This window comes from Paenibacillus oceani, assembly GCF_014705615.1.
In the GTDB taxonomy this organism is placed as follows: Bacteria; Bacillota; Bacilli; order Paenibacillales; family NBRC-103111; genus Paenibacillus_AB; species Paenibacillus_AB oceani.
Genome location: NZ_JACXJA010000005.1, coordinates 57,672 through 115,342 on the forward strand (window position 1 = coordinate 57,672; position 57,671 = coordinate 115,342).

The window sequence follows — 57,671 nt, forward strand, 5'->3', positions numbered from 1 at the left end:
ATATCTTTGGTCTTGTAGTCCCGGCCGCCGATCATCCCGATAATACCGCCTGTCTTATGATCGACGATGACCATCGCGCTTTGCATCTGCTGCTTCGGACCGTCGGCCTGGAACAGCTTATCGTTGGCGTAAGCCTGCTCCATCGCCTTCTGCGCGGTCTGATCCATCGTCGTATAGATTTTGTATCCTCCGCGCAGCAGCTCATCCTCGGTTTTACCGGTTTTCTCGACCGCTTCGTTAACGACGTAATCGATAAAGGCGGCGTATTGGTTGCTCTTGGTCGGAGGCTTGTAGTCGTACACGACTGCGGCCGCATTCGCCCGTTCTTCCTCGGTAATGTAGCCCTGGTCCTTCATCAGCTGCAGCACGACGCCGCGTCTTTCTTTGGAACGTTCCGGATCGCTGATCGGATTATAATACGACGGCGCCTTCGGGATCGCCGCCAAGGTAGCCATTTCCCATACTTGGAGCGATGTCAGGTCCGATTTGCCGAAATACAGCTTCGCTGCCGCCTTGACGCCATAAGCCCGATTGCCGAAATAAATCCGGTTCATATAGGCTTCCAGTATTTCATCCTTGCTCTTATTCCGCTCCAGCGCCAGCGCAATGGCCGCTTCGTTCGCCTTGCGGAATATCGTCTTGTCGGCGTCCAAAAACATGTTTTTGGCCAGCTGCTGCGTAATCGTGCTGCCGCCTTCAACAAGGCTGCGGTGCATAATGTCCTTGTACAGCGCGCGGCCGATCGACCAGAAGTCGATCCCGTTATGCTCGGTAAAGCGTTTGTCCTCGGTAGCGATAAACGCCTGCGCGAGTTTCTCCGGAATGTCGCTCATCGTCACCAGCTCGCGGTTTTCCCTGGCAAGCGTCATCACTTCCTGATTGTCTCTGTCGTACACGATGGCTGCGTCGGCCATCACCATCTTATCTTTGTTTTCCTCATAGTATTTTTCCCCGTTCAGCATGATTACGATATATCCCGCCATCGCGCAAAAAGCGCCAAGCGCACACGTAATCAAAAACCAGACAAGCAGCTTTTTCGGACGAAACTTCTTTTTCGCCTTTCTTTTTTTCGGTTGTTTTTTCGGCTGATTGGCGTTGGAGTTCCGTGTTGCGCTCATCGTCCGACTCCCTCCTTACCCGATTGAAGCAAAAGAACAACCCGGATGGGGTTGCTCTGCTTCTTTTCTTGTTCATTTATTAAACGTAACGGAGGCGCAAAAAGTTTCATCCGCACGTCTTGGCCCCGCAGAAAGCGGGTTCCCTCACGATCAGGATTCGGCGGCGGGCTCTTGAGGCATCAGCGATACCGGACGCTGCGGCGTAAAGGTCGAGATCGCGTGCTTGTACACCATCTGCTGGCGGCCTTCGCTGTCGATAATGATCGTGAAGTTGTCAAACGCCTTGATGTATCCGCGAATTTGGAAGCCGTTCGTCAAATAGACGGTGACTGCAATGCTCTCTTTGCGAAGCTGGTTCAGGAACGTATCCTGAATATTGATCGACTTGTTCATGAAAAGAGTACCCCCTAATCGTTTTGAATCATAAAATTCCACGGACGTATGCCGGAATTATTCGGATTGCTCCCTACTTATTCTGGATCGGGTGGAAACTTTCCTGCTATTATATCACTAATTATTTGCAAATGCGCAGAAATATTTGGCTCCGTCACGTCGACCCAGCGTATGTCTTTCATATGCCGGAACCAGGATAGCTGGCGCTTTGCAAACCGCCGCGTATTCCGCTTGAGCAGATCTACGGCCAGCGGCAGCTCGTACTGCCCGGTCACGTATCCGGCAATTTCCTTATAACCGAGACCCTGCATCGATACGAGATCGGTCGAATACCCTTTGTCCAGAAGCGACGCTACTTCCCGGATCAGCCCTTGCTCCATCATCAGATCGATCCGCTGCTCGATTCTCTCGTACAGCAGATCGCGCTCCATCGTCAGCCCGACGATACATAGTTCGTAAGGAGATTGCTTTTTTTGTCGGGCCAAATGTTCGGATTGCGGGATTCCGGTCAATCGGTACACTTCAAGCGCCCGGATCGTGCGCCTGCGATCGTTGGTATGAATACGCATCGCGGACGGAGGATCGATCGCTTTCAGCTTGTCGTGCAGCGCCTCTTCCCCATGGCTGTCCGCGTATTCGTTCAGCTCGAGGCGGTAGTCCTCGTCCGAGCCGCCCTCGCTGAACTGATAATCGTAACAGACCGATTCGACGTAAAGCCCCGTTCCTCCGACGATAAAGGGAAGCTTGCCCCGGCTGCTTATCTCTTCGATCAAAGCCCGGCTCCGCTCCTGAAACTCCGCGACCGAAAACGGATAATCCGGATTATGAATATCGATCATATGATGGGGAACGAGCGAGCGCTCCTCCTCCGTCGCTTTGGCCGTTCCGATATCCATCCCCCGGTATACCTGCATCGAGTCTCCGGATATAATCTCGCAGCCGAACCGGCCGGCCAGCTCCAGACTCAGCTTCGTTTTGCCGACTGCCGTCGGTCCGACGAGAACGAGCAGCGCCGGTTTCTTTTCCGTTTCCGTCAAGGGTGAATCACTCCATATGCTATTTTCGTTCGGGTGCGCAAAGGCTGCTGGAAGCCAAGCCGCTCGAATTCCCCGCTGTCGCGGTGCTCCTTCAGCACGACGCTTCGGCGGGCGACGCGGACGGCTTCGCGGATCGCTTCCTCCGTCAACGGCTCGTGATTGGCGGCCTGGCGAAGCGGGCCGATGCCGCTCGACTCCTCGACCGGCTGCCGGAACATCGGATCGAAGTAGACGATGTCGCAGCTGTCGTCAGGCATCATCCGGAGCACGTCCAGATGATGTCCCAGCTTCATCCGCACCCTTCGCATCGCCTCGTTAAAAGGCTCCAGATGCGTCTCGTAGGAAGCGAGCCCTTCCCTGACGATCGTAAACAAGGCGGGCTCGCTCTCGACCGCCGTCACGCTTCCATCGGGGCCGGCCACATACGAGAACACGATCGAGTCCGCACCGAGTCCCGCCGTACAATCGAGAATCCGGTCTCCGGGCTTCGCTCCCGTTATCTCGACCAGTCCGTCGTTCTCCCCGTTCATCAGCCTTTTCACACGGACAAACGAAAGGGACGGATGGAAGAAAAGCGGAGCGTCCCCGTCTCCGTAATAATGCAGCTCCCGTTCGGACACCAGCATAAAACGGGAATCGCGGTAGCGTTCGCCCAATCTGCGCACCGATGAAGTGCCTCGCGGAACATAACGGACGCCGAGTTCCGCAGCCAGCCGCTTCGCGCGCGCTTCCGCATCGGGCGAAGGGGAGTAGGAAGTCGTAACCAGCATCACATCACCCGCTTAAACATTTTTTCCAGCTCATAAGTGGAGAAGCTGACCACGATCGGACGGCCGTGCGGGCACGTATACGGGTTGCGGCAAGCAGCCAGCCTGTCGAGCAGCGCTTCGATCTCGGTCGTGCTGAGCGATTGGTTCGCCTTGATCGAGGCTTTGCAGGAACACATAATCGCCGCCTTCTCGCGCAGCTTGGTCAGCTCGACCGATTTTTTCTCGGCCAGCAGCCATTCGGTCATCTCCTCCACCAGCGCCTTTTCTTCTCCGTCAGGAAACCAGTAGGGAAGCGCCCTGACCAGAAACGTGCCGCCTCCGAACGATTCGAGATAGACGCCCACCTGTTCGAGCACCGGCAGCTTATCCCGGATGACGTCCGCTTCGGCGGACGTAAACTCCAGCGTAATCGGCACGAGCAACTGCTGGCTCGCTTCGGCCGGTTTGCCGAATTTCTCGTAATAAAACTCGTAATTGATTCGCTCATGGGCCGCATGCTGGTCGATCAGATACAAGCCGTTCTCATGCTGCGCCACTATGTAGGTGCCGTGCATCTGGCCGATCGGGTCCAGTCTCGGAAATTGCGGAGCGGCGGGTTTCGTTTCCGCAGCAGCCTCCTTCGCCGGGAGCATATCAACCAGCTTGTCGTAAGAGAGCCCGCTTTTCGGCTGCACCGGATAGGCCGGCTCGCGGGAAACGGCTTGTTTCTGCGAATACGGGTTAACCGGCTGGCGTACCGGCTCGCGAAACTCCTTCGCAGCACCCGGATACGGCTCCTTCTCGACAGGAGGCGCCGGCATCGCCGCCTCCCTCGGCTCCGAATCGGGCCGTGCCGCGCTCACCGGCAATTGCTCCGGTGCTTGGACCGTTTCCGACGAAGCGTCTCCTTCTTCCGGAATGCGAGGAAGAGGAGGAGGCTCAGGAAGCGGATGATCCGGCAGAGTGTCCGGGGCCGGGGTGCTCCGATACAGTTCCATCCGCTCTTGGACAACGGCCGCCTTCGGCGTCGGTCTGGAGGCTTGGGGGATAAGAACCTGACCTCTTAGTATACTCCGAATCTGATCTTCGATAAACCGGACGAGCTCCTGCTCCTTGCTGAACCGGACTTCCAGCTTGGCCGGATGGACGTTCACGTCGACCAGCGACGGGTCCATGCCGATATGCAGCGCCGCGATCGGATACCGGTTGATCGGCAGCAGCGTGTGATAGGCGCTCATCACGGCGCCCGACACCGCGTAATTACGGATCGTGCGGCCGTTCATGACGATCGTCATCCCTTGTCTGTTCGAACGGGTGACATCGGGACGGCTGACGTATCCCTTCAGCGTATAGTCGGCGTTCTCCCCCTGGACGGGAAGCAGCGCCTTGGCCGTCGACGTTCCGTATACGGCGGCCATTACCTGCAGCAGATCACCGTTGCCCAGCGTCTGCAGCAGCAGATTGCCGTTATGCTTCACGCTGAACGCGACATGGGGATGCGCCATCGCCAGGCGGTACATATAATCGGATATATGCCCGAGCTCCGTCTGGATCGTCTTCATATATTTCAGCCGCGCCGGTGTGTTGTAGAACAGCTCCCTGACGGTCATATCGGTGCCGCGGGAAGCGGCCGTCTCCTGAAACGCCTTGATGGAACCGCCCTCGATAATCAGCTTGCGTCCGAGTCCGCCCGTCTCCGCAGCGCTGACGCACTCCACCTTGGAGACAGCAGCGATACTCGGCAGCGCCTCTCCGCGGAACCCTAACGTGCGGATATGGAACAAATCTTTGCCGCTCTCGATTTTGCTCGTCGCATGACGGAAGAAAGCGGCCTCGCAATCTTCCGTAGCGATGCCCGACCCGTTGTCGGTTACGCGAATCAGCTGCAGGCCGCCCTCTTCCACCGTCACATCTATTCGGGTGCTCCCCGCATCAAGCGAGTTTTCGACGAGCTCCTTCACGATCGACGACGGACGTTCGATTACTTCGCCCGCCGCGATCTGGTTTGCCACATGCTCGTCCAGCACTTTAATTTTTCCCATTAAACCCCGTTTCCTTTCGTGGTCAGCACCGTTTTCTCCGCATCGCTCATCCATTCGATTCCGGGGAACTTCTCCTTAAACTTGGCCAGCTCGATAAAACCGGTACCTTCTACAATGCGGAAGCCCGAATTCGCGTCGAACAGGATACGTTCCGCTCCGGCGCCGATATCGACTCCCGCTGCGGTATCGTTCCACTCCAGCGGTTTGCCTGCGAAGGCCGCCAATACCCGGGCCGGCAAATAATCTTTGTCGTCCAGCTTCAGGCGGGGCAGACCGACATCGAAAAATTCCAAACCATTCACCTTGTAGGTGTGCCGGAACACTTCCAGGCGAAGCTCCTTAAGTCCGGCTGTATGAAGACCGATCAGCAGCTGCGGGACGTAACCTTCCGTGTTCACATCCGGCGTCAATCCGACATGGTTGACCGGCCGTTTTTTCGGCGACAAATATTCCTGGATCGTCAGCTTGAGCACACCGCCGGATTCGAGCGGGTACAACCCCTGTACGCTGCCTTTCCCGTATGTTTTGGTGCCTACTGCCGTTGCTTTGTGATAATCCTGCATAGCGGCCGTTAACACTTCGGATGCGCTGGCGCTGTTTTCATTGACGAGAATTACGACCGGGAATTCTACCGTTTTGCCGTTCAGAATCTCCAGAGGCTCATCGATATCGTCACGATCGCGGGTATGGATCAGGACCCCTTCCGGGATAAACTGCTCGGCGATATGCTTCGCCGTTTCCAAATATCCGCCCGGGTTGTCGCGCAAATCGACGACAAGTCCTTTGATTTTCCGGTATTTCAGGTCGGAGAGCATCAGAGCGAACAATTCGTCGGCATCTTCCGAGAAGCTGTCAATGTTCAAATAACCGATCTGGCCTTCCATCATGCCGCCGTCAACGACCGGAAGGTGGATCTGCCCCCGCTTCGGCTTCAGGTTCAGCTCCTCGCCGCCGCGTCGGACCGTAATCGACACTTCCGTTCCTTTCGGCCCGCGGACGAGTTCCGTAACGTCATTAAGCGTCATGTCCGCCGTCGGCTTGTCCGCTACGGCTACGATATAGTCGCCGCGCTTCATCCCGGCTTTCTCGGCCGGCGATCCTTCGAAAATTTGAACGGCGATATAGCCGCCTTCATCGTGGCCGAGCCGCATGCCGATGCCGGGGTAGTTCAACTGGATGGAACTGTTGAACGAGTTCCATTCCTTCTCGTCGAAATAATCGGTGTAAGGATCATTCAGCGAACCGATCAGTTCTTCGATCGAACTGTTCTCCGACGCTTTGACAGACGAACCGTTAATATGCATCTGATGGATCAACTGATACACTTCTTTGTATTGCTGCTCCTTCGTCGCCTGTTCCGCCGAAACGGCGGCAGGGAACATCAGGGCGCCGAACAGAGCGAGGGAAGCGCTCCATGCGGGCAGTCGTTTCAAGAAGCCGGATACCGGAGCTTTTTTCATGTGGAGCCCTCCTCGTTATTTTAGGTCTGCAGATGCTTTCTGCTTTAGTTCGTACAGGAAATTCATCGCCTGAAGAGGCGTCATATTGATCAGATCGGCTGACTTCAACTGCTCGACCAGCTTCTCGGCGGCAAGCTCCGACTTGGTCTTCGTCTTGCCCCCGGGCTTGTCCGACTTCTCGCCTTCGCCGAACAGGCTGAGCTGCACGATAGGCGAAACTTCCATCACCCTGTCCGGTTGCGGAAATTCCGCTTGCACAGCGGCGGACAGCGGTGAGGACGGCTTCGTCTCGTTTTGCCTCAGCGCCTCCTCGACGGAGGCTGCCGCTTCGCCGGGACTTTGCAGGACCGAGGAGATCGCCTCGAACCGGTTCAGCAAGTCGTAAGCCCGGTCGATAATCGAGTCCGGAAGCCCGGCGACCCGCGCGCAGTAAATCCCGTAGCTCGTGCTTGCCGCGCCGCGAATCATTTTGCGCAAAAACGTAACGTCCTGCCCGCTTTCCTTCACGGCCATGCAATGGTTGCGGAGCGCAGGCATCGTCTCCTCCAGGTGAGCCAGCTCGTGAAAATGAGTCGATACGAGCGTCTTGCAGCCGATGCGGTCGTGCAAATATTCGATGACCGCCTGGGCGATCGCCATCCCTTCGGCGGTTGACGTGCCTCTGCCCAGTTCGTCGATAATGACGAGACTGTGCGAGGTTGCCTTGGCGGTCATCGTCCGGATATCCATCATCTCGACCATGAACGTGCTCTGTCCGCCGACGAGGTCGTCCGCAGCGCCGATTCGGGTGAAGATGCGGTCGACGATCGGCACGACGGCCCGTTCCGCCGGGACGAAGCAGCCGATCTGCGCCATGATGCAGATCATCGCCACTTGGCGCATGTACGTGCTCTTCCCCGCCATATTCGGTCCGGTGATCAGCAGCACGCGGCCGTCGTCCGCCGCCATCTGGGTATCGTTGGCAATAAACGAGCCGTCCTTCAATATCGCTTCCACGACAGGATGACGTCCGTCTTCGACGTTCAGCTCATATTGGCCGGACAATTCCGGCTTGCGGTACCGGTAAGCGGCGCTTACCGCCGCAAACGACTGGAGCACGTCCGCGGTGGCGATCGTCTCGGCCAGCAGTTGCAGACGTTTGACCTCGCCGGCCAGCTTGTTCCGCAGCTCGATGAACAGGTTGTACTCGAGATCGACCATCTTCTCCTCGGCTTCGAGAATAAGCGCTTCTTTCTCCTTCAGCTCCGGAGTCACGAACCGCTCCGCATTGGCCAGCGTCTGCTTGCGCTCGTAGCGGTTCTCCGGCAGCGACCCGAGGTTGCTGCGCGTCACTTCGATATAATAACCGAATATTTTGTTGTAGCCGATCTTCAGCGAACGGATGCCGGTCGCTTCGCGCTCCTGGCGCTCCAGCTCGGCGATCCACTTCTTGCCGTTCGTGCTCGCTTCCCGGAGCTGATCGAGCCGTCCATGGAAGCCGGCCTTGATCAATCCGCCTTCGCGGACCGATACCGGCGGCTCCTCGGCGATCGCGTCTCCGATCCATTGCAGGATATCGCCGCAATCATCCATCGTTTCCCCGAGCGTCCGGAGCGTCGCCGACCCCGAGGAGATACAGAGCTGCCTGACCGACGGTACCTGCATCAGTGACAGCTTCAGCGCAAGCAGATCGCGCGCGTTGGCGCTGCCGTATGAGATACGCCCGACCAGCCTTTGCAGATCGTACACTTCCTTGAGCTGCTGCCGCAATTCCTCCCGGACGATCAGCCCGTTGTACAAACAGTCGACGGCTTCAAGCCGCTGCTCGATCGCATCCCGGCTCGTAAGCGGTTTGTCGATCCATCTGCGAAGCAGCCTCGCGCCCATGGAAGTGACGGTTCGGTCCAGAAGCCACAGCAGCGAACCTTTTTTGGACCGTTCGCGGACCGTCTCGGTAAGCTCCAGGTTGCGTCTGGTGAACGGGTCCATCGTCATATGCTGCTGGCGGTCGTATGCCTCGATATGCGTTATATGGGATAAGGAGCGCTTCTGCGTCTCGTTCAGGTAGGAGAGCAGCAACGAAGCCGCATCCCGGCTTACGGACGGAATCGCCTGCCGCTCCTCCTCGGGAAACTGGCTCTCGAACAGCACTTCGTCCATGCCGGATCTAGCCGTGAACAGCTTGGTGGTCAGCCAGCCGGACATCGAGCTTTGCAGCTTGTCCAGCAGCTCCGGCTGTCCGATCAGCTCGGACGGAGCGTAGACGTTAATCTCGTCGACGAGTTGCTCCAGCGTATCTTCGGTTTTCGTCACGAACAGCTCGCCGGTCGACAGGTCGCAAGCGGCGAGCCCATATTGATCGTCCGCGGAGGTGACGCAGACGAGGAAGTTGTTTTTCGTCTCTCCCAGCGTCTTGCCGTCCATGACGGTGCCCGGTGTCACGATCCGCACGATCTCCCGGCGGACGGGGCCTTTCGCTTCCGCAGGATCTTCGACCTGCTCGCAAATCGCAACCTTATATCCTTTCTCGATCAGCCGGGTTATGTACGATTCCGCCGAATGGTACGGAACGCCGCACATCGGTATGCGCTCCTCCATGCCGCCTTCCCTGCCGGTCAGCGTGATCTCCAGCTCTTGCGAAGCTTTGATCGCATCCTCGAAAAACATCTCGTAAAAATCGCCCAGGCGGAACAACAAAAAAGCGTCCTCCGCCTGCGCCTTGATCGATAAATATTGCTCGATCATCGGTGTATATTTGGTCATGTCCATCCCCCAACCGCGATTGATGCGCCAACGGATGCCGCTAACGTCTCTTCTCTATCAAACTATTATATCATAAATCGCGGCTTTCTCCTTGTTTTGCAGCCTTAGGAAGAATTTTAGAGTGCACCGTTATAAAGGTTCTTTCCCAGAAAGAATTGAATCGTATGAACATCTTAATAGTTCTTTCCAAAAAAATTGATCCTTCCGCTCGTCAGCGCTCCTTCCACGGGCCTATTTTCCAGCCCATCCGGATATCGCGGGACTCGTCCCAGCTTATTCCCAGATGGACCATTCGTAAGAACGGGGACACCATATGCTCATACCGCCGGTAACCGGCAAGTTCGTGCAGTTCGTCGATGAGCGGCTTCACCGCGACCGCCAGCTTTGGTTTGTCGCCCTCGTAATAGGCCCGGAGCAGTTCGAAGTTCCGCAGCGGCCTCTGATGAAGCTCGCGATAAGAAGAAGAGAGCAGCGCAGCGAGCCCCAGCACGCCCTTCGTGATACCCGGGGTGACGAGCCAGCTGGGAAGCGTCCGGTATTCGAATCCTCCGTGCGGCTGGCGGCGGACATCCCCCGGCGCGCCGTACCGGGGACGCCTTGTCTGCGAACGCCCGTCTTCGATCAGCATGAGCGGCAGCGCCAAGTAATTATCCAGTACGCGCAGCAGCGAACTGTTCAGCCACAGGCCGCTCAGATGGATATGACCGCCCAGAGCAAAGCCTCTGGCAGGCATTCCTCCGGCCAGCCATCGCATCCCCGGCCGATCGGGGATATGTTCGGCTGCACGGTACAGCGCTTTGCGGATCGAAGCGAACAGCTTTCCCGGGTCGGGGCTGGGATCAGGCCTCAGTTCGGCGAGCGGATACAGCAGCCGTTCCCCGATCCGCACATGATCGCATCCGGCAAGTCCCCGTCTCGGAAGATACGCGGATGCCGGCACAACTTGGCCTTCAGCGTTCATAAGCAGAAATTCCGGGTCCGCCCCCAAAGTGGCGTCAAGGCTTCTCCCGCTTTCCTCCACCCTTCCTTCGCGATATTTCGCCAGCGCCGCACCGAACGCCAATGCGGCAGATTGCTCCAGCTCAGGATACGGCTCGACTCCGAGCAGAACCGGCTTGCCGTCCGCACCGATCCCGATGTCAACGACGCCGTAATCCAGCCCCAGCATATACAAGATCCGGCCCGCTGCTTTCTCGGCCCGTTTCAGCCTTTTGTCGAGTCTGTCTTCATCGGCGGCGGGTTCCCATTCTCTCTCGTATGTAGGCGGCAGAAAACCCCTCGCGAACCGCGACCCGGATACCGGCTGCAGCCCTTCAGCCGTGAACACATCGCTGGTTACGGAACGGTAGGCCGCTATCATCTCCAGATGAAACAGACAAAACCGGTAACGGCGGGTGACGGCCCGCATCGTTCCGGTTGTCGATAAGTCCGAGTAGCCGAGCAGACCCGGCAGAGAGATCAACAGCAGCGGATTCCGCGCCGCCTCCACCGCCTCCCTGCCGTTCAGTCCCAGCCGCTCCGCTTCGGTGAACAAGACGTCCATCCGGCCACCTCATTTCCCCCATCTTTAGCAGATCGGAGCTTCTTTCAGCCCCGGTGCAGGAGCTAAAGCCTAATCTTACGTTCCCGATAAAAAAGAGGGCGGATGCCCCCTGGCGAAACGTCCTCTCCCGCATAGTATAACGTAAGTATTAATTCACATCGTCGTCGAGCAAATCCGGATCGAGATCCTCATAATCGCTCTCATCGTGGCTCGCGAACTCGACTTCTTTATCGAGATCGTCGCAGCCGCCCGGGCACACGGAGACGCACACCTTCGTCTCAGCGATCATCTCCACCTGGAACTCCCGCTCCACCCGGATGACGACACCGTTGCCGGAGGACGAAACGCCCGCTTCCACACAGTTCGGGTCTTGCGTTGCGACCGCAGCGACCTCCACTGTAGAAGCCCTATGTTTCGGATCAAGATACGACAGCGGTACTAACTCGACGTAAGAGATTGTCTCTTTCGCTACGTCTGTGCTCTTGTTTTTGTCGTAAGAATACCAAATGTTGATATCGTAAGTACCTACCACCTCGATCCCGTCGTTGCCTCTAACCGCCTCATACTCGTGGTTAATGACCCAGGCGCCAAGAATACTCGACGGATTGTGTGGCGGAGTTACGGTATGCGTCACTTGCGAAAACTTACGACCTTTGCCGCATACAGCTTTCGTAATGATTTCTCTGCAATTCATATCTCTATGTGCTATCGACATCCTGCAAACCTCCTCCATGACAAATCATTCATTAAAAGTGTATGCAGGACATTCGTCTAGGGTGACAACATTTTTTAGGTTCGGCCCACAAATTGTATTTCCAAAATATCTCTTTCCCTTTATTCCAATCCTATTGTTCCTCCGGGATGTCCTATGCACAATTCCGCCCGGCTATTTCTCATTCCTGAGCAGAGAGCAAATAAACCGTCCGGAAAACGTCCGGACGGTCCTTTGTCGTTAAGCCCCTGCGTTGGTGCGCAGGGAGGGAACGGATTCCCCATGTCCTGCCGTTCACCCACAATCGTGTTGCAGATCCGGGACAGGACGGCAACGTCCGGCTTCCCGTCTCCTGTAAAGCTATTTACGGAAGTTTTACTTCCGTTACGAGTTGTTCGCAGGTGAAAATCGACGTATAGCGGAACATTTTGTTCCGTTATTTCCGGTTCAAACGTCTCTATCACCTTAAAAATCCAAAATTAAGGAAACGAAACTTCCGCTGTCGCGTGAAAATGGCGTTCCTCGCAGGAATAAAGGAAAACACTTTTCCGCTACACGTTGGACAGCCGGTGATTCATGTTGCGTGCCACCAATAGTAGTGTCCGAATCGCTCCGTTCTTGTTTGCTTATCCTCCGTTTTTGAGGCCCTCGCTTTCCTATACAAAAAAAAGAGCGGCTGCCCGCTCCTTTCCTGTATTCTTTCCTCTCCTTAGCCTCCGACGTACTTCTTAAGCGGCACCAGATGCCGCTCCATCTCCGTCTTGGCACTCTCTATGTTTTTTTCCCGAATATACCGCACAATGTTGCGGTGCTCCTCGAGCGATTTTTTCGTATCCTCTACATTGCCGAAATGGCTTTCGCGGATTTTGATAAAGAAGTTATTCAGCACTTCGCTAAATTCGCAATACGTCTCGTTGCCCGTCGAGCGGAACAAAGCCCGGTGGAACTGCAGATCCTCCTCGATCGGAAGCTCGCCTTTTTTAATTCTGGCCTCCATTTCGCGAATCCATATATCCATCTCGCCGATCAGTCTCAGATCGTACAGCTCGATGGCCAGCTCTACTGCGCCCAGCTCCAAAATCCGGCGTGTTTGCAACAGCTCCTTGATGATCCGGTCTTCCCGTTTCCAGCGGAAGCTGACCTGATCCAGCACGGGCTTCAGCGACGCTCCGTCCACATAGATGCCGTCACCGGGCTTGATTTTGATCAATCCGACGGTCTCCAGCGATTTCAGAGCTTCCCGTACGACAGTCCGGCTCACCCGCAGCGATTCGATCAGCTGTTTCTCCGAGGGCAGCTTGTCTCCCTCCTTCAGCCCTTCCTCCAAAATGTGAGTTTTGATTCTCTCCGTTACCACTTGCGACAAGTTTACTTTCTCCGGTATTTCCAAGACGCGCTCTCCTTCGCTTAGCACTCGGCTCCTGTTGGTTGGACCATATGATCCAGGCTTATGACTAATTTATCGATTCCTGCCGAGGTTGTCAACGGATTCCGCAGAAAATCCGGTTTTTCCCGCACGAAAAAAGGGAGCGGCTTCGCGCAGCCTCACTCCCTCTCACTTCCGGTTCATCCTCGCTTCGAAGTACGCGACGATCTGATACATGACGGTTGCGACAATTGCAATGATCACCAGACTTCCAAGCACAAGCGTAAAGTTGAACACCTGGAAGCCGTAAATAATCAAGTAGCCGAGCCCTTCCTTGGAGACGAGAAACTCGCCGACGATGACGCCGATCCAGGCCAGACCAACATTCACCTTTAAGGTGGATACAATCGTAGGAAAGGATGCCGGCAAAATAACTTTCCGGTACGACGCGGCTCTCGAGCCTCCGAACATCCGCACCACCTTTACATAATTCGCGTCCACTTCCTTGAAGCTGGAATAGACGACCAGCGTCGTAATAATGACGGTAACCGCCAGCGTAATGGCGATGATCGACATCATATTCGGTCCGAGTCCGACGATGAACAAAGGGCCGAGCGCCACCTTCGGCATGCTGTTCGCTACGACGATGTAAGGGTCGAGCACTCGCGCCAGAAATGGCGACCACCAGATCAAGGTGGCCACCCCCGTTCCGATCAGAGTGCCTAACACAAAGCCGATTCCGGTTTCCAGCACCGTCGTCCACACATGCGGCAGCAGCGTGCCGTCGGCGATCTTATCCGCAAGCAGGGTGGCAATTTTACTAGGGTAGCTGAACAGCAGCACATCGATCCATTTGAACCGTCCGGCCAGCTCCCACAAGCCGATAAATAGGACCAGAATGGCGATCTGGGTCGTAATCACGGCAACGCTTCTGCGCCGGTTCCGGCTGCGGTGCTGCTTGTAAATGAGTTCCGGCAGGCCGGACGTCTCGCCGACATCCGCCGTTTGCCCGTGTCGAGGGGTCATTTACGTCTCCCTCCTTGCTTCCATCTCTTCGAATTCGTTCCATATCTCGTTAAACAGCGAATGAAATCCCGGCAGCTCCCTTGCTTTCATCGGACTCGCTTCGCGAATCGGACCGTAAATGCTCATCTCCCGCCGAACCTGTCCCGGGCTGTGATCGAGCACGATAACCCGGTCGCTCATCGCGATCGCTTCCGTGATATCGTGCGTTACGAGTATGGCCGACTTGCGTCTGGCTCGCAGCGTATCCAGTACAAGCTGCTCCAATTGGAGCTTCGTCTGGTAATCGAGGGCGGAGAACGGCTCGTCAAGCAGCATAATGTCGGGCGAGGTTGCCAGTGTTCTTACCAGTGCGGCCCGCTGCCGCATCCCTCCTGACAGCTGATGGGGATAACGGCTGACGACATCGGCAAGCCCCATCTCGCCGAGCATCCGAGATACGTTTTTTTTGTGTTCGGCCGTCACTTTCCCTTGCAGCTCCAGTCCGATACAAGCGTTATCGAGTATCGTTCGCCACGGAAACAAATAATCGTGCTGCAGCATATAACCGACCTTCGAAGAAGGACCATCCACCGGCTGGCCGAACAGTTGCACATGACCCGCCGTCGGTTCGATCAGTCCGGCAATTATAGATAGCAGAGTCGTCTTGCCGCAGCCGCTCGGGCCTACCAGACTGACGAATTCCCCCTCTGCCAGCGTAAGGCAGACCCGGTCGACCGCCAGTGATGCGCCTTTGTCGGATACGTAAACGTGAGTCACATCGCTTAGGACGACCGCAGGTTTCTTATCCGTCACTTGCAGTCACCTTCCTTCGGCGTCACTTTTTGGCGGACTCGATCGCCTTCGAAGCGAACGAATTGTCCACCAGCGTCTTGTAATCGGCACGCTGCTTCAGTTCTCCGGCCGACTGCATGACGTCCTGTAGATTGTTCCATTCCTTCTCGTCGACGATCGGATCGGTGGCGAACGATTGCTGCTCCTTGTACCGCTTCACGACCGCTTTGACGATTTCTTTATCGGTATCGGTAAAATACGGAATGACCGCCTGGGCGATTTCATCGACCGATTTGTCGGCAACCCATTGTTGCGCCCGGTAGACGGCGTTCGTAAACTTCTGGATCGTTTTTGCGTTTTTGGTCAGGAAGCTTTTCTTCGTCATGTAGACCGTGTAAGGAAGCAGTCCGCTCTCCACCCCGAACGAAGCAATGACGAACCCTTTGCCTTCCTTCTCGATGACGGCCGCCTGCGGCTCGAACATTTGCACGTAGTCGCCGGTGCCGGACGAGAAAGCCGCCGGGATGTTGGCGAAATCGATGTTTTGGATCAGCTTCAAATCTTTTTGCGGATCGATTCCTTTTTTCTTCAGCGTAAATTCTCCGGCCATCTGCGGCATGCCGCCTTTTCGTTGGCCGAGAAACGTACTCCCCTTCAGCATGGACCAGTCGAACTTGTCGATTTTTTTGCGCGATACGAGAAACGTCCCGTCCGTCTGGGTCACTTGCGCGAAATTCACGACCGGATCGTCGGCTCCTTGCTGATACACGTAAATCGACGTCTCTGACCCGACCAGCGCCACATCAATCGTGCCGGACAGCAGCGCCGTCATCGTCTTATCCCCGCCTGCGGTCGTCGTCAGCTCGACATCCAGCCCCTCCTCCTTGAAAAAACCTTGACTCAACGCCACGTACTGAGGCGCGTAAAAGATCGAACGGGTCACTTCCCCGATCCGAATCTTCGTCTGGTCGCCTCCGGAGCCCGAGCAGGCGGCCAGCAGCACGGGAACGGCGGCCACGATCGCGATCAGGAGACACCTTAACGTTTTGCCCATGGGACAATCCTCCTTCACATCGGTTTGATGCCATCATCATATGCAGCCGCCTAGCGGAGGGTTAATAAGTTGAGACGCGCACACGAAAAAGCCGGTTATCCAATATGGATACCGGCACTTGATCGGATTCGTAGAACCTAGTATGGAAACAATCCGCTACAGTTTGTAGATTTCCTTATATTTGGACTGCAAATAATCGACCAGATAGTCGGGATTGAGCGGCTCGCCCGTAACCCGGGTAATGACCTCATCCGGTGTGAGCAGCTTGCCGTAACGATAAATGTTTTCGATAAGCCAGTTTTTGATCGCCGCGAATTCGCCCTTGGCAACCAGATCGTCCAGATCGCCCAGCGCCTTTTCCATCGTATGACGGATCTGCGCGGAGTACAGGTTGCCCAGCGAGTAAGAAGGAAAATAACCGAAGCTGCCGCCGGACCAGTGGACGTCCTGAAGGACGCCTTCCCCGTCGTTGCTTGGCGTTACGCCAAGATATTCCTTATACTTCTCGTTCCAGTAAGCCGGCAAATCGGCGACGGCAAGCGAGCCGTCGAACAGCTTCTTCTCGATCTCGTAACGGATCATGATATGCAGGTTGTAGGTCAACTCGTCGGCCTCGATCCGGATCAGCGAAGGCTGCACGACATTGATTCCGCGATAAAACGATTCCGCCGAAACCTCTCCGAGACGGTCCGGGTACAGCGCCTTCAGCTCCGGCAAATACCGATTCCAGAACGACCGGCTGCGCCCGATCATATTTTCCCAAAACCGCGACTGCGATTCGTGAATCCCCATCGAGGTGCCGGTGCATAACGTCGTGCCGATCAATTCCTCGGATATGTTCTGCTCATATAGAGCATGGCCGCATTCGTGGATCGTGCCGAACAGCGCGCTCGTGACATCGTCGGTCAAGTACCGGGTCGTAATCCGCACGTCACCTGGGTTCAACCCGGTGGCGAACGGGTGTACGCTCTCGTCCAGACGACCCGCATCGAAATCATAGCCGAGTTCGCCCAGGATGTACCGGCTGAACTTCTTCTGCTGTTCGACATCGAACGATTGCTTCAAAAAGGAAGTATCAGGAACGCTCGCGGATTTCTGAATATCTGCCACAAGCGGCACGAGCTTCTCCCGGAGCCCCGCAAACAGCGGGTCCAGCTTCTCGACCGTCATGCCCGGCTCGTACATGTCGAGAAGCGTATTGTATTTATGTCCCTCATAACCCCACATCTCGATAAACTCCAGATTGGCGGCCACGATTTTTTCCAGAAACGGCTGGAACATGGCGAAATCCGACTTTTCTTTCGCTTCTTCCCACACCGACTCCGCTTGGGAAGTCAGCACGACGTAAGCCTGGTACTTGTCGGCCGGAATTTTCTTGCTGCGGTCGTACTCTTTCTTGCACTCCTCGACGAGCTTGCGGTTCAGCTCATCCAGCTGCCCGAATACGCCGGGCTCCGTCAGTTCTTCTATGTAACGCCCCATCTCGTCCGATACGGACATTTTGAACATTTCCGCGGACAGCTCCCCGATCGCCTCGGAACGGACTCCGACACCTTTTTTGGGCGCGCCGGTGCGCAAATCCCAATACATCACATCCAGCGCTTCGCCGTAACTTTTCATTTTCCTGACATAGCTTCGAAACGACTTCAGCTTGTCGGCCAGCGGTTCAGTTACACTCATCTGTGAATCGTGCCTCCTTCGGAATTTAAGTACGGATGGTTTCATCATACTTGTTCAAGAAAGAGGAAGCAACTTTGGGCCCCGGCCCTCCTGTATGGTATAATAAACGGTCATACGGCACCGAACAGGGGAGGGGAACGAGATGAACATCCAATTTACCGATGAAGCCGCCGCTCATATACGGGATACGTATTTTGCCAAAAGCGCGGCAGGCGCGATCAAGCTTGCCTACGATACGGAAGGCTGCGGATGCGCCGTTAACGGAGTAGCCGCTCTGTGGCTCGTCGACAGTCCGGAGGAAGACGACATGCTGGCGCGCAGCAATGTGTTTACGATCTTTTACGACCCTCGACACGAGGTGTATTTCGAAGAACGGCTGTTTGTCGACAAGCGCGGCGGTGCCGGAGACTTCGTACTAAAAAGCAGCGCGCAAACCTACAATCCGTCCATGAAAGTGATCGACCGCCGCACGTCCGCCGCAAACCGTTTCTAATCGACAGCGGCAATGCCACAGCAAAAAAGAGGCTAACCGGAATCGTGCTAAATTCCCGGAAGCCTCTTTCTTTTTTTATTTCGGCTGTTCAGTCAGCTCGTAGCCAGCGTCGACGACGTCCAGCTTGCCGGTTTTCGGATCGATCACCAGGCCATGGACCGGAATTTTCGGCACTAGCGGATGGTTGCGGATCAGGCTGACGCTGCTTTTAATGCTCTCGCTAACGTCTTCGAAGCCGCGAAGCCATCTTTCGATATGAAGGCCGGAGTTCTCCAAAATTTCGAGCGTTCTCTCCTCGATGCCTCTCTCCAGAAACTTCTGCTTCATCCGCTGTGGATTTAAGTTGCTCATCCCGCAATCGTAATGGCCGATCACGAGCACTTCCTCCGCCCCGAGCTCGTAAATCGCAACAATAATACTGCGCATAATGCCGCCGAAAGCGGTCGATACGACTCCGCCTGCGGATTTAATCATTTTGACGTCGCCGTTTTTGATGTTCATGCTGGCATGAAGCAGCTCGATCAGCCGGGTATCCATACACGTCAGCACGACGAATTTTTTATCGGGAAATTTAGAAGTCATATATGGTTCGAACATATTTTGCTCCACAAAGGAACGGTTGAATTCAATAATTTGATCCAGCAGTCTTTTCATCGCAATAGTCCTTCCTGTGTCAGTATGAGTTTCGCGCTGCAAAGGGCTGCAGCTTACTTTGCAATAAAACCTTTTTCGACAGCTTCGGCGACCAGTCGCTCGGCGTAACTCCACAGCTCCGAAGCTCCTTCGCCGATCTGACGGTTTCTGGCCAGCACCCGGTCGCTTGTGATGCCATGCTCGTTCCACGACTGTCCTTCATTCTCGAAATTAAGCAGCATCGGCTGCAGCCGGTCGACGGCGGAAGCGAATCTCGACTCGCTCGTCTCCCTCGCTTCGAACTCTTCCCATAACGCGATGCATTCCTGCCTCTGGTCGTCCGGCAGAAGGCCGAATATGCGCTGCGCCGCCGCCATTTCGCGGTCATATTTGCCTTCGAGCCCTTTTTCGTCGTAGGCGAACGTATCTCCGGCGTCTATTTCTACGAGATCGTGAATCAATAGCATCTTCAAAGATTTCAGCAAGTCCGGTTTCGGTTCGTTCGCATGCTCATGCAGCATCATCGCCATCATCGCCAGATGCCACGTATGCTCCGCGTCGTTCTCGAACCGCTCCTTGCCGATAATGCGGCTTTTGCGATAAATCTGCTTCAGCTTGTCAATCTCCAGTATGAACCGGATTTGCTGTTCCAGCCTGGCGTTCATCCACTCACCCTTCCGCTTGAATGGCTGCGTTCCGTCTCCGTTCAGCCTCCCTTTGCCTGGCTTCGATCACGTCGCTCCGGTCGCGCAGCGTATGTTTGTGAATCAGATAACGGTTGGCCGAATCGCTCGGCTGCCTCCAGACGAGTCCCCGCTCCCTGCATACGTTCTCGCACAATGCGAGTAAAGCGTCGTCCGTAAGCGGCAAATCCATATCGGTGAAAGGAATCGCATCATCCGAGGATAGTTCCTCCAGCTTGCGCCCTATTTGCTCGCGAAATGCCGGCGCATCGATACCCAGCGACTGCAGATGACGATCATCCGTATTGAGCAGCGACGCCGCCAACATCTTCACGGCGCCTCTCCGGTTGCCCCGCCTGTGGTGGTACAGCGCAACAGCCACTTGGATAAGCCCGACCCAGGTTTTGCTTCTCGGATCGTGAGGGTGTTCCTTCCAGTATTCCTCCAATATTTCGTGACACTCGAACAAGTCGCGATCCGCATGGAAATGAATCAGGTATTCGACGTAAGCTTCGGGATACACGCCGGCCACCGCCTCTCACTTCTAAGTTGGATTCCATCCCTATATTATATCACGATGGTTTTGAACTCTACAATTGGCAGATTTTCATCCGGCATCCGTTCCTCTCGGCGGCTCTGCCGAAAAAATATTTAAAAAACATTAAAAAAAGTTAATAAAAAGCGAAACCGATGCCCAGGCTATTCGTAGTACATAACGCAGTGCAAATTTTAAACGCTTTCCACAGGAGGGTAATTACAATGAAAAAATGGATGCTGGTACTGATGGCTAGCCTGCTGTTCGTAGCATTCAGCGGTGTGGAGTCGGTAGATGCCAAACCAAAAGGCGGCAGTTATAAGTCCGGCAATAAATCGTATTCGCCGACCGACAATGCGACGAAGACCGATCCGGGCAAATCGACGACGAATCCGACTACCCCTGCTACCGCAGGAGCTGCAAAACCCGGCCTCTTCGGCGGCGGCGGCTTTATGAAAGGCTTGATGATCGGCGGTCTGGCCGGCATGCTGTTCGGCGGATTGTTCGGAGGCATGGGCTTCCTCGGCAATATTCTCGGACTGTTGATTAACGTGATGGCGATCGTCGCGCTGATCGTACTAATCCGTTACGTGTACGTGTACTTCCGCGACCGTAACAAAACGAAGAAGAGATTCCAAGAATGATATTAAACGAACAAGAGATCATTAACGCGATCTGTACGCATATGGCCGAACGCAAAGGCGTTCAACCGGCGCAAGTTAACGTTCAGCTGGAATGGGACGAGAGTCTCGGATTTTCCGCTGAGGTTACGATCGACGGCCGTTCCCAATATATCGTCGAAGCGAATATGCTGGAAGCGATCGAGCGGTACATGCTCAGCCATTACGACCGCCGCGTATTCCGCAGTGATCTGGAGCTCGACGTCGAAGACGAAATGTTCTGCAGAATTAAAGAGTAGCCGCCAGCCGGCTGAAGTGGTTGACGCCCCGATTCATCGGGGCGTTTTTCGCGCTTTCTCTTCTTTTTTGAAATCTCGCAACTATTTCCGTTTTGCGGCGTCTGATATAGTGCGAGATTGCGAGAGAAAGAGGTCGAGAGATGACAGGGAAAAGATGGATTGCCGCCTTGCTCGTGTCGGTTTTTATGCTGGCTGCTCCTTTTACGGCCGGCGCCGCCCCGAACAAGACGACGAAGTACCGCGTGTATCAGAACGAAGCCGCATTATCCGAGTTTTCCGATCTGAAGCAAGCGATCGCTTACGCCAACTGGTTCACCCACAGCTACGTCGAGGAAATCGAGACGAGGAACTGGGTCCACCACACGTACCCGCGTTACAAACTTTATCAGTATGACGTATCGCTCCCCGGTTGGGAGTTCGCTACGCTGGAGCAGGCCAAAGCCGTTGCCCAGTATTACGGCCACGCGTCGATCCGCGATATGCAGTCCACCGGCTGGGTGTGGAACAACTACCCGCGCTACCGGCTGTACCAGGGCGGGATTACGCTCGACACTTGGGAGTTCGCCAATTTGAACGATGCGATCAAGGAAGCGACGTATTACTTGAACGCTCACGTCATCGATCTGGAGACGAACCAATGGGTATGGGACAACCTCTCGGCCGCCGACAAGCAGAAAGCCAGAGAAGGAGCCGCCGTTTACCAAGTGTACCAGAAAGGGCAAACGAAGGAAGAATGGAAGTTTGCTTATTTGGAAGACGCCGTGAACGAATCGTTGAAATGGTCCAACTCGATCGTCGTCGACAACTCGAACGGCAAAAAAACCGTCTATTCGAACGAAAGCAAATACAAAGTGTACCAAGGCAATAATCTGATCAACGAATTCGTCAGCATCAACGATGCGATTTATTATGCCCAATGGTTTTTACATATTTCCATCAAGACGGACGGCAAGGAAATTTGGAATAATTATCCATACTATCAAGTCTATCAAAGCAACGAGAAGGTTGCGGAATTCAAGACGATCGGCGAGGCGCTCCAGTACGCCCAGTGGTACAAGAACATCTCGATCCGGACGTACCATGGGGACCGTATCTGGAACAATTTCCGCAAGCTGCTGTTCTGGGGCTGGAACGGCTCCTCGGCCGCCGACACGATCAAGAAGCAAGTGCAGACGACCGCCGGACTCGATGTCGATTCCCCGACCTGGTTCCAACTGGAGGATGCGGACGGGAACTTGAAAGATATGTCGAACAAGGAAAGCGTCGCCTGGCTGAAAAGTCAAGGCCATGAAGTCCATCCGCTCGTAGCCAATCAGTTTAATTCGACGCTGACGACCCAATTTCTCGCGAATCCGGCCGCCCAGCAGAAGTTCATTGCCGCTCTTGTGGGCCGTTCCTCCGATCTGGGCGTGGACGGGATCAACGTCGATTTCGAGAATTTATCCGGCAAAGACCGCAAAGCTTTCACAGCCTTTATCGAATCGCTTACGGCTGCGGCTCACGCCAAAGGATTAAAAATCTCGATCGACTTGCCCCGAGGCAGCGTCAAATGGAACCATCAAACCGCCTTCGACCACGAGAAGCTTGGGGGCATCGTCGATTACATTATTACAATGACCTACGACCATCATTACTCCGGCAGCGACAAGCCGGGCTCCGTAGCGGGACTCGCCTGGGTCGAGGAAGGTGTGAAGGAGTTTCTCGAATACGGGATTCCGCGGGATAAGCTGATGATGGGCATTCCGTTTTATGTGAGAGAGTGGAAAATCAACTCCGCTACCGGAGCGCTCGAGAGCAACCGCGCCATCTATATGAAAGATTTGCCCGCTCTCATCGAATCCAAAAAAGCCGTGTCCGTATGGGACCCGCAATTCGGTCAGTATAAGGTCGAATATACCGAAGGCGAATACAAATACGTATTTTGGCTGGAAAACGAAGAAACCGTCAAAGCCCGCGTAGAGATCGCCAAAAAGTACGATCTCGCCGGGGTGGCCGCTTGGCGGTTAGGGTACGAGACGACAGACGTCTGGAATGCGATTTTGTCGCAAAAATAAGAAAGAGGCGCGCGTACCGCGATTCGAGCTATGGGGATGTCCCAAAAGTGCCTGCACGATCTGGCGTGTCCCCATTTCCAATCGAAAGAACCTCAAATTCCATTGTTACGTGGAAGCTGAGGTTCTTTTTATCGAGGAATGCCGAGTTGAAGCTGCGCAAAATCGCAAGCGACTTTTGGTACAGTCTCTTTTTACCCGCTGCAATTTTTGGCATTGTTTGACTGCACTTTTGGCGTACTTGCCTGGTTCGCCCGATATATACTCAATACAAATACCCCCGAGCGGGGCATGGAGGTATCAACCATGTACAGTTGCAGACCGGCGGTGCCTGCCGACTATCCGGCAATCTGTTCGTTACCGCAAACCGAGGAGGAGCTGTATTTCATGTTCCCTTCCGCAGCTTACCCGCTTACTCCGGAGCAGCTCGATGCGGCCGTGAGAATGCGCTGGCGGCCGACCGTCGTCACGATTGACGGCGTTATTGTTGGATTCGCCAACTTTTACGGCTGGGAGGAAGGCCGTCACTGCCATCTCGGCAACGTCATCGTAGCGGCGGAGCACCGGGGTACCGAGGCGGCGGGCTGCCTCATCCGCACGATGATCGACAAAGCGCGAGATGAATTGAACGTGCCGAGGCTGCTGCTCGTCTGCCATCATACGAACCCTCGCGCGATCTTGTTTTATGACAAGCTCGGCTTTGCCCCGTACGGGTTCAAACGCATGAAGAACCCCCAGGGCGTGACGATCGTGGGCATTTTGATGGGGATGGATCTGGCTTCGGGAGACGATGGGAAGAAGTAAAAGAGATCCGCTCCGCGTGCTGTTATCAGCGTGCAGAGCGGATTTTTGTATCATGTAGAGTATTGATTAAGCTTACCTAACCGCAGAGAAACTTAGGTCGGGTCGTTCAGCTGTTAGACGTCAGGCGGTTACCAGTCTTCCGCGACTCCGTCCAGCAGAGCTTCCAGCTCCTCCAGATCGCCTGTAGGGGATTGGCACGAAAAACCTTCGCACACGTAAGCCGTCACCCGGCCGCCGAGCGCCCTTTTGTCCGCAACGAGCGGGATCGCCGCCCTTACTCTCTCGCCTTCCACTCCATCCGGGATAAGTATGATGATCGCATGTGGCAAAAACCGCTGCCGTACGGCTTCGAGCATCTGCTTCGTATCTTCCCGTGCCGGATCGCCGGCAATGACGATTTCCATCTGAGGGGCTACCGCAAAGTCCAGGGCGGTCAGCAGCATCGAATGTCCGCCCGGGTAACGGTCGGCCGCTCCGGCGAACGTTTGCAATTGCTCGTCGGCTTGTTGCGACAGGACGGCGTCGTAGACGTATTTGGACAAGCGCTGCAAACTGTAGGCGGCGACGGAGTTGCCGGACGGCATCGCGCCGTCGTACGTTTCCTTCATTCGCATGAGCAACTGCTCTGCGTCGTGCCCGTAGAAAAACAATCCGCCCTTCTCCCGGTCCCCGAACAGCTCCAGCATGTCGTGGGCGAGCCCTGAAGCTTTGTGCAAGTAATCCGGGTCGAACGTCGCTTCATACAGCTCGAGGAGCCCCCAGATCAGAAACGCATAATCGTCGACATAGCCCGGATAAGCCGCTTCCCCGTCTCTGTACCTCGCCAGCAGCCTTCCGTCTTCCCGGCGCAGCTTGGACCCTAAGAACGACTCGGCTTTTTGCGCGGCATCCCGGTAAGCCGGACGGTTTAACGCCTTGGCCCCCTTCGCTAGCGCCGCAATCATCAGTCCGTTCCAGGACGTCAAAATTTTATCGTCCTTGTGCGGATGAATCCGCTTCTCGCGATGGTTGAACAGCTTCCGGCGCCATTCGCTCACCCGGCTCTCCAGCTCGGAGACGTCGATGTTTTTCCGGCGCGCGAACGAATCCGGCATTTGCGTAATCCAATTGGGAATATTGTCTCCTTCAAAATTGCCCTCGGCCGTAATATCGAACAGCTCGCAAAACAACTCCCCGTCTTCGGCGCCGAGCACTTCAGCGATCTCCTCCGGTTTCCAGACGTAAAACTTGCCCTCGCGCCCTTCCGAATCGGCATCCTTCGCGGAATAAAAACCGCCCTCCGAATCGGTCATATCCCGCAGCACATACGTAAGAATCTGCTCTGCGACCTCAGCGTACCGGCGGTTGCCGGTCGCTTGATACGCTTCCAAGTAAGCGTTCGCCAGGAGTGCGTTATCGTATAGCATCTTCTCGAAGTGCGGAACCAGCCAGCGTTCGTCCGTCGAGTAACGGGCAAATCCGTAGCCGATATGATCGTACATCCCGCCGCGGTGCATCGCGTCCAGCGTCTTCTCGACCATGTCGAGCGCCCGCTTCTCCCCCGTCCGCTTGTAATATCGGAGCAGCAGCGACAAGTTATGAGCAGCCGGAAACTTCGGGGCGGTGCCGAACCCGCCATACGTCTCGTCGAATGTCTGCGTATAATGCTGAAACGCTTTGTCCAGCGTCTGCTCGTTCAGCTCGCCCTGCAAATTGGAAAGCATCCGCGCTTTCGTCTCCTCAACGATCTGCTCCCCGATCTCCTCCACCCGGGTGCGATCCTCCCGCCACTTGTCCGCAAGCTGCGGCAGCAGATCCATCAGACCGTACCGGTTGTACTTGCGGTTTTTGGGGTAATACGTCCCGGCAAAAAACGGCTTCTTGTCCGGCGTCATGATCACCGTCAACGGCCACCCGCCCTGCCCGGTCATCGCCTGACAAACGGACATATACAAGTGGTCGACATCGGGCCTCTCCTCGCGGTCTACTTTGACCGCTATGTAATGGTCGTTCAGGATCGAAGCGACTTCTTTGTCTTCGAACGATTCCTTTTCCATAATGTGGCACCAATGACAAGTAGAATAGCCGATCGATAGGAAGATTGGCTTGTTGTCGCGCTTCGCGATCTCGAAAGCTTCTTCGCACCAAGGGTACCATTGTACCGGGTTGTATGCGTGCTGGAGCAGGTACGGCGATTTTTCGGCGATCAACCGATTAGGCTTATGATTCATGGGCAAGTGGTCACTCCGTCCTTTCTGTTATTCTCTTATCATATTCGATAAATTACTTCAATGCCATTTTCACCGTTTCCGCCCCCTATCCCCTTAAAGACGCAAAAAGACCGTTTGAGCCCGCGCAATGGTTTTATACGGTCTTTTCGCATTCAGCCCTGTTCGGCAGGACTGTTCGGCTCTCTCTTTCTTTTTTTCGCTAAAAATACCGCGACATTGGATAATGCTTCGAAAACCGAAATGTAGATCACAAAAATATTCAATGTACTAACGCTGAACGCTTCAAGATAGCCGTAGTCCTTCTTACATGCCTTATATTCTTCGAATGTCGAAACGAGGTCCAGACAATCGAAGCTTTCCAGCGAAAAATGAAATAAAAGGGTTAGTAATGCAATCATGGAATAAAAAACGAATTTACTCAAAGGATAAAACACTTTAACTGACATCAGCACAGAACAAAAAAGGACAAGAGCAAAAAGATCCGTTGCCACAACAAGAACGAACTTGATGATTTCAGCTGCCGCTGCTGTGGATAAGTCCGGTCGTTGGGTAAGTATGTGATGCAGCATAAGCTGTGCTGCGAAGCCCATAATAAAAACTCTGGTATAATGAAAATACTTGATAAAATAAAACAAGACCATTAACGCCGCAATTACGATTTTGGCAATTACAATTTCCTTTGCTGCATCAAAATCCGCAAATCCAATAAGTCCAAACGAATAAATGATTAAAATCAGCTTGAGGACGTCGTCCATAAAACGACAAAATGTTGTTCTCCTAAAGTTACTAAAAATTTCTCTAAGTCGCTCCACACCATTTCCCACCTATCTTTCCTTTTTTTTATATTATCGGTGGGGACCTTCAAATTGTTAATAGTTTACTACATTGACAAATTGCCATTAAACGTTCTACGAGGCAAAACTGCAGCTTCCGAATTTAATCCGGAAGTAACACTTCCGTTATCTGTTTTCCGCGGCCGACACGTCAGGGGAACCTCCCACTTTCCAACAGAAAGGACCTCAATCTCCACGGTAAACGTGGAGACTGAGGTCCTTTTTCTCAAGAAAATCGGTTCGAAGCAGGGCTCAAAAATTCGAATGCCTGTTGGGCTAGCCTCTTTTCTGTCGCAGCCGCCTCTATCACCCCAGCTTCTGCCCGCAATTGCCGCAGAAGTTCGCGCCTTCGTTTTTCGTGCCGCAGTTCGGGCAGAAGTTCGGCTTTTGGCCGCTTCCGGAAGAAGAGGGAGCAGCATTCCCCTCTGTCTGCGGCTTCTGGTCTTGATTCATATTTTTCATCATTTCATTCGCTATGTTCATGCCCATCATCATACCGGCCATATCCGCAGCGGCCCCTCCGCCTTTCACGTTGCCCGAGGCGATGCCGTCCGTCATGGAAATTTGCTGATATTTTTGCAAATTGCCGACCATCTCGTGGGAAGCCGTTTTCGTAATCATATCCTGAATTTCTTTCGGATAATTAAAGCTCATCACGTTAAAACCCGTGATCGTCATACCGATATCCAACACCTGCATATCCAGATCTTCGCGGATGCCCTTGGCAATATCGAACGCATTCGCTTGCAGGTTGAACATATCTTTGCCTTCCCGGCTTATCCACTTCATAAGCAGTTGATCCAGCATGGACGTGATCCGGATTTTGACGTCTTCCACGAGATAGCTGTTTTTGACCCCGGCCACCTTATCGATTAGCGTCACATAGTCGTTTACTTTAAAATTAAACGTGCCGTTGGCGCGAATCGGCATGCCGCCCGGAAGCTGGGGAGTCGGGATCATTACCGGATTTTGCGTTCCCCATTTCACGGTAAATTCCTTCGTATTGACGAACAGCACTTCTACCCGCATCCCGCTGTTGAAGCCGAACTTGAATCCTTTCAAAGTCGATAGAAACGGGATAATCTGCGAAGCGACGTTATACTCCCCTTCCTCTTCGAAGATTCCTTCGATTTTGCCGTTATGCAGGAAGATCGCGTCTTGACCGGGACGTATGATCAGCTTGCTCCCCTTCTTGATTTCCCGGTTGCTCCACTTCCAGAAAATCATATCCTCGCGAAACTCTTCCCATTCCACCACATTTGCAAACTGGTTGCTAAAAAAAACCATCGCCGTTCCATCTCCTTCAAGTTAAAATGATCCTCTGCTGCCGCTATGCGAATGGCCGCCTCCGGTAGTTCCGCCGCCTCCGCCTCCGCCCGAGCCGCCGCTTTTCTTCTCGATCTTCTGTCTCGTTGTCGTCGTATGAAGGTACCGGTCGTTTTTGTCCAGAATAGCTGAGGTGCCGGCATCCTCATACGTTTGCCGGGTTACGGTAACGCGGCCGCCCGAATGATAAGCCATCATCCCCACGACGACTCCCGCCAGAACAAGCGACACCGTCAACTGAAACCAGAACTGAAACAAGATGTTGTCCGGATTCACGCCCGGCCGGTATCCCATATAGCGATGAGCAGTCGCAATAAACGTCTCGAAAGCAAGCTCATAATCGCCGCTCGTCAAATCCGAGGTAATCTTGGTACGTATTTTCGTCAGCCGGCCGTCGTCCAAATATTCCTTCGCTTTATAAAAACCGGCCAGATACACTTCGCGATTGCGCATATCCAGCATTAAAATGGCAGCATTGCCGTGAGGCTTGTCGTAACCGGGCGCATGCTGATCGTAAAAGTCCTGCGTCATCTTCTTTACGTCGCCATTATCGGCGTTTTTGGAGGTGACGATCAGAAAGTCGGTCTCTCTCTCGCCCCCGTATACGCTCGCCAGCTCCGTCAGTTTGCCGATTTGTTCTGGGTTCAGCAGCCCGGCTTCGTCATAGATCAATGGCTTCTGAACCTGTGCAGCCGCTTCGCCCGGTATCGCCACCAGAGCAAACGCCGCGAACAAGGCGAGGAACATCAAGGCGAACGCAGTCGCTCTAGTTCTGTTCACCAGAATCCTCCTCCCATCGACCAGGAGATCAGCTTCAGGGACAGCAGAGAAATCCCGGATATGCCGGCAAACCAGGCGGTCACCTTCGCCTTGCTGATCGGCGGCTTGCCGACGACTTTGCCGGTCTGCCCGTTCATCGCAAACGTATGCTCCAGCCTGTTGTAGTCGTAATGGACAACCCATACCGGAAGCAGCACATAGTCGGCACGGACCGACCGGGTATCGATCTGCTTGTTCGTATAGTTCACGCTCGAATATCCGCTCATCGTGGATTGTATGTAAGCATCGATATAAGAACTGATCTTTTCTTTAACCCGCGGGAACAGCTCCTTATCGGTATAGCTGTACTTTTCTGCAATATAACCGGCAAGATACGGCGTTTTAAACGATTTCAGCTGATTGTATGGAAACGGCTCTAATTTATCCATCAGCTCGTCATTCATTTTCGCTGCGGCGTCGATCGGCACTTTTACGTAATTCAGCCGGATGTTCCGGTACACATCGAAATGCGACGTTTCCGTAATATGGTAGTCGCCTCGGGTATAGCTTTTTACTTTGGTCGCTTTCGCCTGGACCTCGATTTGATTATTCAAATCGTACAGCCAAAACGGCACATAGATGCCGGTGATCCCTTTGATCCGATCCGCCGTCATAAACCCTTTCGGCGTCAGCAGGCCGTTTCGGCACCATTTCCGGAACGTGGTCATCGCTTCTTCCTTGCTAATCGCGAAAGGAATGACCTGGGCCGGAGCGAGCTTGCCGGTCAACCGGTCGCCAAGCACGACGCCGGAGCCGCAAAAGCTGCATGTCGTAGCGGTCGTCTCCGCTTCCGTCAAGATGACGGCGCCGCAGCTGTTGCAGTGATATTCTTTGGCCTCATCCCCGGTAAACGTCGGGTTCGCCGCAGCAAGAGGATCGGGCAGCGTCTCAATATTGTCTTGCCGGCCGCAGCTGTGACAAGACAACATCCCGGATTCGCTGTCATACACCATGCCGCTGCCGCAGTTTGGGCACTTGTAGTCGATTACCTGCATCTGTTCACCTCATGCGCGAAGAGACTGTTACTCGTTCGGCTTTTCATTCTCCTTGATGACAGCCCGTTCCTCTGCCGCCTTCGTGCCTGCGCTCGTCTGTTTCTCGAACTCGGCGAATAATTCGTCGATATCTTCCTTCTGTTCTCCCCGGAGCTCGGCTACAGCCATAGCTTCATAGTAGGCGCTGTTGACCTGATATTCCAGCTTATCGAACGCCGACCCGTCGCGGCCTCCGACCGGCGAGCCCGCTTCGTTGATTCGCTGCTGCGCTTTGGCCGCCGCCATTCGCGTCTTCAACTGAAGACGGCGCTGTTCCAGCCCGCTAATGTCGGATTCGAGTTTGTCCTTCATCTGCTTCATGCTTGCCGCGTTCGCAGCCGCCAAGTCGTATGAAACTTGCAGCCGGGCCGATTTCTCGATGAGCGGCGCTTTTTTCTCCAAAAACTTTCTGGCGTCGGCATCGCTGCCGGCCTCCACGGCCTTCTCGGCATAACGTTGCAGCTTGGCGATTTCCTCCGTACATTCATCGAGCGCCCGCTTCGCTCTTCGCTCGTCGGCCAGAACCGAGGCCGCCTCCGCCTTGACTTGACCCAGGTCGACGTGCGCTTGACGCATGAACGCATCGACCGCTTGTTCCGGATCTTCGGACTTCTCCAATAAGGCCTGAATATTGCTTGCCATAATATCTTTAAATCGCGACAATATCCCCATACGAACCTCCTGCGATTTCATGTTTTGTATTATAACTTATAATACTTCGATTTGGGCCAAAAGGATTCATTTTTTCGAAAATGCTTTGCTGCAAACGGTCCTAACGGGAAAAAACGCCCTTTTCGGCGCGTTTTCTCCGGTCCTGTCCTCTACTTCATCTCCCAATTCCCTTATAAGCGGTTAGCCAGGCATACTTGGAGTCTCCCGCTATTGCCGCGGAATATCGACAGAGTCCAGCCGTTCTCCCTTCACATCGTAAGCCTGGTAGGACAAAGTATCCCCCTGAATGCGGATGGCGGCGAACATCTGATTGCCGTTCTGAAAATGAACCCGGTGATAGAACTGGTCGTCCTTTTTCTTGTTGAATTTGGGACCGGACGTATTGAGGGTCACATAAACGGTGCCTCCGGATTCGACGATCCGCCCTTCCTGAAGCGGATACGAGCGGGAATACTCGTGATTATGGCCCTGCAGTACAAGATCGACGCCGTACTTGTCAAACACCGGCACCCAATGCTTCAGCACGGATTTATCCTGATTTCCGCCGTAAGCCGGACGGTGAATGGACACGATCGTCCACGCTTTATCGCTTGCATTCAAGTCCTTTTCGAGCCACGCCGCCTGATCCTTTACCTTCGACTCCGAATTTAGCATAACGAAATGGACCGGACCGTAGTCGAACGAATAACTCGTCCCGGGAATGGAGCTGGGCGAGCCGTTATCCGGCACCATAAAATGTGAGACAAACGCATCCGCTTTTTTATCCACCTCTTCATGGTTTCCGGTGACAGGCATTAGCGGATAACTCGCTACCCAAGGACGCGCTTTTCCTAGTAAATGTTTCCAAGCCTCGGGATCTTCCGGATTTTCGGTCAGATCGCCGTTATGTACAACAAACGCCGCATCGGGAAACTGCCCGAACGCTTTGTCGAGCGTCCGTTTCCATAGTTCAAAGTCACGCTCCGTCACCCCTTGCGAATCGGTGACATTCAGGAAGGTGAACGCTTCGGTTTTCGTCGGTTCCGTCGTAAAAGCTGCTGGCTCGCTCCAGCCTTCCGTACTCCCGTCTCCGACCCGATACCTGTATCCCGTACCCGGCTCCAGGCCGACCGCTTCCGTTTTGTGCACGCCTTGGGACGAACCGTCGATCAGCTCGAGGATAGTCGTCGTTCCCTGGAACGTGCGTACCCCGGACCCTTCAAATGAAGCGTTCCCCGTATCCTGGACTACCTGGAGGACGGAAGCCGCTTCCGTACTTGCCGTATGCCAGGTGAAGGCGCGGCTCGTTTTCGGATCGCCCCTGAACGTTGTTACAAGCGAAAACGGCTTTGCCGATTCAGCTCCGGCTCCCTGCTGCGGCTCCCCGGCCTCCTGTCCTAACCGGCTCGGCTGACGTTCCGGCACCCGGCCTTCGTTTTGCTCCGGGCCAAAGTAAATAAGCAGCGCCGCCGCCACCAGTACGGCCAACAGCGCCCCGAAGATCCAATATCCGTAAACCCGATTCATAGACTCCCCGTCCTCTCCCATCCAGTCTGTTCATTGTACCTTACGGGACGCCAGTATTCCATTCATTGGATTACGGGCTGCAAACAACAATGATATAATCGTGAGTAAATAGCAGCACAGACCGACGGGGAACAGGAGGAACCATGGATAAAATCGAGTATTTGTCGCAATTTAATTTGCTGCGTTCGCTATCTACGGAAGATCTGACCGAAATGGACGAGCTCACTTCCATCACTACGGTTCCAAAACATACTTTTATTCAAACGCCCGAAACGTTTACCGAACGGTTATACTTCGTGAAAAAAGGGAAAGTCCGGTTGTACCGGCTGAGTCCCGACGGGAAGCAGTTCACGCTAGATCTATTAAGCGAAGGAAATGTATTTGGCGAAATGAAGGGCATCTCGCTGGGAACTCGCGGGTTGTTCATTGAAACGGTCGAGGAAAGCGATATTTGTATGATGGATACGGAGCGTTTCGAGAGCTATTTGTTGCAGCGGCCGCGCTTTATGATGAACATGATCCAAGTGTTGAGCGATCGCCTGGCTCATTTGAGCAGCCTCGCTTTCAATCTGGCTCTCGGCAATCTGCACCAGAAAATTTTGCATACGGTCGTAATGCTGTCCGAGCAGTTCGGTTATCAAAATGAAGGAGAGTATTGCAGGATCGATATCCCCTTGTCCCATCAGGACCTTGCGAATAGGGTAGGTGCGAGCCGGGAAGCGGTGACGGTAGCTTTGCGCGAGCTGTCGGAACAAAAGGTGATCAAGACCGGCTTCAAAACAATCTCCATCCAACGTGAGAAGTTGTTTGCTTTGAACAAACATTAGGAGTTGTAACCTGCCTTACATCTTTCCTTGCGAAAATGAGTTATCGTAGGTACAGCTCCACGATGAGATAGGGAGAATAAGAAGGTGCCGCGTGATCATGAAGAACAGGAGACTGGCCGGTTTGAACAATGCAGATACTAAGCTTGAAGGCGCAACGCTTCTGGAGCGTAAAGGAGCCCGTAAAGCCGGAGACATTCCGGAGCAGGTGATCGAGCTGCTGAATCGGGGTCAGCTGGAGACAGTAAACTTGACCGAATGGCTCGCCGTCGATCATACGGCCCTGCTTCAACATGTTCTTGCCGAGCTCGGATTAGTGCGCGATCAGGATATGATGAGGGATGGGCTGGAACAAGTCGTGGATAAGAAAATTATGAAGCTTATACCCGCACTTGCGAAGGAATGGCTTGGTTTGATGGAGCGTCTGCCGGAGGAGGAAGCCGGCCGAATCTTCGGTCTACTGTCTACGCATCGCTCGGACAGTGTACGATGCTGGGCTGCGTATATGATCGGACTGGATCGGAAGCTTTCGCTCGAACACCAATTGGCCGGTATTCGCCCGTTTGCCGCCGATCATCACTTTGGCGTACGCGAGATCGCCTGGATGGCCGTCAGGGAGCCGATTACCAGGGATTTATCGCAGGCGCTTCGCCTTTTAAACGATTGGGTGCATGACGAGGATGCCCATATTCGGCGATTCGCAATCGAAGCGACCCGTCCTCAAGGCGTTTGGGCCAAACATATTGCCGAGTTGAAGGTCAATCCCGGGATCGCGCTGTCGCTGCTGGAAGCGGTCCAATCGGATCCGGTCAAGTATGTGCAGGATTCCGTAGGCAATTGGCTGAATGACGCCGGTAAATCAAATCCAGATTGGGTCATCCGCATCTGCAGCGACTGGCTGGAAGTTTCGGATACAAAAGCAACGAAACGGATCGTGGCTCGGGCGCAAAGAAGTTTTGCGGGCAACCCGAAGAAAAGGTCCGAGTGAGGATGGCGATGGCGGTTTCCGATTATTAGAATGCATTGCTGTGACTTCAGCCGGACGAGTAAGCACTTTGTCGAGCTCCCAAGGGCACTAATAGAGTTCTTGCTCGATCGCCTTTAGAAGGAAGAAAAAAAGCTGGCGACCGTTCCTGTACGGTGTCAGCTTTTTTTCCTGTAACGTGCGTATTTTTCAAATTATCACCTGCGAGGACTCGAAGTCCGGTATATTAACGCGCGTCCCCTACTTCACGGCACGATCCACATACTCATACCAGATCTTATTCTCCTCGTCCGTCATATTTCCGCTCATCGAGGAGAAATCGATTTTCCGGTCAAAACGGTCCTTCAGCAGCGCAAATTGCTGGAACGAAGCCATAATCTTTTTCAATGAATTCGACCGGGCAACCTCCTCCAGCTTCCCGACGTCGGGACAGCCGCTCATCTTTAAGGTGTGGAGGCTCTCCAACTCACCCACAGCCGACATATCCCGGACCGCGGCGTTATTCAATACGAGCTCCTGCAACTTGCCGCAGCCTCGCACAAATTCCAGATTCGACAGGGTAACTCCATCCTGCTCCAGCTTCCGCAAATGAACAAGCTGCCCGATCGCAACGGCGAAGTCCGGCTTGATCGAAGAAATGCCCAAATACCTGAGACTCCGCTACGAAAACGGATTTCACCTGTAACTTTTATTATAAGTTCTGCAATGCGGACGGGCAGCGGTCTTTGTACCCATTTCATCCGTTCGTCCAGATGGGCGATACTCCCCTTCATTTATATGTCGTATACACGGCTATTTGTATGGAAAGGATTGATCCTTACAGTCGCATTAGGCTATGATGGTGGAAACCATTCGTTTCGAAGCGTCCCCGATACGCCTCATCCGCAGATGCCGGCATTCCGATTTCTGAGTCGGTACCGTGAATGCTGTTTCCCTGATGATACGGGACAGCCGGGTAAAGAACGATGAAACAAAGCTTGTCATATGAATCTGCATAGGGGGAACTGTTGTTGGAAGGACATACGTCGCTTGGATCTTTAACGCTCGTTGTCGCAATCGCTTTTTTCATCCCGATCATTTTGCACAAACTCCGGCTTAAAACGTTTCCGGTCGTAGTCGCCGAAATACTGGCCGGGTTGCTCATCGGTAAAAGCGGTCTCAACCTGATCGCCGACGATCCGTGGCTGGAGCTCTTATCGATGTTCGGACTGATTTATTTAATGTTTCTGAGCGGTTTGGAAATTGATTTCAGCCAGCTTGGTCGCAACAAAAAAACGAAGGGCGGCCCCCGCCCGCTTGCCGCCTCCCTGATCGTTTTTTGCGGTATTATGGCCGTTTCATACGGCCTCGGCTTCGGACTGATGAGCATCGGCTTCGTGTCTGAGCCTTACTTGATGATGATCATTATCGCAACGATTTCGCTCGGTGTCGTAGTTCCCGTTCTCAAAGAGCAAAAGCTGATCGACGCGCCTTTTGGCCAAACGCTGCTGCTTGTCACCGTCATCGCCGATTTCGTCACGATGATTATGCTCGCGGTATACATCAGCATGCTTAGCGAGTCTGTCGGAAGAATGGCGCTTCTGCTTGTATTTTTCGCTCTCGTCGTGATCGTGTATTTCCTGCTCAGGCGGTTCATGAAAGGGAAGCTTGCGGATGCGCTGCTGCGGGGAACGTCCCAACTCGGAACGCGCGGCGTCTTTGCATTAATTCTGATCTTTGTCGTGTTATCGGAAAATATGGGGGTAGAAAATATTTTGGGCGCCTTTTTGGCAGGCGTCGTCATCTCCCTGCTGCTGCCGGATAAATCGTTCGTTCATCAGCTCGAGTCGTTCGGCTACGGATTTTTGATCCCGATCTTTTTCGTGATGGTCGGTGTTAAGCTGGACCTGTGGGAGTTGCTGCAGAACTGGAAAATACTGCTGTTTATTCCGGTTCTGCTAATCGCCATCTACCTTTCCAAGATCGTCCCCGCTCTCGTACTGCGGTACTGGTTCAGCTGGAAGGAATCGCTGGCGTCCGGAATTTTGCTGTCGTCGACTCTCAGTCTCGTAATCGCGGCGGCTACGGTAGCGCTCGAAATCGGCATCATCGACGATTCGATCCATGGGGCGCTTATCCTGGTAGCGATCTTGACCTGCTTCATCTCGCCGATCCTGTTTAATCGCCTCGTTCCAAAGCGGGAGAAGAGCAAGCCGAAAATCTCCATCATCGGGGCGAATCATGTCACGCTGCCGGTATCGCAAGATTTGATGAACGAAGGGTACACGGTCGAGCTGTTCAGCGCGCATCCGTCCGGTCTGGAATCCAAGGAAGAGCAGTACAGCCGGTTCCCATTGACCGAAGTACAGATGTTGGATGTAGCGTCTCTGGACCGGAAAGGCGCTTTCGCTGCGGACATTATCGTGTGCGGTTCCATGGACGAGGTATTGAATATGCTCTTTGCACGCCATGCCCGAAAACTAGGGGTCGGACGTATCATCGTGCGCATGGAAGATCCCGAAACGATGGAGCAGGCGCAGGAGGAAGGGTTCACCGTTTTCTCCACCCTATACTCCACGCGTTTATTACTGAAAGGATTGATCGACTCGCCGAGCGCTGTGCGATTGATCACCCAGCATGACGATTCCATTCAGGAAGCGGTCGTACAAAATCCGGCCTATCATAACACCCTTCTGCGGGACATGCCGTTTCTCGGCAACACGCTGGTTCTCCGGATTTACCGCGGACAGTCGTTTATTATCCCGCACGGCTCGACCGAAATTCATGTGGGGGACCGCCTGCTTGTGAGCGGCGCAAGCGAGCATATTACCGAGATGAAGCGGGAGCTGGAGTAAGTCGTGTGAAACGCTTCGGCCAATGATAACCGGTTCTCGATTTCCAATCCTGCCACGATGTGTTAATGCTTGATGTCGGTTGCATCAGGAGATGCAAGATGATTGCAACTGCGTCGTGCAGCGGAGCGAACCGCTCAATCGCTTCCGCCGATGCTCCGAAATAAGGGAACTTTGTTGTGAGACGAAGCGCTCATTGTCCTGAATGAGTTCGCAAAAGAGACACGGCCATATCGCCGTGTCTTTTTTGCACGTTCTATGAAACTCGACGTTTATTTCAAATGAAGCTCGATTACCGTATCCCGCTCATCCGGCAGCTTGGCTCCCGCCAGCGTGATGAAAGCGCCGCTGTCGATGTCCGAATACTCCTCGGCCATCCAAGGCGTCTCCACTTTCAGCTCGGTACCGTCACGAAGCAGTCTCGCTTTCGCGATTTTGCCTTTTAAGCCTTCGAAATAAATCGGCCCGATGCCGCGATCATGAACGTGAGCGTACAGCTTGTTGCCGTTTTGGGTATACCGCCCCCACTCCGGCTTCGGCTTGTCGGCCGCGCCGCAGCCGTAGATGCTGTCGCCGTTCAGATGCAGCCATTCTCCGACTTCGCGTAGCACGTCCAGCGATTCCTTGTTGATTTCGCCTTTGGCGTCCGGTCCGACGTTCAACAGCAGATTGCCGTTTTTGCTTACACACTCGACCAGCGTGCGGATAACCTGCTGGGCCGACTTGTAGTTTTTGTCCGTAGACACGTATCCCCAATGATCGTTCAGCGTAATGCACGCTTCCCAAGGAACGGACTTGCCGTTCACGTCGACGATGCCTCCGGGCGGAATGATCTGCTCGGGAGAGAAGAAGTCGCCCGCATATTCCTCCGGCTCCGCCGCCCGGATATTGCCGCCCAAGCGGTTATCGATAATAATATCCGGCTGGATGGAACGGATCATCCGGACGAGCTCCGTCGCCTTCCATTTCTCGCCGGTCATATTGTCGTAGGAGAAATCGAACCACATGATGTCGATCTTGCCGTAGTTCGTCAACAGCTCTTTTACCTGACCGTGCATGTAGGTCAAGTAACGATCGAAATCGATCGGTTTGTCCTTCGCCGCCTCGTTGTCCCGGTCCGGATGAGCCTTGTCCCCGTAGCCCGGATAATCGTCATGATGCCAGTCGATGATCGAATAATACAGCCCGACCGCGATCCCTTCCTCGCGGAAGGCGTCGACAAATTCACGGACAAGATCACGGCCGGCCGGCGTGTTGGTCGCCTTGAAGTCGGTCAGCTTGCTGTCGAACAGGCAGAAGCCGTCATGATGCTTCGTCGTCAACACCGCGTATTTTTGTCCGGCGGCTTTCGCCGCTTTCGCCCATTCCTTCGGATTATAACGCGATGCGTCGAATTCGTCGAAATACGTTTTGTACAACTCGTAGCTCATCCGCTCGTTGCCCTGAATCCATTCCCCTCTGGCGGGAATCGAATACAGTCCCCAATGGATGAACATGCCGAACCGGTCCTGCAAAAACCAGCGGGTTCTCTGCTCCCTCGTACTCATGCGGCCATCCTCCGTTTCCGTAGTTACCAGTGCCGTTACGCCCGATGAAACAAAGCGGCTGCGCCGATCAGTCCGACATCGTCCCGGAGATCAGCCGGCACAATGTCATAGGTGCCGAGATACGGCTTCATAATATGTTTCTCTGTCTGGGCCCGCAGGACCGGAAAAAGCATATCTCCCGCCTTGCTGACGCCGCCCCCGATGACGATCCGGTCGGGATTAAACGTATGCACCGCGTTCGCAAGGCCGATCGCCATATACGATACCGCCCGCTCCACCACTTCGGCGGCAACCGGATCGCCCTGCCTGCTCGCCTCGAACACATGCTTGGCGGACACCGCTTCACCCCGTGCCGCAGCCAGCTCCGCAATCGCAGACGTTCTGCCGCGCATCAGCTCCACCGCCGAATCCCGGATCGCCGTGCCCGATGCGTACATTTCCCAGCAGCCTTTGTTGCCGCATATGCACTCCGGCCCGTGCGGTTCGATGATATTATGGCCCAGCTCGCCGGCGAAGGAAGTCGTCCCGAGCAGCAGCTTGCCGTCCAGTACGATTCCCGCTCCGATCCCCGTGCTGAATGTCACGTACACCATGTTCTCGGACTGTTTGCCCGCGCCTCGCACATATTCGCCCCACGCCGCCGCATTCGCGTCGTTCACGACCTGCACGTCGACGCCGAGCGCTTCGCCCATCCATTTCTTAAGGGGAACGTTTTCCCACTCCGGCAAATTCGTGCCGTGGAGCACGATCCCTTCCTTGCTGTTCACCGCACCCGGAGAAGCGAGCCCTACACCGGACAACGGGTATCCTTCGGATACGGAACGGATCATATCGATCATCCGCTGCACGACTTCCTGCGCCGTACGGGCATTCGCCGTCTCCATTCGCTCGCGGCCCAGAATCTCGCCTTTCGAATCGAACAAAGCGGCGGCAATTTTCGTACCGCCCAGATCGATCCCGACTACGTATTGTTCATTGGTATGCAAATGATTCACCTTTTTTCAAATCTATGATCAGCCGAATCTAAGAAGGCTGTCGGATAAAGCCTTCAGCTGTACAGGATCGATCGGAGACAACGAGGAGCGGCCATAACGCACCGCCGACCCGAAATGCACCTCGCTCACCCCGGTTTGTTCAATAAACGTTTCAATTCCGTCCAGCGTCAGTCCGCTGCCGGCCAAGATCCGCAGCGTCGTACCCCCAGTCGCCTCAACCAGGCTGCGTATAGCCGGAACCGACTCGGGAGCGGGCTTCGGTCCGCCTGACGTAAGTACGCGGGTAATCGCCGGATAACGAAGCAGCGTCTGCAATCCGGCCAGCTGATCCTCCAGCTCGTCGAACGCCCGGTGGAAGGTGACCTGCATCCCTGCGGCCCATGGAAGCATCGCCTCAAGCGCCGCTTCGTCGATCACGCCTTCGGACGTCAAGGAGCCGACTACGATGCCGGCCGCTCCCGCGGCGGCAATCGCCTGAATCTCCGCGATCATCGTATCCAGATCGTGCTTGCTGTATACAAAAGAGCGGCTGTGCGGCCGGACCATCACGTGAACCGGTATGCTTACCGAACGGACCACCTGTTGAACGAGGCCTATCCCGGGCGTCAATCCGCCTTCGGTAACGGCCGTAATCAATTCCAGCCGGTCGGCGCCGTTCTGTTCCGCTGTAAGCGCATCTTCCATACAAGTGGCGATCACTTCTAATTTCATGACGAAATCTCCCGATTGTCCGATTTATGTTGACGGGCATATTGTACGGCATAATCCGCAAGCAGTCTGGCCCCGTAACCGGTAGCCCCGGCTTCGGCGTACCCGACGTCTTGCTTGTACTGCACCGTACCGGCCATATCGATATGAACCCAGCTCATCGGCTCGGCGACGAAACGGCGGATGAACAGCGCCGCGACAATCGCTCCGGCAAGCGTGGAAGTGCCTACGTTGCGCAGATCGGCATAATGGCTTTTCAGCTCCGATTCATAGTCGTCCATCAAGGGCATCGGCCACAGCCGCTCGCCGTTGCGCTCGCCGATCTCCACCAGTGTCCGCGTCATCGCGGTATCGCCCCAGATCCCGGCGATTCCGAGACCCAGCGCGTCGCCGACGTTGCCGGTCAGCGTAGCGATGTCGATCGCCTGCGCCACGCCAAGTCCGGCTGCATGGATTAAGGCGTCAGCCAGCACGAGGCGGCCTTCTCCGTCGGTGTTCGCCACCTGAACGGTCAAGCCGTTCGGATACGTAATGACGGAAGACGGCAGCGTAGAGCGTGCGTCCGGCAAATTGTCCGCTACGGCGATCAGAGCGGTGACGCGAGTCCCGGCGCGCTGCCGGACCAGGATGTCCATCGCTCCGATGACGGCCGCCGCTCCGCCCATATCCATCCGGGCGTCGCTAATATCGCGGCCCGTCTTCGCATTCATGCCACCCATGTCGAAGGTAATCGCTTTGCCGACCAGCGCAAGCGTAGGCGCTTCGGAGCCGGGCAGTCCATCGTACGTAAGCTCGATCAGCGCCGGCGCATACAAGCTCCCGGCTCCGACGGTCAGCAGGCCGTTCATGCCTCGATCGGCCAGCTCTTGCCCCCGGTAGATGCGGATGCCGACCGGCTTGTCCTTGAACAGCTCCTCGGTCCATTGGACGAACGTATCCGGGTTTAACGCCCCTGGCGTCTCGTTCACCCAATCCCGCGTCAGGTTGGCTCCTTCCGCGCGATGGGCGGCGATCCGGATCACCTCATCCAGCTCCGCCAGCGTAAGCCCGTTCCAATCTTCCGACTGGAGGTTCAGGCGGACTTCCCCGACGAGCTTCGTCACGCCCCGGTACTTGTCGAACCGGTATAAGCCAAGCAACCAGCCTTCGATCCACGCTTGCAGCCATTCCGCCGCCACTTCCTTGCTGCGACCGATCTCTCGCTCCGCGAGGGGCTCCAGGCTTCCGACAAGCGTCCCGGCATTGCGCCCTTCCAGGAGCAAAGAGCGGGCCGAGGCTCCGCCTGCACGACGTACCCGCTCCAGCGTCGACCGGCTCCGCTCCCCCATTCCTGCGGAGAGCATATCCGTTTCGCCTTCCGTCCGGCTGTACAGCCACGTCATCGTTCCCGGCCGCTTCCGCGCTTCGCTGAGCGGATACGGGAATGTTTCTCCGGCATACGCCGGATACAGGAGAACGTCCGACGATCCGGCTTTATCGATAGTAATCAACATGGGCAATCCCTTCTTCAACAGTGATGGTGGAATACCGGCTGTATCGGCAGCCTTATTTGGCCGTTCTCATAATCTCTTCGTCGTACAAATGACAGGCGACCTGATGACCCGGCTCCGCTTCCTTGAACACCGGCTCCTTCACCTTGCAGATCTCCATGCAGGACGGGCATCGGGTATGGAACCTGCAGCCGGACGGCGGATCGACCGGACTTGGCAGATCACCTTTCAGAATAATCCGTTCCTTCTTCAGGCTCGGATCGGGTACCGGCACGGACGAGAGCAGCGCCTGTGTATACGGATGAAGCGGACGATCGTACAGCACGTCCTTCTCGGCCGTCTCCACCAGCGTACCCAGATACATAACTCCGATTCGGTCGCTAATATGCTCGACTACGCTCAGATCATGAGAGATGAACAAATACGTCAGTCCGTACTCTTCCTGAAGATCCTGCAGCAGATTCAGCACCTGCGACTGGATAGACACGTCGAGCGCCGATACGGGTTCATCCGCCACGATCAGGCTCGGACGGACGGACAGCGCCCGTGCGATCCCGATCCGCTGCCGCTGGCCCCCGCTGAACTCATGGGCGTAACGCTCAGCGTGAAAGCTGCTAAGACCTACCGTCTCCAGCAGCTCATGCGCCAGCTTGTCCCGTTCCTTCGTGCCAAGCTTCGTATGAATGAGCAGCGGCTCGGCGACAAGCTCTTTCACTTTCATCCGGGGATTCAGCGAAGCGTACGGGTCCTGGAATACCATCTGCATATCTTTGCGCAGCGGCCGCATCTGATTATCGGTGTAATCGCTGATGTTGTGCCCGTTAAACCATACTTCGCCGCCGTTAGGCTTCAGCAGACGCGTGATCAGCCGGCCCGTCGTCGACTTGCCGCAGCCGCTCTCGCCGACCAGACTGAACGTCTCTCCTTTGCGGATCGCGAATGTGATGCCGTCCACCGCTTTCAGATGTTTGGTAACACCGAACCAGCCTTTTTTGATCGTAAACGACTTTTGCAGCCCTTTGACTTCGATAAGTGGCGTCTCTTTCATTCGCTTCTCCCTCCTTCCTGAACCGGCTCCGTCAGCCAGCAGCGGCTTTTGCGGTCCGCCGCTTCTGCGAGGGGCAGCAGCTGCGGCTCCTCCGTTTGGCAGCGCTCCATCACGTGCGGACAACGCGGCGCGAATTTGCAGCCTTTGGGCATCGCGCTCAAATCCGGGACGTTGCCCGGGATGGACTCAAGCCTCCGGACTTTTTGCCGCAGCTTCGGTACAGAATGAATCAAGCCTTTCGTATACGGATGCTGCGGCCGCTCAAACAGGTCGGTCACCGACGCTTCTTCGACGACCCGTCCGGCGTACATGACGACGACGCGGTCGCACATCTCGGCAACGACGCCCAGGTCGTGCGTGATCAGCAGCATGCCCATCTCCTGCTCTTCCTTCAACCGTTTCATCAGATCGAGAATTTGCGCCTGAATCGTCACATCCAGCGCCGTCGTCGGTTCGTCGGCGATCAGCAGCTTCGGACCGCACGCCATCGCCATCGCGATCATCACCCGCTGTCTCATTCCCCCGGACAACTGGTGCGGATAATCGTTCATCACTTCGTCGGCGCGCGGAATCCCTACCAGCTTAAGCGTATGGATCGCATGCTCCCGAGCGCGCTTCCGGCTGTATCCGAGATGCAGCATAATCGGCTCTTCCAATTGAAGGCCGATACGCAGCACCGGGTTCAGCGAGGTCATCGGCTCCTGGAAAATCATCGCAAGTTCGTTCCCGCGAAACCGCCGCATTTCCTTTTCGTTCAACTGGGTCAAGTCGGTGCCTTGAAAGCGGACCGCGCCTCCGGCGATCCGTCCCGGCGTATCCTTGAGCAGCCGCATGATCGATAAGGAGGTTACGCTTTTACCGCAGCCGGATTCGCCGACCAGGCCCAATACTTCGCCTTTATTTATATGAAAGTCAACGCCGGACACCGCCATTACGCTGCCGCCATCGCGTCTGAACTCCGTTTTCAATCCTTGCACTTCAAGCAATCTAGGCGTCACGGTCTGGCCCTCCCCTTATTTTTTCGCTTTGGGATCTAGAGCATCACGCAGTCCGTCCCCAACCAGGTTAAAAGCAAGTACGGTCAAAAAGATCGCCGCTCCGGGAATGTACACAATATGCGGAGCTATGCTCAAGTAGTCCCGCCCCATGCTCAGCATGGCTCCCCAGTCCGGCTCGGTCGGCTTGGCGCCCATACCGAGAAAGCTGAGTGAAGATGCGGCCAATATCGCACCGCCGATTTTCATCGTCACATTCACAATAATGCTCGGAACCGTCTCCGGAAAAATATGCTTCCATATAATACGTCCGTTTTTGGCGCCCATCGACCGCGCCGCTTCCACGAACAACGTTTCTTTGGCCGATAAAGTAACACTGCGAATGATCCTGGCAAAAGACGGCGTGCCGAACACCGCTACGGCAATTACCACATTGGACAAGCCCGGACCCAGAATCGCGACGATTCCGATCGCGAGCAGCAGATCGGGAAACGAGAATAGCACGTCGCTGCCCCGCATAATGAGCCGGTCCAGCCATCCCCCGTAATAACCGCTAAGCAGCCCGAGCACGGTACCGAACACCGCCGCGATAAACACCGCGCTTAAGCTGACCGCAAGCGTCAACTGCGTCCCGTCGATAAGCCGGCTCATAATATCTCGGCCGTACTCGTCCGTTCCCGCCCAATGAGCGGCCGACGGAGGAGTCATCAGCGCGTCGTAATCCGGTTCATTCGGGTCGTAAGGAGTCAGATAAGGACCGAATAAAGCGACGATCACCAGCAATAAAATGAATATGCCCGCCGCAAGCGATAGCTTTTGCTTGCTGAAATTGCGAAAAAACTGGGCCAGGCGGCCTTTCGGGCGCGTGGTCTTAAGCGTTGCTCCAGGCTCGGAGGAACCGGCCCCCATGCTCGTCGAATTGTTGTTCATTAGATCTCCTCCTAGTTCGACGCATACCGGATTTTCGGATTCAGTACCCCGTACAGCAAATCGACGATAAGATTAATTAAGATAAACTGAGTGGCAAACAATAACAGGAGAGCTTGAATGACGGTGTAGTCCCTGAAAGCGATCGAGTCGACCAGCAGCCTGCCCAGACCCGGTATACTGAACACCGTCTCCACCATAACCGAACCGCCCAGCAAAAATCCGAACTGCAAACCGGCCACGGTTACGACTTGAATCAGCGAGTTGCGAAGCGCATGGCGTCCGACGACTACGAACTCCCGAAGTCCTTTCGCGCGTCCCGTCCGGATGTAGTCCTCTCTCATCGTTTCCAGCATCGACGATCTCGAGAATCGGGCCAGCATGGACATAATGCCCGCTCCAAGCGTAAGCGACGGCAATACGTACGATTTCCACGAATCCACGCCGCCTGTGGGGAACCAGCCCAGCTGTACCGAGAAAATCTGGATCAGGACGAGACCCAGCCAGAAGCCCGGCACGGAAATGCCGGATATCGCCGTCAGCATCCCGGTGTAGTCAGGCCAGCGGTTGCGGTATACGGCCGAGATCGTTCCGATCAGCAAGCCGATCACCAGTGCCCAGCCGAGGCTTGTAAATGTAAGAATGACGGTCGGGGTCAATCTGCTCATCAGCATGTCCGATACCGGCAAGCCGGAGCGCAGCGAACTGCCCAGATCGCCCGACAACAGTTTCCCCATATAGTTCAAATATTGCTGCCACAGCGGCAAATTCAGCCCAAGCTGCTCGCGTATGCCGTTAATTTCATCCAGCGTAGCATCCTTACCCGCTACGAGCCGCGCCGGGTCGCCCGGGATCAAGTGGATGAACAAAAAGACGAGCACCGATACGACAAACAGCAGAGGAATGACACCAAGAAGTCTTTGTAACGCGTATCTGCCCAACACGAGAGCCTCCCTTCAAGTATGCTAAGTACATAACAGGGGCCGCTTCCGCAGCAACATATACAGAAACGGCCCCGTTATCACGTGATTACTTCACTTCCGCATCGCGAACGCTAATCGAGCCGTCCGGGAATACTTTGACGCCGCTAAGGTAAGCGCGCTTGCCCGAGATGACCTGGTCGACGCCCATGAACGCCCATGGCGCGTCTTCCCAAATTTGCTTCTGAATGTCGGCGTAGATCGCGCCGGCTTGCTTCGGATCGATCGCCTTGTTGGCGTCCGCGATCCACTTGTCGACGTTTGCATTTTTGTAATAAGCGGTATTCGCTCCGGCAGGAGGGAACATCTCGCTGCTGAACAAACCTCTTGTCGCGCCGTCGGCATCGCCGGACGACGGGGACCAGCTTACGTACCACATTTGGATCTTCGCTTCTTCCGGCGTTTTGGCCGAGTTGATTTGCTGTGACAGCGTGCCGCCTTCCATCGATTTCACTTCCAGCTTGATGCCTACGAGTGCAAGCTGCTGCTGAATGAACTGCATGCCCTTCATTGTCTCGGAATCGTTTTCGCCCCAGATTTCGGCGGTGAACCCGTCCGCATAGCCGGCTTCGGCCAGCAGCTTTTTCGCTTTTTCTACATCGTACTCGTAGCCGGACTGCTTGGAGAAATACTGGGTTTTGGAAGACATCGTCGATTCCAGCTTCGCTCCCAGACCGGATTTGACGACTTTAATATAAGCGTCTTTATTGATTGCATAGTTGATCGCTTGACGTACTTTCACGTCGCTAAACGGCTTTTTCATCGTATTCAGCGTAACGTAACGTACGATCGTCGAATCGATTTTGTCTACGACGATATCTTTTTGTCCTTCCACCTCGGATACCTGCTCGGTCGGCATCGGATAGATGAAGTCCGCTTCGCCGGTTTTCAGCATCGCGATCCGCGAGCCGTTCTCCGGTACCGGCTTGAACGTAATGCTGTCGACTTTTGGAAGCTCTTTTTGACGGTAATCGGTGTTTTTCACGACTACGAGACGATCGCCCTGCACCCATTCCTTGAATTTGAACGGACCGGTTCCTACCGGATTTTTACCGATATTCTCACCTTGCTCTTTCAAAGCCTTCGGGCTGACCATCAGGGCCATCGCCATTTTGTTCAGGAATGCGTTATACGGCTCGCTAAGGGTAATGACAACCGTTTTGGCGTCTTTCGCTTCTACGTTCGTTACTTTTGCGAAGCTTTTGCGAAGTCTCAGGTTGTTTTTCTCGTCGCGCAGACGGTCCAGATTAATCTTGACCGCTTCGGCGTTGAAATCGGTGCCGTCATGGAATTTGACGTTATCCTTCAGCGTAAACGTGTAAACGAGACCGTCCTCGCTGATCTTGTGGGACTCGGCCAACACCGGCACGACGTTCATATTCTCGTCGAAGCCCATCAACCCTTCGTACATCGTTCTAGCGCCTGTAATCGAATGGGTATCGCTAGTATTGTGGGGATCGAGCGTAATAAAATTGGCGTTGATGGCAACCACGATGTCCTTGTTGTTTTTGGAAACCGTTTTACTGCCTTCGCCTTGACCGGCGTTAGCGCCTTCTGTGCTTTCGTTGCCGGCTTTGCCGCCACAACCTGCGGCCACTACCGCTACGATCAGCAGCAGCATCAGCATCGACCATGTTTTTCTTCCCATAGCCTTCATTTTTGTTTCACTCCCCAAGGTGTTTGTTTGTATAGAATCGCTCCTGCCCTGCGCCGGACACGGAAGTTGGATCAAGCCGTTCGTGAATCAATCCGGGCCGTTCCGCTCCCCCGCCTTGGCGCAGATCAGGAAGTTATTCTCGATCAGGCTTGCAGTTCGAATACCGCCCGGCGTTCGCCGACTTCCGTGCCCCCGTCGTTAACGATCGTATTGGGAACCAGCTTGTACAGCCGCTCGATCGTCTCCAGATTGTCATACCCGAGGCGCTCCAGAATCGAGGCGATGATGCACGGCCATACTAACTCGGAGCCATCGGATACTTTCAGGGAGATGCCCAGCCTTTCCTTCCGGAGACCGATGCCGTATACCCCCTTCGCCCCGCCCTTGGCCGTCAAATTCGGGTCCTTGAGCAGCTCGGAGCATACGAACCGTGTATCCGCTATCATGTCGGGATATTCATTCATGAGCTTGGCCATCCTTGCAGCAGCATCGCGCGTCTCTTCATCTTCGATCAGATCCGGGCAAGCGAGCTTCAAGAAAGAGTAGCCGATTTTGTACAGCGGAAGCGCGAAGATCGGCAAGCCGCAGCCGTCGACACCGTGCGGAATCGACTCTTCCGGCACTTCGGCGAAATAAGCAAGTGTCTGAACGATTTCCTTCTGAACCGGATGTTCCGGATCGTAGTACGTCCGCTCGTCCCAGCCCATATGTTTGCACAGGGCGATAAGACCGGTATGCTTGCCCGAGCAGTTGTGGAAAATTCTCCGCTTCGGCTCATGGGCCTGATGCCGGAGCGCCTTCGCGTCTTCGTTCAGCGGGTACGTCGCGCAGCAATGAAGCGCGTCTTCCGAAATGCCGGTTTTGCGAAGCATCGATTCGAGCGCGTCGATATGGAACGCTTCACCCCTGTGGGATGCCGCAAACAGTGCGGCTTCACGGCCTTCAAGGCCATATACGGTTTCGATCCGCCGCTTCATCGCGGGAATCGCCTGAAACGGTTTGGCCGCCGATCTCAAAAACGTAAGATGCTCCGGATTGCCCGCCGAGTACAGGACCTTGCCTTTCTCGTCGACAACGGCAACGGCTCCATAGTTTACATTCTCCAGCACGCCGCCCCGGTATTCTTCCACTAAAGGTATGAACCTCATCTTGTTCCCTCCCAAATTCAACCATGTGCGGTCCCGTCTACTCCAAGGCAAAAAAACAATTTTGCGACATCAATCCGGAACCGATGACGACGCCTTGCTCGCTTAGCTCCGAACGCAGAATCGTGAACGTTCCGCGCAGCGGCTCCCAGACGAATCTGGTGATACACAGCTCCACAACTTCCTGGTAAATCTCCGGGAACTTGTCCGCCAGCTCTCCGCTTAATATAACGCTGTCCGGGTTATACATGCATACGACGTTATTAATCGTAATCGCCATGTACATAAGCGCCCGGTCGATCAAATAAACGGCCCAGCGTTCCCCCGCCCGCCTTGCTTCAAACAACTCTTCAATCGTGCGGACCGGATGCGTCTTGTTCGCTTCGGCCAGCAGCGAGTGGATGTTGATATACGTTTGCAGGCAGCCCGCTTTCCCGCAGTCGCACATCATCCCGTTCGGGTCGATCGTCGTATGGCCGATTTCACCGGCACTGTTCGTTTTACCGCGGTAAATCTCCCCCTCGACGATAAGCGCAGAACCTACGCCGTTGCCGAAGCCGAGCAGCGCGGTACGGTTCGAGCCGATGGCGGCGCCCTTCAAATGCTCGGCAAGCGCTTTCACTTTGAGCTCATTGTCCACCGCCACGTCGTATCCGGTAATTTCCTTCAACCTTTCGGCGAGACGGACATTTTTCCAGCCAAGCTGGACGGAGAAAATGACGACTCCGTTGTCGTTGTCTACGATCCCGGGAAGGCCGATACCGATTCCGATCAGGCGGGCGCAGTCGATCTCATTTTCATGGGTCAGGCGATTGATCTCGGCTCCGATCCTCTCCAGCGTAATCTCAGCGCTTTCATCCGCCGCACGCGGATACGTGCCGCTGGCTACCACCTTACCCTGAATGTCTACGATGCCGATATGGATGCGATGACGGTCCAGCTCGACGCCGACAGACAACACGGCAGCATCGACCATCGCTAGCAGCGTCGATTTGCGGCCCAAGCCGGCGGATACTTGTTCGGTTTCGAGCAGGTACCCTTCTTCCGTCAGCTCGCCGACGATGCGGCTTACCGTAGTGGGACTCATGCCGGTCTGCTTGGCGATGAAAGCACGGGAGATCGGCTGCTGGTTTTTGATGATTTCAAAAACAGTGAGCCGGTTTTGCCTTTTCATAAAATCCTGATCGTGTTTTTTCACTATCTATCTCCCCATTATTTTCACCAGTGAACAAATTAATAAAAATTATAACGTTTTCACAGTGAAAAAACTGATGTTTTTTAAGATATTATATTATTTTCGATTTATATTCTCCAGTGGTATTAATATTAAAGGATGAATTGAATGGCTGTCAATATAAAATCAATCATTTATATATTAGATAAATCTTACAAGGAGCGGGACCGGTTCAACTGAATATTCCGGTCCCTATCTCTTGATTTTGGATATTCCCCCGCTTACGATATCCACACTGACTTCGATGGATACGATCGAATCGGGCCGGAGCGGCAGCTTGCCATTCCGAATCAGATCGTGCCACTGCTTCGGCTTGGCCCGGTATAACGCTTCGGATAAACCGAGGACATCCGCTCCGAGGTTGAGTCCCTCCGTATAGGTTTTTTTGATCTCCGACTTGATTTTCGCTTCGGCCAATCGCTCGAGCTCTTTCTCCTGTACATCCTGTTCCAATTGGGGGATATTGCCTGCTGCAGATATCGAGATTCGGAACGCGGCTTTTCCTCCGCTTACCTCCGCTTCGATCCGGGGCTTCACATTTTCCAAGACAATGGTCGATTCCGTTGCCGCCCCGCCTTGTCCGGACTTCACATATAGAGGGGTCCGAACCGTCTTCGGATTTAACCAGCGGAGACCATGAAGCGATATGCGGGGCATATCCCCTTTGTAGCTCTTGTTATGAAAAACGCCAATTCCGCTCATCTCCAGCTTCGGCTTCACATTCCCGTTTTCTCTCCAGCTATCGTCAATCGCCAAAAAAGGAAGTTTGAGCGCCTGGCTTTTTTCATGCCAGGTGCGTATGAAGTCATACAAATATATAGGGGCTACAACCGAGTTTTGCGCATATATATCTTTCGGGTCGTTGAGCTGCGAGTAAACAACGGACACATTTTGGATTGGCGTAGCTTCAAACACCCGCTCGATCGGTTCTTTCGTCGCGAATACCCATATCGTATACCGATTTTCGTAATATCGGTCCCACACGTCGAATACCTGCTCGATAATACGTTTCTCTAAAGCCTCTTCGGTAAAGACTAGCGATTTTACATGACTCCAGGCAATACGCTGCTGCGCCGTTGTGTACATATTAAAAACCGCCTTGTCGAACGAATCGCCCTCGGCTTTGACAATAGATACCAGCTGCTTCTGGGCTTGATCTCCGCCTTCTTTTTTCGCCACGTTAAAGAAGCTGACCACCTGTCCGTAAAAAACGACTTTCCCGTCCTTATAGTCGACCCCTACGGAATTCAGGTAGACCAAATGCTCGATCTCCCGGATCCCCCAGCAGCCCGTCAGCAACAACGGGATCAGGGCGGCCGCCAGCAAGGTGCGAATCGCTCTCATACCGGATTACCTCCTCCTTCCCCCCGCTTCTTCTTGCGCAACGAAGCGGGGATGGATATCCGCTTGCCCCACGGAAACCGGAACAGAACTTTCCATATATCCCGGGCATCGGGCGGAGCGAGCGGCTCCATGTAATAAACGCCGAACGACTTCAAATTGACCAGATACAGCGCCATCGCCAGCAGACAAAAAAGAAACCCGAACAAGCCGAGCAGACCGCTGACCAGCAAAATGACTCCGCGCAGTATACTGACCATTCCGACAATTTGCTGGTTTACCAGCGTAAACGTAGCCATCACCGATATGGCGACGATCACAATCGTTCCCGGCGCCGTAATTCCCGCGCTTATGGCAGCCTGGCCGATAATTAATCCTCCGACCACCGACAACGTTTGTCCGAAAGCGGAGGGCAGCCTCATTCCCGCTTCGCGAAACAGCTCGAACAGCAGCAGCATGACGAAAGCTTCAAGCGGTACGGGCAGCGGTACACCTTGTCTGGAAATGACGAGGGTAGCCAACAGCGAGAACGGAATCTGGTCTTGATGATAGGACATGAGCGCGATCCAAAAACCTGGTAAAAATAACGAAAACAATAACCCGAGCATCCTCATAAGCCGTGTAAACGTAACGAAAAGATTAGCCGTATGCGCATCCTCCGAGACATTCATAATATAGGTCAGCGTCACCGGCGCAATCGACGCGGTCGGCGAACCTTCGACCAGCAATACAAAACGGCCGTGCAGCAAGGAATTTACGGCATAATCCGGCCGCCCGGTATACGCAAACTGCGGAAACAAAGAGAAACCGGAAAGCGTCTCCTCGAGCTGCGTCGAGCTGATCAGTTCGGGCAGGTTCAAGCCGCCGAGCTTGCTCCGAATCTCGCTCAGTACGTCGGAATTAATCCGGTTGTTCATGTACAGCAGCGCTACCTGAGTTTCCGTCTCACTTCCGAACCTGTAGTAATCGGCCGCAAGCTTGTTTGATTTCAGCCTTTTGCGAATCAAACCCAGGTTGAGGGTTAATTCTTCAGTGAATCCGTCTTTGGGACCTTTTATCGAGACTTCGGTATTCGGCTCCTCGGTGTTTCGGGCCGGGATATCCGAGATATCGATAGTGCAGAGCGCTCCAAACGATTCGAACCACAACAGGAGTTCGCCGCGAAACACCCTCCGTACGATCGCCTCCTCGTCCGAAGGATCATCCACCCGAACGATTCTCAGCTTCACATGCCGCTCCAGCTCTATGAAGTCCGGGATCGGGCGGCTTCGGAACAGATCGAACAGACTCGGTATGACCAGCCGGTTCAGATGATAAACATCGCACAGGCTTTCGCAATAGACGAGCTGAACGGCCGTATGCCGCCCATCGCCCGCTCCGGGCAGCTCCAGGGTATCGATCTTGACATCGCCGCACAATGCGAACAGCTCGACGATCCGGTCCGCGAAGGCAGTAGCGTCACCCAAGATTCGTTCCTCCTCTTCTCTTCGCGTGGATCAGCACTATAAAGAGCAGACTGTAAACGGTCATAACCGCCAATACGACAGGCAGCACATAATCGCGCAACGCATCCAGAAACTGATCGTCGCTGCCCGGATATACGGCAACCGCTACAGAGACGAGCAGAACGGATACAAGCACCGCCTTTTTCCTTCGCTTATCGTGAACGCCCAGCAGATCCGCTACAAGGAACATCGTCAGGGAAATCCGGATAAATGCGCCGGAAAACCATTGATAAATGCTGAAGAAATCGAGATGCTCGATGTAACGTCCGATTGTTACCAGCCTCCATTCCTCATATGCCGGGTATCTCAGCTTGCCCATCAGCTCGGGCCCAAACTCCGCAATCCCTCCCATCACCGGGCCGATCGTCAGCCCCACTAATAGGAAGGCCGCGGTAAGGACGCTCCATACGGAATACGGCGTTCGGATATACTGCTGCAAAAACAAAATGATGATCAGCTCGATCAATCCCGCCCCTACGTAAACCACTCCGTGCCAAACCGGGCCCATGCCGTACTCAAGCATAGGTCGGAGCAGGGTGTAACGTTTATGCGGAAAGTTGGCCGTCATTACGAAAAAACCGAATGCCACTACAAAAGGAAGCAGCAGCACCGACAAGCTCGCGATCGAACGAATGCCGAAATAAGCATTGAATAGACATAAAAGACCGAATAAAGAGGCCAGAACAAGGATCGGAACTTTGGGCAGAAACGTCAGGTGAATCCAGGTCGCCGTATCCCGCAGCGTGACGGAACTGATCAAAACCATATATACACAGGCGATCGATGCCATCGCTCTCGCCAGCAGCGGCGAATACGCTTCGCCCAGCCATCTGAAAATATGGAGGCCGCGCGTCCTTGCCAGTGCCGTGTACAACAGTGCGCTCCATCCTAAAAAAATGGCGCCTGCTAGAAGCACGCTGATCCATGCGTCCCGCTTCGCACCGTCCATCAGCACCGGAATGACGATAACGTGATTCATCAGTCCGGTTCCCAGCATCAGAATCATTGTCGTCTGAACAAATGTGATCGAGCCCCTATTCATGATTGCCCTCCCCCATAATCCCTGCTGGTTGGTCAGGAAACGATCCCCATCCTTAATTTTGCTGAATATCCCCGTAATTATTCTTGATTCCCGTTATACCGCCGCAAAAACGGCGGGGAACGGTCGGGTGCAGAAGACGGTCGTCCGGCCGAGGCCGTAATCGGCGCTTCCAGACAGCGCGAAAAGGCCCGGACCTCCGTTGGACCGGGCTGCTTAGTGCATTATAATCCCGCGAAATTCATGCTCCCATTTCAGCGGTCAGATCCTGTATCTCGCGATTCAGCTCAAGAAGAGACGCCCGGAATTCTTCGCCTACTGGCAGAAGCGGCAGGCGGGGCTGGCCGGTTTCGATTCCGCGTAAAGACAATATAGATTTGCAGGCTCCGTATAAGGACGGATAACCGAGCAGCTTTTTAATAATCCGGTTGATCCTGAATTGAAGCGCCTTGGCTTCATCCAGCTTATTTTCGGAGAAAAATCGGTCAAGCACGCAGAACAGCTCCGGCATAACGCCGTACGTTCCGCCGATCCCGCCGTCGGCCCCCATCGCCCGTCCGCCCAGAAACTGTTCGTCGGGACCGTTAAACACGAGGAAATCGTCTCCTCCAGCCTCTTTGAACTGCTGAAGCTCAAACGTGCTTTCGCCGGACATTTTTACGCCGATTACTTGGTCCTGCTTCGCCATCCGCTCGAGTAACGGCATCGAAAGATGAAAACCCGTCGTTTGCGGAGTGTTGTAAATGATAAACGGAAGCGAAACGGCGTCGATCATCTTCTGCCAATGCGTCTCCACCGCTTTCTCCGAAAGCCGGTAATAGATCGAAGGGACGGCTGAGATCGCGTCAGCCCCGCTAAGCTCCGCATGTTTGGCCAGCTCTACACTTTCACGGGTGGAATTCGCACCGACGTGAACGAGTATTTTTAGCTCCCCCTTCACCTCTTCCATCACGGCGTGCAGTACCTGCATCCGCTCTTCCGCCGTCTGCAGCATCCCTTCGCCGGAGCTCCCGCCGACGTAAAGTCCCTTTACACCGGTTCCCGCGTAATAACGCGCCAATTGCTTCACCCGCTCGCTGTCGACATTCCCGGAGTCGTCATAAGCGGAATACATCGCAATATAGATGCCCTCATATTCGGGCCGACCCGATGCGCATCCTCGGGGAAACAGATGAGGAAGCTGCCGGGTTCCAAATACCCGCCAAACACACACGTTGAAGACGCATCGCCCAGCAAATAGTCCGACTCGCTATCGTACTCCGTTGCGTTCGTCAAATTATCCACATGGGTGACCTCCACATATTCCGTTCCTTCCAGAACGACGTGAACGTCAATATATTTCCGGTGGGCTTCGAAACGTTTCTCGTTCCGCTCGGCTGTCGCGAATTCGATTCTGTTTTTGGCAAAGTCCGCTTGAGTACCGTCCGTCTCTTCGTCCAGACCTGCCATCAGATCCGTCACGCAGCTTGCCATTCGCGGATTCAGAAACGCATATTGCGGCAAATTGGCGATTTTATCGTAAATCATTGCACCGCCACTCCTTCGGACGCTCCTATTACTTCGTCCACACTCACTTTCCGGTCTTCGCGAAGCGAAATCGTCAGCGCGTCCGCAGTCGCTATGGAAGCTCTCGCCGCGGTCCCGTCCAGCAGCGGCTTAAACTCTTCTTCTACCTCGGCTCCTTGCATAATGCTATGGAAATAAATCATTTCTTTCTTCATAATGCTGCCGAGCCACATCGGCGGAGTCTTGTCCGGCTTGCCGTACATAATTGCGCCGTCCATCTCGAGCCCTTTGTAAATACGGGTCCGGTCGTCGTCCTCCTCCTGCGACTCGTGCAACAGAAACCGTCGTTCTCCCTCCGGCGACTTCAGCACGACCTTTACATCCTGCAAATCTATTAATATAGCACCTTTGGTGCCCTGAATTTTCACGAAATGGTCGCTCCAGCGGAACGCTGATCCATATTGGAGAGTCGCATAGCGGTTACCCTCGAACTCCAGCGTAATAAACAGCATATCGTCCTCGTCTCCGTACAACTCGCCTTGATGAGCCACATTGCCGCCCGACATGCATACGTGCCGCGCCGGCCCCATCAGAAACTGAATGAAATCGAGCTCGTGAATATGGTGGTAAAGATGACCGCCCGAGATCGCCCGTTTTTTCTTCCAGCTCACTTCGGCCTGAGCTTCCTCCCATCCGTTGCGTTTCGCATAAATTGATCCCGTCGATGGCCGCTTTGCTGGTCAGATTGGCTTTGCCGTCCTTCGTAATAAGGGCATCCCCGGCCGAACGGACGTACAGATTCAGGAAGCGGGTCGCCATCATATCGCCTTGTCCCATCGGTACGGAAAGTCCGTATACATCGGGCGGGTTATTCAGTTTTTTCGCCGTTTCGAACAGTTCGTCCTACGTTTTCGGCACTTCCAGATTCGCTTGTTTCAGCAAATCTTTGCGGTACCACATCACCTGCGCGTGAGAGTACAGCGGTATCGAATAATTTTTCCCCTCTACGGTTCCTTCTTTAAGCGGAGCTTCGTAAAACCGGCTGCGCCCGATCTTGTCGATCACATCGTTAAGCGGAACCAGGGCGTCGGCATCCAGCATCTCCACTACATGGTTCGGCAGCGCCGTGCTGACGTCCGGCACTTGACCGGCCATCAGTCCGGTCGTCCATTTCGTGTAAAACTCCGGCCACGCGAACGTCTCTATCTTGATTTTGACGCCCGGATGTTTCGCCATAAAGGCGTCGACCGCTTCTTTCATAAAATCGTTGCGCGCTCCTTGCGTAAACGAGTGCCACATTACGATCTCGCCTTGCATCTGATCCGATCCCGCGCTTCCCGTTCCGTTTTTCGGAGCCTCTTCCGTACTTTGGCCGCAGGCCGATGCCAGTACCATCATCGACGCCATCGCTGCAAGCAGTGCTTTTCGTTTCATAGCTTGGACCCCTTTCGCGATGAAGATTAATAGCGTTCATACAACGTCAATCAAAAATGATCAAAAAATGCTACTGGATTCATATTCATTAGTATTGCCGCTTGAATGGCCTTAACTCCACCTTGGCATCCCTCCGCATCAGTATGCGCTTTCAGTTTTTCCCTACGCCTATAACAATAGCCAAAAAAGAAGCGGTCTTGAATATAGTAATAGTAAACCGACCATTACTAGCACAAATCGATTACAGGCTTTTATCAGATCCGTTAATCCCGGGCCAGCTGCCGGTAGGAGAACGGCGTTACTCCAAAATGTTTCTTGAACAACCTGGAAAAATAATTCGGATCCTTGATCCCGACGTGGTACGCGATATCAGAGATTCGGTCATCGGTTTCCAAAATTTTGCGGGCGGCCACAACCAGCTTCAGCTCGGTCATAAATTCGCTGAGGGACTTGCCCGTATGCTGCTTGAACAGCCTGCGGAGCGACGAGGAGCTGATATGAACCATAGCACTCATTTCCTCGATGCTGATGTTCGCATTAAAGTTGTTCATCATATAGTCCAGCACGATCTGAACGCGGTTATCGTGTTTGTTATCCGACTTGATCGTAATTGGTTTCTGCGGCCTTTCCGCTATAGCATTTTCCGAACGATTCATCAGATAACCGACAATTAATTCGAGATAACCTCGGAGCAGGAAGTATTTCCCCCGGCTGACGGAGTCCTTCTCCTTGACGATGCAATGGAAATAATCGCGCACTTGCAGGTCCACACTCTTCACCTTCGTATCGAAGCCCAGAATATCCGACCACACTTCACGGTCGCGAAGCGGGACAGCCGCCGTAAAGCGGATGCTCATAAACGTAAAATCATCCGTAAGCGCCTCGCAAACCAGCTTACTGCCCTGAGGAATGTATACGATATCGCTTTCTTCCAGCTCATAGGTCGTATCGTCGATAACAAAAACAGCTTTCCCTTTTTCAACATAACGAATCATTGAGTACGGAATAGCCGACTCGTAATAACTCCATGTTTGGCGTTTCGGCATATAAAAAATTGAGCCGGATTGCTTGCAGCAGGCCATGATCGGACATGGAGTCCACTCTCCCGTTACATACTAATGGTCAACCTAACCTAAAAAAGGATGCCCCTATTCGAAAGCGATTGGTCCTCATTCGCTTTTCTAGAGACATCCGTCAGCTATAGGCTACACGTATTTTATCTAAGATACTCCTTCATGCAAAATAAGCGGCTCTCGTCCCTACCTGCCA

52 protein-coding genes (1 of these 52 only partly in view) are annotated in these 57,671 nt (G+C 54.3%); 8 read left to right on the plus strand and 44 right to left on the minus strand.

Annotation, left to right across the window (positions count from 1 at the left end):
* The 14 genes from IDH45_RS03835 to IDH45_RS03900 form a co-directional block, all read right to left on the minus strand.
* Positions 1-1,118, minus strand: partial view of a transglycosylase domain-containing protein gene (locus IDH45_RS03835; RefSeq protein ID WP_190924871.1) — the start only. 1,600 nt of this gene lie to the left of the window's left edge; 1,118 of the gene's 2,718 nt are visible here — the first part of the coding sequence; its start codon is at positions 1,116-1,118; its stop codon lies off the left edge, out of view.
* Positions 1,119-1,268: 150 nt separating this feature from the next.
* Positions 1,269-1,511, minus strand: coding sequence for an RNA chaperone Hfq (hfq, locus tag IDH45_RS03840; protein WP_190924873.1), 243 nt, complete (start codon positions 1,509-1,511; stop codon positions 1,269-1,271).
* 77 nt (positions 1,512-1,588) lie between these two features.
* A complete protein-coding gene (gene miaA / locus IDH45_RS03845) occupies positions 1,589-2,548 on the minus strand; it encodes a tRNA (adenosine(37)-N6)-dimethylallyltransferase MiaA (protein ID WP_190924875.1) in 960 nt (319 codons plus the stop codon).
* Positions 2,545-3,318 carry a class I SAM-dependent methyltransferase gene (locus tag IDH45_RS03850; RefSeq protein ID WP_190924877.1) on the minus strand — a complete coding sequence of 258 codons (774 nt, stop codon included), beginning with the start codon at positions 3,316-3,318 and terminating at the stop codon, positions 2,545-2,547. Before IDH45_RS03850 ends, miaA begins: the two co-directional genes overlap by 4 nt.
* Entirely contained in the window at positions 3,318-5,339 is a 2,022-nt protein-coding gene (mutL, locus tag IDH45_RS03855; RefSeq protein ID WP_190924879.1) for a DNA mismatch repair endonuclease MutL, read from the minus strand. Before mutL ends, IDH45_RS03850 begins: the two co-directional genes overlap by 1 nt.
* The gene (locus IDH45_RS03860) at positions 5,339-6,799 is read right to left on the minus strand and encodes a S41 family peptidase (RefSeq protein WP_190924881.1); all 1,461 of its coding nucleotides are present in this window, start codon (positions 6,797-6,799) and stop codon (positions 5,339-5,341) included. The genes mutL and IDH45_RS03860 overlap by 1 nt, the downstream gene beginning before the upstream one ends.
* 15 nt (positions 6,800-6,814) lie before the next feature.
* Positions 6,815-9,541 (minus strand): DNA mismatch repair protein MutS, encoded by a 2,727-nt coding sequence (mutS, locus tag IDH45_RS03865; RefSeq protein WP_190924883.1) that lies wholly within the window; start codon positions 9,539-9,541, stop codon positions 6,815-6,817.
* A 211-nt stretch (positions 9,542-9,752) separates the two neighbouring features.
* Positions 9,753-11,084 carry a putative amidoligase domain-containing protein gene (locus tag IDH45_RS03870; RefSeq protein WP_190924885.1) on the minus strand — a complete coding sequence of 444 codons (1,332 nt, stop codon included), beginning with the start codon at positions 11,082-11,084 and terminating at the stop codon, positions 9,753-9,755.
* Positions 11,085-11,232: 148 nt separating this feature from the next.
* Positions 11,233-11,799 (minus strand): outer spore coat protein CotE, encoded by a 567-nt coding sequence (locus IDH45_RS03875; RefSeq protein WP_190924887.1) that lies wholly within the window; start codon positions 11,797-11,799, stop codon positions 11,233-11,235.
* Positions 11,800-12,505: 706 nt separating this feature from the next.
* The gene (locus tag IDH45_RS03880; RefSeq protein ID WP_190924889.1) at positions 12,506-13,186 is read right to left on the minus strand and encodes a FadR/GntR family transcriptional regulator; all 681 of its coding nucleotides are present in this window, start codon (positions 13,184-13,186) and stop codon (positions 12,506-12,508) included.
* Positions 13,187-13,351: 165 nt separating this feature from the next.
* A complete protein-coding gene (locus IDH45_RS03885) occupies positions 13,352-14,188 on the minus strand; it encodes an ABC transporter permease (protein WP_190924891.1) in 837 nt (278 codons plus the stop codon).
* Entirely contained in the window at positions 14,189-14,980 is a 792-nt protein-coding gene (locus IDH45_RS03890) for an ABC transporter ATP-binding protein (protein WP_190924893.1), read from the minus strand.
* A gap of 22 nt (positions 14,981-15,002) precedes the next feature.
* A complete protein-coding gene (locus IDH45_RS03895) occupies positions 15,003-16,013 on the minus strand; it encodes an ABC transporter substrate-binding protein (protein WP_190924895.1) in 1,011 nt (336 codons plus the stop codon).
* 156 nt (positions 16,014-16,169) lie between these two features.
* A complete protein-coding gene (locus IDH45_RS03900; protein WP_190924897.1) occupies positions 16,170-17,693 on the minus strand; it encodes a carboxypeptidase M32 in 1,524 nt (507 codons plus the stop codon).
* Positions 17,694-17,835: 142 nt separating this feature from the next.
* Here IDH45_RS03900 and IDH45_RS03905 point away from each other — a divergent pair, with 142 nt between their 5' ends.
* Entirely contained in the window at positions 17,836-18,186 is a 351-nt protein-coding gene (locus IDH45_RS03905; protein ID WP_190924899.1) for an iron-sulfur cluster biosynthesis family protein, read from the plus strand.
* A 75-nt stretch (positions 18,187-18,261) separates the two neighbouring features.
* On the opposite strand, the gene IDH45_RS03910 is transcribed toward IDH45_RS03905, so the two are convergent.
* Genes IDH45_RS03910 through IDH45_RS03920 form a run of 3 tightly spaced genes read right to left on the minus strand, consistent with a single transcriptional unit; the run spans position 18,262 to position 20,034 of the window.
* A complete protein-coding gene (locus tag IDH45_RS03910) occupies positions 18,262-18,840 on the minus strand; it encodes a beta-class carbonic anhydrase (protein ID WP_190924901.1) in 579 nt (192 codons plus the stop codon).
* Positions 18,841-18,893: 53 nt separating this feature from the next.
* Positions 18,894-19,484 (minus strand): HD domain-containing protein, encoded by a 591-nt coding sequence (locus tag IDH45_RS03915; RefSeq protein WP_190924902.1) that lies wholly within the window; start codon positions 19,482-19,484, stop codon positions 18,894-18,896.
* Between the two features lie 4 nt (positions 19,485-19,488).
* Positions 19,489-20,034: a DUF309 domain-containing protein gene (locus tag IDH45_RS03920; RefSeq protein WP_317891139.1), complete on the minus strand. Its 546-nt coding sequence runs from the start codon at positions 20,032-20,034 to the stop codon at positions 19,489-19,491.
* Between the two features lie 227 nt (positions 20,035-20,261).
* Between IDH45_RS03920 and IDH45_RS03925 the strand changes: the two genes are divergently transcribed.
* The 4 genes from IDH45_RS03925 (at position 20,262) to IDH45_RS03940 (ending at position 23,811) form a co-directional block, all read left to right on the plus strand.
* A complete protein-coding gene (locus IDH45_RS03925; RefSeq protein WP_190924904.1) occupies positions 20,262-20,681 on the plus strand; it encodes a hypothetical protein in 420 nt (139 codons plus the stop codon).
* Entirely contained in the window at positions 20,678-20,956 is a 279-nt protein-coding gene (locus tag IDH45_RS03930; protein WP_190924905.1) for a YxcD family protein, read from the plus strand. Before IDH45_RS03925 ends, IDH45_RS03930 begins: the two co-directional genes overlap by 4 nt.
* 140 nt (positions 20,957-21,096) lie before the next feature.
* A complete protein-coding gene (locus IDH45_RS03935) occupies positions 21,097-23,010 on the plus strand; it encodes a glycosyl hydrolase family 18 protein (protein WP_190924907.1) in 1,914 nt (637 codons plus the stop codon).
* Positions 23,011-23,313: 303 nt separating this feature from the next.
* Positions 23,314-23,811 carry a GNAT family N-acetyltransferase gene (locus IDH45_RS03940; RefSeq protein WP_190924909.1) on the plus strand — a complete coding sequence of 166 codons (498 nt, stop codon included), beginning with the start codon at positions 23,314-23,316 and terminating at the stop codon, positions 23,809-23,811.
* A 128-nt stretch (positions 23,812-23,939) separates the two neighbouring features.
* Here IDH45_RS03940 and IDH45_RS03945 read toward each other — a convergent pair whose 3' ends face one another.
* From IDH45_RS03945 to IDH45_RS03975, 7 genes are all read right to left on the minus strand, one after another.
* Positions 23,940-26,027, minus strand: a complete 2,088-nt coding sequence (locus tag IDH45_RS03945; RefSeq protein WP_223836365.1) for a thioredoxin domain-containing protein — start codon at positions 26,025-26,027, stop codon at positions 23,940-23,942.
* A 146-nt stretch (positions 26,028-26,173) separates the two neighbouring features.
* Positions 26,174-26,833 (minus strand): hypothetical protein, encoded by a 660-nt coding sequence (locus tag IDH45_RS03950; protein WP_190924912.1) that lies wholly within the window; start codon positions 26,831-26,833, stop codon positions 26,174-26,176.
* A gap of 327 nt (positions 26,834-27,160) precedes the next feature.
* A complete protein-coding gene (locus IDH45_RS03955) occupies positions 27,161-28,141 on the minus strand; it encodes an SPFH domain-containing protein (protein WP_190924914.1) in 981 nt (326 codons plus the stop codon).
* A gap of 21 nt (positions 28,142-28,162) precedes the next feature.
* Positions 28,163-28,960, minus strand: a complete 798-nt coding sequence (locus IDH45_RS03960; protein ID WP_397326967.1) for a TPM domain-containing protein — start codon at positions 28,958-28,960, stop codon at positions 28,163-28,165.
* Positions 28,957-29,994 (minus strand): TFIIB-type zinc ribbon-containing protein, encoded by a 1,038-nt coding sequence (locus tag IDH45_RS03965; RefSeq protein WP_190924916.1) that lies wholly within the window; start codon positions 29,992-29,994, stop codon positions 28,957-28,959. The genes IDH45_RS03960 and IDH45_RS03965 overlap by 4 nt, the downstream gene beginning before the upstream one ends.
* Positions 29,995-30,021: 27 nt before the next feature.
* Positions 30,022-30,705, minus strand: coding sequence for a PspA/IM30 family protein (locus IDH45_RS03970; protein WP_190924918.1), 684 nt, complete (start codon positions 30,703-30,705; stop codon positions 30,022-30,024).
* Between the two features lie 207 nt (positions 30,706-30,912).
* On the minus strand, positions 30,913-32,211 hold the full coding sequence (locus IDH45_RS03975; RefSeq protein WP_190924920.1) for a purple acid phosphatase family protein: 1,299 nt from the start codon (positions 32,209-32,211) through the stop codon (positions 30,913-30,915).
* Positions 32,212-32,354: 143 nt separating this feature from the next.
* Here IDH45_RS03975 and IDH45_RS03980 point away from each other — a divergent pair, with 143 nt between their 5' ends.
* The gene (locus IDH45_RS03980) at positions 32,355-33,038 is read left to right on the plus strand and encodes a Crp/Fnr family transcriptional regulator (protein ID WP_190924922.1); all 684 of its coding nucleotides are present in this window, start codon (positions 32,355-32,357) and stop codon (positions 33,036-33,038) included.
* Between the two features lie 97 nt (positions 33,039-33,135).
* A complete protein-coding gene (locus IDH45_RS03985) occupies positions 33,136-34,023 on the plus strand; it encodes a DNA alkylation repair protein (RefSeq protein WP_190924924.1) in 888 nt (295 codons plus the stop codon).
* A gap of 237 nt (positions 34,024-34,260) precedes the next feature.
* On the opposite strand, the gene IDH45_RS03990 is transcribed toward IDH45_RS03985, so the two are convergent.
* Complete coding sequence (locus IDH45_RS03990) at positions 34,261-34,665, minus strand: hypothetical protein (RefSeq protein WP_190924926.1); 405 nt, start codon at positions 34,663-34,665, stop codon at positions 34,261-34,263.
* Positions 34,666-35,030: 365 nt separating this feature from the next.
* Here IDH45_RS03990 and IDH45_RS03995 point away from each other — a divergent pair, with 365 nt between their 5' ends.
* Positions 35,031-36,854 carry a monovalent cation:proton antiporter family protein gene (locus IDH45_RS03995; RefSeq protein ID WP_190924928.1) on the plus strand — a complete coding sequence of 608 codons (1,824 nt, stop codon included), beginning with the start codon at positions 35,031-35,033 and terminating at the stop codon, positions 36,852-36,854.
* 269 nt (positions 36,855-37,123) lie between these two features.
* Here the strand turns inward: IDH45_RS03995 and IDH45_RS04000 are convergent, their stop codons facing one another.
* The 19 genes from IDH45_RS04000 to IDH45_RS04090 all read right to left on the minus strand — a co-directional run bounded on the left by IDH45_RS04000 (position 37,124) and on the right by IDH45_RS04090 (position 57,448).
* Complete coding sequence (locus tag IDH45_RS04000) at positions 37,124-38,398, minus strand: alpha-L-fucosidase (RefSeq protein ID WP_190924930.1); 1,275 nt, start codon at positions 38,396-38,398, stop codon at positions 37,124-37,126.
* Between the two features lie 35 nt (positions 38,399-38,433).
* Complete coding sequence (locus IDH45_RS04005) at positions 38,434-39,384, minus strand: ROK family protein (protein ID WP_190924932.1); 951 nt, start codon at positions 39,382-39,384, stop codon at positions 38,434-38,436.
* Positions 39,385-39,411: 27 nt separating this feature from the next.
* Positions 39,412-40,104, minus strand: coding sequence for a copper homeostasis protein CutC (locus IDH45_RS04010; protein WP_190924934.1), 693 nt, complete (start codon positions 40,102-40,104; stop codon positions 39,412-39,414).
* Entirely contained in the window at positions 40,101-41,594 is a 1,494-nt protein-coding gene (locus IDH45_RS04015) for a M17 family metallopeptidase (RefSeq protein WP_190924936.1), read from the minus strand. Before IDH45_RS04015 ends, IDH45_RS04010 begins: the two co-directional genes overlap by 4 nt.
* Before the next feature lie 52 nt (positions 41,595-41,646).
* The gene (locus IDH45_RS04020) at positions 41,647-42,639 is read right to left on the minus strand and encodes an ABC transporter ATP-binding protein (protein ID WP_190924938.1); all 993 of its coding nucleotides are present in this window, start codon (positions 42,637-42,639) and stop codon (positions 41,647-41,649) included.
* Complete coding sequence (locus IDH45_RS04025) at positions 42,636-43,637, minus strand: ABC transporter ATP-binding protein (RefSeq protein WP_190924940.1); 1,002 nt, start codon at positions 43,635-43,637, stop codon at positions 42,636-42,638. Before IDH45_RS04025 ends, IDH45_RS04020 begins: the two co-directional genes overlap by 4 nt.
* Before the next feature lie 15 nt (positions 43,638-43,652).
* Positions 43,653-44,564 (minus strand): ABC transporter permease, encoded by a 912-nt coding sequence (locus IDH45_RS04030; protein ID WP_190924942.1) that lies wholly within the window; start codon positions 44,562-44,564, stop codon positions 43,653-43,655.
* A gap of 11 nt (positions 44,565-44,575) precedes the next feature.
* Entirely contained in the window at positions 44,576-45,502 is a 927-nt protein-coding gene (locus tag IDH45_RS04035) for an ABC transporter permease subunit (protein ID WP_190925404.1), read from the minus strand.
* An 88-nt stretch (positions 45,503-45,590) separates the two neighbouring features.
* A complete protein-coding gene (locus tag IDH45_RS04040) occupies positions 45,591-47,198 on the minus strand; it encodes a glutathione ABC transporter substrate-binding protein (protein ID WP_190924944.1) in 1,608 nt (535 codons plus the stop codon).
* Between the two features lie 143 nt (positions 47,199-47,341).
* On the minus strand, positions 47,342-48,346 hold the full coding sequence (locus IDH45_RS04045; protein WP_190924946.1) for an asparaginase: 1,005 nt from the start codon (positions 48,344-48,346) through the stop codon (positions 47,342-47,344).
* A gap of 37 nt (positions 48,347-48,383) precedes the next feature.
* Complete coding sequence (locus IDH45_RS04050; RefSeq protein ID WP_190924948.1) at positions 48,384-49,541, minus strand: ROK family transcriptional regulator; 1,158 nt, start codon at positions 49,539-49,541, stop codon at positions 48,384-48,386.
* Positions 49,542-49,769: 228 nt separating this feature from the next.
* Complete coding sequence (locus IDH45_RS04055; RefSeq protein WP_190924950.1) at positions 49,770-50,921, minus strand: Ger(x)C family spore germination protein; 1,152 nt, start codon at positions 50,919-50,921, stop codon at positions 49,770-49,772.
* Positions 50,918-52,384, minus strand: coding sequence for a spore germination protein (locus tag IDH45_RS04060; protein WP_190924952.1), 1,467 nt, complete (start codon positions 52,382-52,384; stop codon positions 50,918-50,920). Before IDH45_RS04060 ends, IDH45_RS04055 begins: the two co-directional genes overlap by 4 nt.
* Complete coding sequence (locus IDH45_RS04065) at positions 52,377-53,465, minus strand: GerAB/ArcD/ProY family transporter (RefSeq protein WP_190924954.1); 1,089 nt, start codon at positions 53,463-53,465, stop codon at positions 52,377-52,379. The genes IDH45_RS04060 and IDH45_RS04065 overlap by 8 nt, the downstream gene beginning before the upstream one ends.
* Positions 53,466-53,703: 238 nt before the next feature.
* Complete coding sequence (locus tag IDH45_RS04070) at positions 53,704-54,576, minus strand: dihydrodipicolinate synthase family protein (RefSeq protein ID WP_190924956.1); 873 nt, start codon at positions 54,574-54,576, stop codon at positions 53,704-53,706.
* Positions 54,528-54,989: a YhcH/YjgK/YiaL family protein gene (locus IDH45_RS04075; RefSeq protein ID WP_190924957.1), complete on the minus strand. Its 462-nt coding sequence runs from the start codon at positions 54,987-54,989 to the stop codon at positions 54,528-54,530. Before IDH45_RS04075 ends, IDH45_RS04070 begins: the two co-directional genes overlap by 49 nt.
* The gene (locus tag IDH45_RS04080) at positions 54,986-55,681 is read right to left on the minus strand and encodes a Gfo/Idh/MocA family oxidoreductase (protein WP_190925405.1); all 696 of its coding nucleotides are present in this window, start codon (positions 55,679-55,681) and stop codon (positions 54,986-54,988) included. Before IDH45_RS04080 ends, IDH45_RS04075 begins: the two co-directional genes overlap by 4 nt.
* A gap of 190 nt (positions 55,682-55,871) precedes the next feature.
* Positions 55,872-56,402, minus strand: coding sequence for an ABC transporter substrate-binding protein (locus IDH45_RS04085; RefSeq protein ID WP_223836366.1), 531 nt, complete (start codon positions 56,400-56,402; stop codon positions 55,872-55,874).
* Between the two features lie 263 nt (positions 56,403-56,665).
* Complete coding sequence (locus IDH45_RS04090) at positions 56,666-57,448, minus strand: AraC family transcriptional regulator (protein ID WP_190924959.1); 783 nt, start codon at positions 57,446-57,448, stop codon at positions 56,666-56,668.
* Positions 57,449-57,671: the final 223 nt, after the last annotated feature.

What these genes read in the sequence shown, in the direction of transcription:
- IDH45_RS03885 (WP_190924891.1), bottom strand. Translation starts at nt 14,188, where the DNA reads ATGACCCCTCGACACGGGCAAACGGCGGATGTCGGCGAGACGTCCGGC.
- IDH45_RS03970 (WP_190924918.1), bottom strand. Translation starts at nt 30,705, where the DNA reads ATGGGGATATTGTCGCGATTTAAAGATATTATGGCAAGCAATATTCAG.
- IDH45_RS03905 (WP_190924899.1), top strand. Translation starts at nt 17,836, where the DNA reads ATGAACATCCAATTTACCGATGAAGCCGCCGCTCATATACGGGATACG.
- IDH45_RS04015 (WP_190924936.1), bottom strand. Translation starts at nt 41,594, where the DNA reads ATGTTGATTACTATCGATAAAGCCGGATCGTCGGACGTTCTCCTGTAT.
- IDH45_RS03875 (WP_190924887.1), bottom strand. Translation starts at nt 11,799, where the DNA reads ATGTCGATAGCACATAGAGATATGAATTGCAGAGAAATCATTACGAAA.
- IDH45_RS03930 (WP_190924905.1), top strand. Translation starts at nt 20,678, where the DNA reads ATGATATTAAACGAACAAGAGATCATTAACGCGATCTGTACGCATATG.
- IDH45_RS03850 (WP_190924877.1), bottom strand. Translation starts at nt 3,318, where the DNA reads ATGCTGGTTACGACTTCCTACTCCCCTTCGCCCGATGCGGAAGCGCGC.
- IDH45_RS04085 (WP_223836366.1), bottom strand. Translation starts at nt 56,402, where the DNA reads ATGAAACGAAAAGCACTGCTTGCAGCGATGGCGTCGATGATGGTACTG.
- IDH45_RS03915 (WP_190924902.1), bottom strand. Translation starts at nt 19,484, where the DNA reads ATGAACGCCAGGCTGGAACAGCAAATCCGGTTCATACTGGAGATTGAC.
- IDH45_RS03900 (WP_190924897.1), bottom strand. Translation starts at nt 17,693, where the DNA reads ATGAGTGTAACTGAACCGCTGGCCGACAAGCTGAAGTCGTTTCGAAGC.
- IDH45_RS04040 (WP_190924944.1), bottom strand. Translation starts at nt 47,198, where the DNA reads ATGAAGGCTATGGGAAGAAAAACATGGTCGATGCTGATGCTGCTGCTG.
- hfq (WP_190924873.1), bottom strand. Translation starts at nt 1,511, where the DNA reads ATGAACAAGTCGATCAATATTCAGGATACGTTCCTGAACCAGCTTCGC.
- IDH45_RS03975 (WP_190924920.1), bottom strand. Translation starts at nt 32,211, where the DNA reads ATGAATCGGGTTTACGGATATTGGATCTTCGGGGCGCTGTTGGCCGTA.
- mutS (WP_190924883.1), bottom strand. Translation starts at nt 9,541, where the DNA reads ATGACCAAATATACACCGATGATCGAGCAATATTTATCGATCAAGGCG.
- IDH45_RS03910 (WP_190924901.1), bottom strand. Translation starts at nt 18,840, where the DNA reads ATGAAAAGACTGCTGGATCAAATTATTGAATTCAACCGTTCCTTTGTG.
- IDH45_RS03940 (WP_190924909.1), top strand. Translation starts at nt 23,314, where the DNA reads ATGTACAGTTGCAGACCGGCGGTGCCTGCCGACTATCCGGCAATCTGT.
- IDH45_RS04030 (WP_190924942.1), bottom strand. Translation starts at nt 44,564, where the DNA reads ATGAACAACAATTCGACGAGCATGGGGGCCGGTTCCTCCGAGCCTGGA.
- IDH45_RS03870 (WP_190924885.1), bottom strand. Translation starts at nt 11,084, where the DNA reads ATGGACGTCTTGTTCACCGAAGCGGAGCGGCTGGGACTGAACGGCAGG.
- IDH45_RS04020 (WP_190924938.1), bottom strand. Translation starts at nt 42,639, where the DNA reads ATGAAAGAGACGCCACTTATCGAAGTCAAAGGGCTGCAAAAGTCGTTT.
- IDH45_RS03965 (WP_190924916.1), bottom strand. Translation starts at nt 29,994, where the DNA reads ATGCAGGTAATCGACTACAAGTGCCCAAACTGCGGCAGCGGCATGGTG.
- IDH45_RS03895 (WP_190924895.1), bottom strand. Translation starts at nt 16,013, where the DNA reads ATGGGCAAAACGTTAAGGTGTCTCCTGATCGCGATCGTGGCCGCCGTT.
- IDH45_RS03860 (WP_190924881.1), bottom strand. Translation starts at nt 6,799, where the DNA reads ATGAAAAAAGCTCCGGTATCCGGCTTCTTGAAACGACTGCCCGCATGG.
- IDH45_RS04010 (WP_190924934.1), bottom strand. Translation starts at nt 40,104, where the DNA reads ATGAAATTAGAAGTGATCGCCACTTGTATGGAAGATGCGCTTACAGCG.
- IDH45_RS03925 (WP_190924904.1), top strand. Translation starts at nt 20,262, where the DNA reads ATGAAAAAATGGATGCTGGTACTGATGGCTAGCCTGCTGTTCGTAGCA.
- IDH45_RS03980 (WP_190924922.1), top strand. Translation starts at nt 32,355, where the DNA reads ATGGATAAAATCGAGTATTTGTCGCAATTTAATTTGCTGCGTTCGCTA.
- IDH45_RS04090 (WP_190924959.1), bottom strand. Translation starts at nt 57,448, where the DNA reads ATGCCGAAACGCCAAACATGGAGTTATTACGAGTCGGCTATTCCGTAC.
- IDH45_RS04070 (WP_190924956.1), bottom strand. Translation starts at nt 54,576, where the DNA reads ATGTATTCCGCTTATGACGACTCCGGGAATGTCGACAGCGAGCGGGTG.
- IDH45_RS03935 (WP_190924907.1), top strand. Translation starts at nt 21,097, where the DNA reads ATGACAGGGAAAAGATGGATTGCCGCCTTGCTCGTGTCGGTTTTTATG.
- IDH45_RS03955 (WP_190924914.1), bottom strand. Translation starts at nt 28,141, where the DNA reads ATGGTTTTTTTTAGCAACCAGTTTGCAAATGTGGTGGAATGGGAAGAG.
- IDH45_RS04055 (WP_190924950.1), bottom strand. Translation starts at nt 50,921, where the DNA reads ATGAGAGCGATTCGCACCTTGCTGGCGGCCGCCCTGATCCCGTTGTTG.
- IDH45_RS04065 (WP_190924954.1), bottom strand. Translation starts at nt 53,465, where the DNA reads ATGAATAGGGGCTCGATCACATTTGTTCAGACGACAATGATTCTGATG.
- IDH45_RS04000 (WP_190924930.1), bottom strand. Translation starts at nt 38,398, where the DNA reads ATGAGTACGAGGGAGCAGAGAACCCGCTGGTTTTTGCAGGACCGGTTC.
- IDH45_RS04045 (WP_190924946.1), bottom strand. Translation starts at nt 48,346, where the DNA reads ATGAGGTTCATACCTTTAGTGGAAGAATACCGGGGCGGCGTGCTGGAG.
- IDH45_RS03985 (WP_190924924.1), top strand. Translation starts at nt 33,136, where the DNA reads ATGAAGAACAGGAGACTGGCCGGTTTGAACAATGCAGATACTAAGCTT.
- IDH45_RS04075 (WP_190924957.1), bottom strand. Translation starts at nt 54,989, where the DNA reads ATGATTTACGATAAAATCGCCAATTTGCCGCAATATGCGTTTCTGAAT.
- mutL (WP_190924879.1), bottom strand. Translation starts at nt 5,339, where the DNA reads ATGGGAAAAATTAAAGTGCTGGACGAGCATGTGGCAAACCAGATCGCG.